This is a genomic window from Micromonospora sp. NPDC049107 (genome assembly GCF_040648595.1).
Lineage (GTDB): Bacteria > Actinomycetota > Actinomycetes > Mycobacteriales > Micromonosporaceae > Micromonospora.
In genome coordinates this window covers 342,651-400,321 of the sequence record NZ_JBEZEC010000001.1, presented here as the reverse complement: position 1 = coordinate 400,321, position 57,671 = coordinate 342,651, and the positions used below count along the sequence as shown (strand labels likewise).

The window sequence follows — 57,671 nt, the reverse complement described above, 5'->3', positions numbered from 1 at the left end:
CCTGCACGAACAGGTAGCCGACGGACATGCCGTAGACGGTGTTGCCGTCGAACGGCGCGTCCCCGTTGTGCGACTTGTTGATCTTCGTGAAGAGCTGGATCCACGGGTTCGCGGTGTCGTTCTGCATCGGCAGGTAGTTGGTGCCGACCATGCCCTCCAACAGCGGCGCGGCCGCGCCGAGCTGCTTGGCCAGGGTCGGCTGGTCGGCGCCGACGTTGGACACCAGCCACTGTGGCTTGAAGCCCAACCGCGCGGCGGTGCCGATGGACAGCGCGGTGAAGCCGGGCACGGTCGCCAGCACGACGACCTGACAGCCGGCCGCCTTGAACGCGCCGATCTGCGGGGCGACGTTGGTGTTGCTGGTGACGTACGTCTGCTTGACCGCCACCGCCTGAGCGCCGAGGACCTTCTCCACGCCGGCCAGGCTGTCGCGGCCGAAGTCGTCGTCCTGACCGAGGAAGCAGACCTTCTGGCCGGCCAGGTTCGACTTCGCGTAGTTGGCGAGGATCTTGCCCTCGACGGTGTAGTCCGGGTTGAAGCCGAACGTGCCGGGATAGGTGTCGGGCTGGTCCCAGCTCCGGCTGCCGGAGGCGACGAAGAGGTCCGGCACCCGGTTGCTCTTGAGGAAGTCGAGCACGCCGCTGTGGGTCGGCGTGCCGAGGCCGTTGAGGATGGCGAAGACCTTGTCCTGCAACACGAGCTGGCGTACCACCTGCTGGGTGTTCGCGGGGTTGTAGCCGTCGTCCATGACCTTGTAGGTGATCTTCCGGCCGTGCACGCCGCCGTTGGCGTTGACGTAGTCGAAGTACGCCTTCGTCGCCGGCGCGATCTTGGAGTAGCCGGCCGAGGCCGGCCCGGTGAGCGGCATGTGGGTGCCGACGACGATCTCGGTGTCGGTGACCCCCGGCACCGACCTCCCGCCGGAGGCGGGACCGTCGTCGCCGCCACAGCCAGCGGCGGCGATGAGCAGAACGATGGAGCTGGCGATCGCGAGACCGCGTCGCGCCGTAGGGTGCATGGGAGACACCGACCTTTCTCGGTCCGGTTGGGTGGGAGCGGTGTGGTGGGTGGAGCGCCCGGCGGAGGCCGGGCCGGGGACAGCTCAGGAACGTCGCGCCGGCCAGCGGGCCAGCAGCGCCCGACCGAGGCGGGCCAGCAGACCCTGCACGCCGCCGGGCGCGGCGATCATCACGACGATCAACGTGATGCCGAAGATCGCCAGCGGAAGGTTGCCCTCCAGTCGCTGCGCCACCGCTGGCGAGAGGGTGAGCAGCTCGGTCACGGAATGGGTGAGATCGGGCAGGGCGACCAGCAGCACGGCCCCCCAGAGCGCGCCGGCGAGGCGACCGAGACCGCCGATGACCACGGCCATCAGCAGGAACAGCGACAGCGTCAGCGAGAACGCCCCGGGTGACACGCTCTGCGCCAGCACCGCGAGCAGGCCACCGCCGAGCCCCGCGGTCGCGGCGCTGACCACGAACGCGAGAACCTGGGTACGGGACACGTGGATGCCCGCCAGTCGGGCCGCCACCTCGTCGTCGCGAACGGCCCGGAAGGTCCGCCCGTACCGGCTGCGGACCAGGTTCGCCAGCAGCAGCAGCGCCAGCAGCGTGGCGGCGCCGCAGACCCAGAGCTGCCACCGCTCGTACGGGAAGTAGGGGCCGAGCGCCAGCGGCGGCGGCTCCACCGGCACCGACAGCCCCTGCTCACCGCCCAGGACGCCGTCGAAGGTGACGGCCAACGCCGGCACGACGACGGCCACGGCGAGCGTCACCCCGGCCAGGTAGGGGCCGCGCAGCCGGGCCGCCGCCACACCGACCACCGCGCCGACCACGACCGTGCCCAGCACCGCCGCGAGCAGCGACAGCGCCAACAACCAGCCGCCGGTCCACCCCCGGTCCAGGAACGCGTTCTGGCACAGCGCCACCGTGTACGCCCCGGTCGCCATCAACGCCCCGTGCCCCAACGACAGCTGCCCGTTGAGCCCGGTGAGGACGGTCAACCCGGCGGTGGCGCAGAGGTACGCCGCGATCGTGGCGAGCTGGAAGTTGCGGAACGGCTCGACGGCGTAGCTGACCGCCACCAGCAGCGCCCCCACGGCGAGCGCAACGGCCAGGTGCCGCAGCAGGGTGGAGCCCCGTCGCGGCTCGGGCGGGCGGTCACCGGCGTCGGCCGGCCGGTGCTTCGGCGGCAGGGCCGCCCGGGTCGCGCTCACACCCGCCTCGCCACGACCGGGGCGAACAGCCCGCCGGGCCGCACCAGCAGCACCGCCAGCAGCAGGACGAGCACCGCCAGCGGGGTGAGGTCGCTGCCGGCGTACCCGCTCACGTAGGAGAGCAGCAGCCCCACCGCGAGGCCGCCGACGACCGCCCCCGGTGGACTGTCCAGCCCACCCACCACCGCCGCGGTGAACGCCGAGACGAACACCAGGTCCATGGCGTGCGGGTGCAGGCCCAGCTCGGTGGGGATGACCAGCATCGCGGCGAGCGCGCCCACGCCCGAGGCCAACGCCCAGCCGAGCGTCAACATGCCGCCGACGTTCACCCCGAGCAGTCGGGAGACCTCCGGCGCGAACGCCGCCGCGCGCATCCGCAACCCGATCGAGGTACGGGCGAACATCCAGCCCAGCCCGCTGACCACCACGGCGATCGTGGCGAAGACGAACAGGTCGTACGGCGACAGCACGGCGATCCCGCCGACGGTGAGGGCGGACCGGCTGAACGGGACCTCGGCGGGGCGGAACTCGTTGCCGTACACCATGCCCAGCACCGCCTGGATCAGCAGCACCAGACCGAGCGCGACGATGACCGGGTTGAGCGGTGACGCGTGGTCCACGTGCCGCATCACGACCCGGTCCACCAGCGCGCCGAGCAGCAGGCCGGCGACGATCGCGACGACGAAGCCGAGCCAGTAGACGCCCGTCGCGGCGGACACCGAGTACGCGACGTACGCGGCGGCGACGGCCATCGCGCCCTGGGCGAAGTTCACGACCCGCGCGGCCCGCCAGATGAGCACCAGCGCGAGCGCGAACGCGGCGTACACCGCGCCCCGGGACAGACCGTCGACGGTGAGGAAGACGAAGCGGTCCAACTGTTCTCCCTCCAGGGACATCCGGTGTTGGTCAGAAACCGAGGTACGCGTGGCGCAGGTCGACGTCGTCGCGCAGCGTCGCCGCCGGGGCGGCGATCACCACCTGGCCGAGGGACATCACGACGCCCTGGTCGGCGACGGCGAGCGCGCTGCGCACGTTCTGCTCGACCAGCAGCACGGTCAGGCCGGTCCGGTCGCGCAACTGGCGCAGCAGGGCCATGATCCGGGCGACCACCCGGGGCGCCAGGCCCAGCGACGGCTCGTCCAGCAGCAGCAGGCGCGGCCGCCCGACCAGCGCCCGGCCGAGCGCGAGCATCTGCCGTTCGCCTCCGGAGAGCTGGTGGCCGAGGTGACGACGACGCCGCGCGAGGGGCTCGAACAGCTCGTAGACCTCGTCGAGGGCGCGGCCGGCGTCCGCCCGGTCGCGTCGCCACAGCCCACCGAGCCGCAGGTTCTCATCGACCGTCAGCTCGCCGATCACGCCCCGACCCTCCGGGACGTGCGCCATCCCGCGCCGTACGAGCTGTTCCACCGGCGTACCCCGCAGGTCCTCCCCGGCGAGGACGACCTGGCCGGCGGCCGGCCGGATCATCCCAGAGAGCGCCCGCAGCAGCGTCGTCTTGCCGGCGCCGTTGGCGCCGACGACGGCGGCGATGGTGCCGGCCGGCACGGTGAGGTCGACGGCCCGCAGCACCGGCGCGGCCCCGTAACCGGCCACCAGCCCCCGGACCACGAGCAGATCCGGCGCGCTCATGGTGTGGGCTCCTCGACGAGGGCCCCGAGGTAGGCGTCGGTGACCGCCGTGTCGTCGCGGATCTCGTCCGGCGGCCCGGTGGCGATCACCCGGCCGAAGTCGAGGACCACGATCTCGTCGCAGACGTTCATCACCAGGTCCATGTGGTGCTCGACGAGCAGCACCGCGCACGGGTCGACGTCCCGCCGGGGCAGCCGCCGGATCAGGTCCGCCAGCTCGGCGATGTCGTCCGCGCCGAGGCCGCCGGCGGGTTCGTCGAGCAGCAGCAGCCGCGGTCGCGCGGCGAGCGCGCGGGCCAGGGCGACCCGCTGGCGTACGGCGAAAGGAAGCGTGCCCGGCGCGGCCTCGGCGTGCTCGGCGATGCCCAGCTCGTCGAGGACGTCCAGGGCGTGTCGGCGCAGCCGGCGCTCGTCGCGGTCGCTGCGGGGCAACCCGAACAGCGCCGCCGCGAAACCCGCACGGGCGGTGTGGGATGCGCCGGCCATCACGTTCTCCACCACACTGAGCCCCGCGAAGAGCCCGGTCCCCTGGAGGGTTCGGGCGATGCCGAGGCGGGTCAGCCGGTGGGGTTGGGGGCGCAGCGGTCGACCGTCGAGGGTGAGCGAACCCGTCTGCGGTGTGACGAAGCCGCAGACCACGTTGAACAGGGTGGTCTTGCCGGCGCCGTTGGGCCCGATCACGCCGACCACCCGGGAGGGTGGCACCCGGAGCGAGACGTGGTCGAGGGCGGTGAGGCCGCCGAAACGGACGCCGATGTCGTGCAGTTCGAGGCCGCGCTCCATGCACCCATCCCTCTGCCGTGGCGGGTGTTATTTACACTCGCAGTGTACGTTTCTCGGTGATCGCGTCAAGACCCCTCGATACGCCCGAACGGCCGGGACGGCCGCCGTGGGGCGACCGTCCCGGAGGCGCGCGCTCAGGCGCTCGGGCAGGTGTTGCGGTACTCCTCGATCTGCGACCCGGTGGGGCCAGGGCAGAGGAACTGCTCGTAGCGGGTGTCGTCGTCGACGAACCGCTTGAGCCAGGCCACCATCTGCCGCGCCGTCGGGGTGTTGACCGTCTGCGGGAAGAAGTGGCTGGCCCCGTTCAACTCCAGGTAGGCCTTCTCGGCCGAGGACGGAATGCTGTTGTAGAACGGGACCGAGTGCGTGGCGACCGGCGCGACGGTGTCGCTCTCGCCACCGATGATCAGCGTCGGCACGCGCAGCTCGGACCAGCTCTTGTCCGTGTTCCAGGGCGCGAGGGGCACCGCGGCCTGCAACGACGGTCGGGACGAGGCCGCCTCCAGGCTGCCTCCGCCGCCCATCGAGTGGCCGGCCACCGCGAGCCGGCTGCTGTCGATCCGGCTCCGCACCGAGCTGCGCTGGGTGAGGTAGTCCAGCGCGGCGAGCAACTGCCGGCCCCGGCTGTCCGGCTGGTCGAGCCGGGTGTTGGTCTCGATGCCGATCACCACGAAGCCGTGCGAGGCGATCCGTGGGCCGAGCCAGCTGATGCTGGACCAGGCGGCGGTGTAGCCGGGTGAGATGGCGACGGCGCCGAAGGTGCCCTCGCTGGTGCTGGTCGGGTAGTAGATGACCCCGCCGCCGAAGCCGGTGACGCTCAGCGCGGACACGCTCTGCGACGCGGTGGCGAAGGGGCCACGGCTGGCCTCCAGGATCGCGGTGGTCGGGTCGGGACCCCGGTCGTAGGGGCCGGCCGCCTGTGCGGCACCCGTCGGTCCGACGAGGACACCGGCGACGAGCAGGGTGGCGGCCAGCGCGAGCCGGGCGGCTCGGGCGGGCAGGGAACGGGGACGGGTGGTGGTTGGTGACGACACGTCGGGCACTCCCTAGAGTCGAGGAATATCGACGTTCGTCAGTGTCATTTGCCCGGGTCGGGCGGCGCATCGGTGAAATCACCAGTCCCGGATTTATCGTGCGTTTCGCCCCTCAAGGCAGGGGTAGGGGTGCAGGGGCCAGCCCAAACGCTCCAGCGAGAGGTTCGCCCAGTGGATTCCAGCAAGCCCGCCGAGGCGGTCAAGAACGTCGTTAAGACCGCCTCCGATAAGATCGCCGACGCCCTCACCCCGGACGTGCCGGGCGCACCTGGCAGCGCGCCGCCCACCGTCGAGGAGCCGACCTCGCCGCACGATCCGCTGCCGCCCAAGACCGAACAGGGCGCGCCGCAGACGCGTACGCCCACCGGCGTCGAGACCGGCGCGCCGACGACCGCGAACGGCCAGCAGGGGGCGTACCTCACCACGGCGAACGGGGCCCGGCTGCGCGCCACCGACCACTCGCTCAAGGCCGGCCCCCGGGGACCGGTCCTGCTCCAGGACCACCACCTACGCGAGAAGATCACGCACTTCGACCACGAGCGCATCCCGGAGCGCGTGGTGCACGCGCGGGGCGCGGGCGCGCACGGGGTGTTCACCGCGTACGGCACCGCCGAGGCGGTCACGAGGGCCGGCTTCCTGAAGAAGGGTCGGGAGACGGAGGTCTTCGTCCGGTTCTCCACCGTCCTCGGATCGCGCGGCTCGGCCGACACCGTCCGGGACACCCGGGGCTTCGCCACCAAGTTCTACACCGACGAGGGCACCTTCGACCTGGTCGGCAACAACATGCCGGTCTTCTTCATCCAGGACGCCATCAAGTTTCCCGACATCATCCACGCGGCGAAGCCGCACCCGGACCGGGAGATCCCCCAGGCGCAGAGCGCGCACGACACATTCTGGGACTTCGTGTCGCTGCACACCGAGGCGCAGCACCACACCATCTGGAACATGTCCGACCGGGGCATCCCGCGCTCGTACCGGACCATGGAGGGCTTCGGCGTACACACCTTCCGCCTGGTCAACGAGGCCGGGGAGACGGTGCTGGTCAAGTTCCACTGGAAGCCGAAGCTCGGCGTGCACTCCCTGACCTGGGAGGAGGCGCAGATGCTCGGCGGCATCGACCCCGACTTCCACCGTCGGGACCTCTACGACGCGATCGAGGCGGGCGCGTTCCCCGAGTGGGAACTCGGCATCCAGGTCTTCCCCGACACTCCCGAGGAGACCTTCGCCGGCATCGACCTGCTCGACGCCACCAAGATCGTCCCGGAGGAGTTGGCGCAGGTGCAGCCGGTCGGCCGGCTGGTCCTCAACCGGACGCCGACGAACTTCTTCGCCGAGACCGAGCAGGTCGCCTTCCACCTCGGCCACCTGCCGCCGGGCATCGACGTCACGAACGATCCGCTGCTGCAGGGGCGACTCTTCTCGTACGTCGACACGCAGCTCACCCGCCTCGGCGGGCCGAACTTCACGCAGATCCCGATCAACCGTCCGCACGCGGCGGTCAACGACATGCTGCGTGACGGCTTCCACCAGCACGCCGTGCACGCCGGGGTGGCGCCGTACCGGCCGAACTCCCTCGACGGCGGCAACCCCTTCGAAGCCGGGGACGCCGAGCACGCCTTCGTCGACGTGCCGGTGACGGTGGCGCAGGCGCCCAAGGTCCGCGCGAGCCCCGCGTCGTTCGACGACCACTACAGCCAGGTACGACTGTTCTGGCTGAGCATGTCGCCGGTCGAGCGGGAGCACATCATCCGGGCGTACACCTTCGAGCTGGGCAAGTGCTACCACCAGGCGATCAAGGAACGCCAGCTGCGGTGCCTCGCCAACATCGACCCGGTGCTGTGCGAGCAGGTGGCCACCGGCCTGGGGCTGCCCGCGCCGCAGCCCACGGTGACGCCCGTCGACGTCACGCCGAGCCCGGCCCTGTCGCAGGTCGGCGGGGAGTGGCCGGCCGACGGTCGCACTGTCGGGATCGTCGTCGACCCCGACGGTGACCTGAACGACGTCGACGAGGTCCGTCGGGCCGTCTTCGACGCCGGCATGGTGCCGCTGCTGATCGCCCCACACGGTGGCCTGGTGGGCGACCTGACGGTCCAGCGGACCTTCGCCACCGGCCGGTCGGTCGAGTTCGACGCGCTCCTGCTGGCCGGGGCCCCGGTGCCCGCGCCCGACGCGCTGCCCGCCCGCGACGCCAAGGCCGGTCGGCCGGACGCGGCGACCGTCGACCCGCGCGTGCTGCTCCTCGTCGAGGAGTGCTGGCGGCACGCCAAGGCGATCGGCGCGTGGGGCGCCGGTGTCAGCGTGCTGGAGCAGGCCGGGGTGGCCGGCACCCCCGGCATCGTGGCCGCCGGCTCCGGCGTCGAGGCGCTGACCGGGGTGCGGCGGCTGATGGCCGCGCACCGGGTCTGGGACAGGTTCCCCGCCTCGGTCGGTTGATCCGACGTCGACGAGGGCCGTCCCCCCGCTTCGACGGGCGGGCGGCCCTCGTCGTCGTGGACGGGGCTTGATCGACGCGACATCGCCCATCTGGCGGTAACCGGGCCGGCAGATGCCCCCACTTCGCTGAACTGGTGTCGATCACGACCGCGCCCGACTCAGCCGATGTCGGCCAGCCGCGGCAGCACCTCGTCGCCGAGCCGCCGGGCGAACTCCACGGGGTGCCGGTCCGGCGTGACCTGCACCTCGGTGACGCCGAGCGCGGCGTAGTCGGACACCTCGGCGAGGAACGCGTCGAGATCCTCCAGCGGCGGCTTGCTGGCCAGCACGGTTTTCTCGATGCTGTCGTAGTCGCGGCCCTCGGCGGCGCAGTGCCCGCGCAGCACGTCCAGCTTGTGCGCGATCCCCTCGGCGCCCGTGCCGAACAGGTTGCAGGCGTCGGCGTACCTGGCGACCAGCAGCAGTGTCTTCTTCTCGCCGCTGCCGCCGATCATGATGGGCGGATGCGGACGGCGCAGCGGCTGCGGCGAGTTAATCGTCTCCGTGAGCTGGTAGTGCCGCCCGTCGAACGGCCCATCGTCGTCACTCCACATCTGCTTGCAGATCCGCAGCGTCTCCTCCAGTCGCTCGAACCGCTCGGCGACCGGCACCACGGGCACGCCCAGTCCCCGCTGCTCCCGCTCGTACCAGGACGCCCCGATGCCGAGCCGGGCCCGGCCGCCGGAGAGCACGTCGAGGGTCGTCACGGTCTTGGCCAGCAGCCCCGGATAGCGGTACATCACACCGGTGACCAGTACACCCAGCGTCATCCGCCGGGTCTGCGCCGCGACGTAACCCAACGTGGTGTACGCCTCCAGCATCGGCTCCTCGGCCGGCGCCAGCGCCTCCATCTGGAAGAAGTGGTCCATGACCGTGAACGAGGCCACTCCGGCCTGTTCGGCGATGGTCGCCGCCTCGCTGAGGGTCGGCGCGATGGCCGCCGGATCGGCGGGAGTCGAAAAGTTCCAGTAGTGCAGACCGAGCTTCATGTTCGGCACCTCCGCGATCGAGCCTAGTAGCGCTCCCCGGGTTCCCAACGCGTCGTCGGCACGATGGTGGTGGTCCCGCTCCGACGAACTGGCGGAGTCCATTACCGGATCATGACAATCCGAGGACCAGGCGCGGATATCCCGCTGGCACCTTCTGCTGGGTGATCCAAGAGCTGTCTCTCACCGAGCCACGACCGGGCGGGTACGACCCCGACGCGCGCGTCCGGTTCCGTCACCGGCGGCAGGCCGACACCGGCGGACCGCAGCGGGTGCAGTGGGCCGACGCCGCGAAGGGCGTGTGCATCGTCCTCGTCGTCGGATGGCACGTCGTCGTCAAGGACTACCTGCAGATCGACTGGCACGTGGGGGTACCCGTGCCGGGCCTGTGGGGCACGCTGGGTGAGCAGTTGCTGCCGCTGCGCATGCCGCTCTTCTTCACCATCAGCGGCCTCTTCGCGGCCAACGCCGTGCAGCGGCCCTGGCGCGCCGTCGCCCGGGGCCGCATCGCGGGCTTCTTCTACCTGTACGCCCTCTGGCTGCTCATCCACACGGCGGTCCTGGCCGTGACGCCGGACTTCCCGACCGACCGGGCCACGTCCGCCCTCGGTCTGCTGGCACAGCTGACCGTCACACCCTCCAACCTCTGGTACCTGTACGCCCTGGCGCTCTACTTCACGCTCGCCAAGGCGACCCGCCGGCTGCCCCGGTCGCTGGTCGTCGTACCCGCCGCGGTGTTGTCCGCCGTCACCGCCGCCGGCCTGCTGGCCACGCCGGGCAACCGGGGCGGCCTCTATGCGAACCTGGTCTTCTTCCTGGCCGGCCTCTACCTGCGGCCGCACATCCAACGGTGGGCCGCCACCGCCACCCGGCGTCGACTGGCGCTGACCGGCGGGGCGTACGCCCTCGCGCTCGCCGTGATGGCGGCGGCCGGCGCGCAACGGTGGTTCGGCGTCTGGCCGGCGGTCTCCGTCGTCGCGGTGGCCTTCGGCGTCACCGCCGCCGCCCGGCTGGTCCGGTGGCCCGCTCTCGGCGACCGACTGGCCGCGCTCGGACGCGTCACGTTACCCATCTACGTCATCCACATGCCGCTGCTGGCGCTGCTGCACCGCCTGCTGGCCGCCCCGGTCTCCGAGCTGGACGCGGGCGCCCAGGGCCTGATCGTGCTGGGCTACCCGATCCTGCTGACCGCGCTCGTCGCCGGGCTGAGCCTGGGCGTGCACCGCGCGCTGCTGGCGGCGCGCGGCCGGTGGCTGTTCGCGCTCCCCGGGACGCGTCGCGAGGCGGTCGCCGGATGAGCGCGTTGGCCGAGGCGGTGGTCGACCTCGGGGCGATCGCCGACAACGTACGGACGCTCGCCGCCGTCACCGGCACGGAGCTGATGGCGGTGGTGAAGGCCGACGGGTTCGGGCATGGCGCGGCGCCGGTCGCCCGGGCCGCGCTGCGCGCCGGCGCCACCTGGTTGGGCGTGACCTCGGCGGCCGAGGCCCTGGCCCTGCGCGCCGCGGGCATCACCGCGCCCACGTTGAGCTGGCTGCACCGCCCGGACGACGACTTCACCGGGTTGATCCTCGCGGGCGTCGACGTGGGCGTCTCGACGATTACCCACCTGCACGCGCTCGCCGACGCGGCCCTGCGGGGCGGCGTGCCCGCGACAGCGCAGCTCAAGGTCGACACGGGCCTCACCCGCAACGGCGCCGGCCGCGACGACTGGCCCGACCTGGTGGCCTGGGCCCGCAAGTACGAGGTCGAAGGCACGGTCCGGGTACGCGGTGTGTGGTCCCACCTCGCCGACGCGGACGTACCGGGCGCGCCCGCGCTGGACGGTCAGGTGCGGACGTTCGCCGAGGCGCTGCGCGTCGCCCGGACCGCCGGCCTGGACCCCGACTTCGTCCACCTGGCCAACTCGGCGGCGGCACTGTCCGCGCCCCGGACCCGCTTCGACCTCTGCCGGATCGGGCTGGCCCTCTACGGCGTCGACCCGTTCGGCGCGGTCGGTCCCGGGGCGTTCGGGCTGCACGCCGCCCTGACGCTGCGCACGACCGTGGTGAACGTGAAGCGGGTGCCGGCCGGCACCGGCGTCTCGTACGGGCCGGAGCACGTGACCGCCGCCCCGACGACGCTGGCGCTGTTGCCGCTCGGCTACGCCGACGGGCTGCCCCGCGCGACCGAGGGCCGGGCCGAGGTCTGGCTCGGCGGCCGGCGCTGCCCGGTGGTCGGGCGAATCGCCATGGACCAGTGCGTGGTCGACGTGGGTGACCTGGCGGTGCGGATCGGCGACCCGGTCGTCGTGATCGGCACGGGACGCGACGACGACGCGCCGGCCGTCACCGAGTGGGCGCGCTGGGCCGGCACCAACCCGCACGAAATCTTGACCGGAATCGGGGCGCGGGTGGGCCGCGTCCATCTCCACGAAAGGGCGGACGTCGCATGTTGACGCGACTGGCAGTGCTGTACGGCGGACGAAGCGGCGAACACGAGGTGTCGCGGCGCTCGGGGGCCGCCATCCTCGCCGGTCTGGACCGGGAGCGGTACCAGGTCACCGAGGTGCTCATCGACACCGACGGCGGCTGGCACGTGGACGGTCGTCCGATGGGCCTGCCGCAGGCGTTGCGGGTGCTGCGCGCCCAGGACGTGGTGTTCCCGGCCCTGCACGGCCCGTACGGCGAGGACGGCACGGTCGCGTCGCTGCTGGAATGGCTCGGCGTGCCGTACGTCGGCAACGGGGTGTTCGCCAGCGCGGCGGGCATGGACAAGGGCGTCACCAAGCGGCTGCTCGCCGCGGAGGGCCTGCGGGTCAGCCCGGGTGTGACCCTGCGGCACGGGGAGACCCTGTCGCCGGCCGACCAGCAGCGGCTGGGACTGCCGGTCTTCGTGAAGCCGGCGCGGGCGGGGTCCAGCCTGGGCGTGGTCCGGGTGACGGAGTGGTCGGCGCTGCCCGCCGCGCTCGCGCAGGCCCGGGCGGTCGACCCGAAGGTGCTCGTCGAACAGGGCGCGCACGGCCGGGAGATCGACGTCGCCGTCCTGCAGCACCCCGACGGACGGGTGCAGGCCGGTCCGCCACTGGAGATCCGGGTCAGCGGCGCGGGCTTCTTCGACTACGACGCGAAGTACGACGGCGGGGCGGTCTTCCAGATCCCGGCCCAGCTGGACCCGGCCACCACCGAGGTGCTCCAGGACCGGGCCGTCCGCGCCTTCGAGGCCCTCGACTGCCGGGGGCTGCTGCGGGTCGACTTCTTCCTCCCCCACGAGGGCGCCGAGCCCATCGTGAACGAGGTCAACACGTTCCCCGGCTTCACCGCCGAGTCGCAGTTTCCGCAGATCTGGCAGCGGGCGGGCATCGAGTTCCCCGCCCTGCTCGACATCCTGATCGCCGGCACGCTCACCGACCGGAGTCGGGTCCTCTCCCCGGGGCTGCTCCGACCGGAACGGGCGGTCGACCTGGTGTGAGCGGCGTCGCCCCGGTCACTCGATGGGGCAGGACCAGGGCGGCCGGGTGCCGTCCGAGCCGACGAGGGTGACCGGGGCGGAAGTGGCCTGCTGGCCGGCGAGCGCCACGGTGCAGATGATCTGGTTGGCCGCGACGGTGGACAGCGGCAGCACGGCGCCCTTGAACCGCACCGTGATGCCGGGCTCGTCGGTGCTCGGTGTCATGCTCACCGGCCCGGCGTCGGCCGGCACCTCGCTGGTGAGCCCCGCGCTCCGCTCGGCCTCGGTGGGACCGGACACGAGCAGCACGAGTGTCTCCAGCGGTGGCCCGGGCACGTTCTTCACCGGCCGGACGACAAGCGCCAGTTCGCCGTCCGCGATCAGGTAGAGGCCCCTACCGGCGAACGGGCCGCTCACCGCGGAGCGGCCCGTGATGACGTCGCTGGGCCGTACTCCACAGCCCGCCGTGAGCAGCGCGACCAGGAGCGCGACCGCGAGCAGCGCCCGGGTTCCGCGACGGCGGCTCACCGTACGCCTCCGGCGTCCGCGGCTGTCCGTACGCCTCCGGCGTGCACGGTCTCGGCGGCCACCCGGGGCAGACGGAGCGTGAACACCGCCCCGCCCGGCGGGTGGTTGCCCGCCACCAGGCTCCCCGACTGCCCGGCGTGCCGGTGCAGGCGCGCGTTCTCCCACGCGATGGCGAGTCCGAGGCCGCTGCCCTCGGAGCGGGTCCGGGCGGTGTCCGCCTTGTAGAAGCGGTCGAACACGTGCGGCAGCACCTCCGGGTCCAACCCCGGTCCCTGGTCGGTGACCTCGATCGTGAACCAGTCGGGTTCGGCGGCAAGACGGACGGACACCGGCTCCGTGCCGTGCCGGAAGGCGTTGCCGACCAGGTTGGCGACGATGACGTCGAGCCGCCGGGGGTCGAGTCGGGCGACGACACCGGACGGCAGGTCCGCCCGTACCCGGTCGGCCCACCCCCGCAGCCGCAGCGTCGCGGTGACCGCCGCGGCGACGTCGACGTCGTCGAGGGCGAGCCGGGCGGTGCCGGAGTCGAACCGGCTGACCTCGATGAGGTCGTTGACGAGCTGGGTGAGGCTCTGCGTCTCCTGACTGACCAGCCGCGCGGCGCGGCCGGCGTCTCCCGGCAGCCGGTCCGCCTCCTCGTCGAGCACGTCGGTGACCGCCGTCATGGCCGCCAGCGGCGTACGGAGTTCGTGGGACACGTCGGCCACGAAGCGCCGCGCGTCGGCCTCCATCCGCCGCAGCTCACCGACCTGACGCTCGATGGTCGCGGCGGTGTCGTTGAAGGTGCGCGTGACGTCGGCCAGCTCGTCGACGCCCCGGACGGTCAGCCGGGTGGACAGGTCTCCCTCACCGAGCCGGCGGGCCGCGCGACCCAGCTCGCGTACCGGCCGCAGCACCCCCTGGGCGGCCAGCAGGGCCAGCAGGACCGCGAGGATCAGCGAGAGCCCGCCGGTCACCCACGCGAGGGTGGCGAGCCGGTCGATGCTCTCCTGCTCGGAGGCGAGGCTGCGCACCGAGTAGACCTCCACTCCGGACGCCACGCTCGTGCCGTCGGACCGGTCGAGCCGGAGCTGTGTGCCGATGAGCAGCACCGGATGTCCGCCACGGTCGACGCGTTGCCAGGCGATCTGACCGCGCGCCACCTCCTGTCGCAGCTGCGGGGTGAGCTGGTCGACACCCTCGACGCTCGACGACCAGCGCTCCCGGTAGTGCACGACGGCGTAGCTGTCCCGGTCGGAGAGCCTCCCCGCCAACAGGTCCATCTCCTCCTGGCCGGGTGGCAGGCTCAGCACCGGGTACACCTTCGAGAGCTGGTCGGTCAGCGAGGCCACCGCCGCGTCCTGCGCCTGCTGGAGGATGACCGTCCGCGCCTGGAAGTAGCTGCCGCTGGCCACCACCGCCGTGGTGGTCACACCCAGCAGGGCGAACGCCAGGAGCAGCCGGGTGCGCAGGCCCAACGCCATGGCGCGGGCCCGGTGCCAGGGGGTCACAGCGGCCCGAACCGATATCCGAAGCCGCGTACCGTCTGGATGTAGACCGGCGTCGAGGGCTCGTCCTCGATCTTGGCGCGGAGCCGCTGGACGCAGGCGTCCACCAACCGCGAGTCGCCGAGGTAGCCGTGCTCCCAGACGGCCTCCAGCAGTTGTTGGCGGCTGAGCACCTGGCCCGGCGTGTGCGAGAGTTCGAGCAGCAGACGCAGTTCGGTCGGGGCCAGGCCGACCGGCACGCCGTGCTTGGTGACCACCAGCGCGGCACGGTCGATGGTCAGGGCGCCGTGCCGGTGCAGCCCGGGCCGATCCGCGCCGGGCCGTCGTGAGTCGCCGCCGGTGCGTCGCAGCACCGCGCGGATGCGCGCCTCGAGCACCCGGGCCTGTACCGGCTTGACCACGTAGTCGTCGGCGCCCGCCTCCAGGCCCGCCACCACGTCCATGTCGTCGTTGCGGGCGGTGAGCATGATGATGGGCAGGTCACCGTCCTGACGAATGCGACGGCACACCTCGAACCCGTCCATACCGGGCAGCATGATGTCGAGGACCACCACGTCGGAGGCGGTCGTCCGCAGTCGCTCCAGCCCCTGTTCACCGGTCGCCACGGCGACCACGGTGTGGCCCTGCCGGGTGAGCGCCAACTGCAGTCCGTCGCGGACCGTCTGGTGATCTTCGATCAGCAGGACCTGGGGCATGCCGTCAAGTATCCCATCACGCAGATTGTTCATATTTGTCGATGCCTTGCGCCGATCCGACGAACTCCACCGACCGGATCAGGAACGCCGCCACGCCCACCGCGAGCATCGTCGACGCGGTCGCCAGCAGGACGGCCAGGACCGGTCCCCAGCGCAGTTCGGCGGCCAGACCGGGAACCAGCACCCGAACCGCCCAGACCAGCACGACCAGCCCCAGCGCGCCCTCGACGAGAGCACGCCGGACCCGCCCGGAGGGCGGCCCGCCGGGCGGACGGAGCGCGTCGCTGCCGGACCGGGCCGCCAACGCGGCCGCCGCCAGGCAGAACAGCGCCATGCTCAGCAGGACGCCCCCGAGCACGTCGCTGAACCGGTGCCATCCCGCGATCATGGTGGCCGCGCCGATCACCGAGACACCGGCCGCGCCGGGCACCACCAGCCACCGTCGGGCCGCGCCCGGCGCCGCCAGCAGGAACGCCAGCGCCAGGGCCGTCGCCACCGCGACGTGACCACTGGGGAAGCTGTTGTGGGTGGTCGAATTCGGCACCGCGAGGTCCGGGCGGGGCAGCGCCGACTTCGCCACGCCGGCCGCCAGCACGGCGGTGAGCACCATGCCGACGCCCACGACGCCGGGCAGCAGCCGACGGCCGAGCAGGCCCACCACCAGCACGGCGCTGAGCAGGACGGCCAGCGGCGCCGGCTGACCGAAGTGCCGCAGGACGACCGTGGCCGGACCGAACAGGCCGCCAGGCTGCTCGTAACCCCCGCCCCGCTCGGCGCGCGGCAGGAGCAGCCCGTCGACCCACTGACCGGGCTGGGTCCACACGAAGACCACGCCGACCAGACACAGCGCGAGCAGGCAACAGACGCCCGCCGCGAGCAGCCGGAGAGCCGGTGGCGCGGCGGGCCGGCCGGCGGCCAGCGCGCGCGCCGGGCCAGGCGACGGCGCCGGTGGCGGCGGCACCGACGAGCGACCGATGGAGTACGACGATGCGTGGGACATGCGACCATGCTCGGCCCGCCAGATCCGGGGGCTGTCCGTGGATTGTCTTGGTTCTGTCACAACCGACGCTCGTACCGGAAAAACCCGGGCGATCCTCCCCCGCGAACGTCCCGCCGCCCGCGCCGCCCAGACGTGAGCCTTCATTCACATGCTTACATGCAACTATGTTTTACCTGGCCGAGACGAGCCGTCACTAAGATCAAGACGCCGATCGATGATTCTCGGCGGTGCGAAAACCATCCGGAGTGTTCGTGGGGAACCGGAAGGGGTTGGGCAATGCACGGCGTTTCGGTCGCTCCACTCGTCATCGGCATCGCGTCGTCACCGGCCGAGCGCCGACAGTTGGCACGGCTGCTCGGCGGCAGCGACGCCTTCCTGATCGTCTCCAGTGTCGAGCAGGCACGGGAGTTCCTCGGGGTGGGCGACCTGCCCCCCGTCGTACCTCCCCCGGCCCCGCCCGCACGGGCGGAGGTGGCGCGGCGCCCGCAGCCGCCGCCCGATTTGAGCGTCGACTCCGACCGCCGCGTGCTGCGCTGGCGCGACCAGGAGATCGACCTGACCCGGCTGGAACACGACGTGCTGATCTGCCTCGTCGACGCTCCCGGGCAGGTCTGGACGTACGAGCGGCTGCACCTCGAGGTCTGGGGCAACCGGCACCTGGGCCGCGGGTCCGACATGCACTCGGTCGTGCGTCGGGTACGCCGCAAGCTCGCCCGGCTCGACGCCGCCGCGACCATCCACGCGGTCCGTGGGGTCGGCTTCCGGCTCGCACCTCTCTAGGCAGTGTCCTCAAAGGTTCACCACCATTGGGGTAGCGCGGCGATGGTGATGGTGGCCTGGAACGAGGTCGTGGTAGCTCTGCGGCGGATTGACGGCTCGCGGTCTCTCCGGCCGCCACCAGCGCGGTCGGGGACGGGGTGCTGAGCGGCGGCGGTAATGCTGATGAGCGTGATGCCGGTGAGTCATCTAGATGACTCACCGGCATCACGCTCATCAGGTGGTGTCGCCGTCGGTCGCCTGGCGTGGCGGTCGCGAAGACGCGCGGCGTGGCACTGCGTGAGCCGGTTAAGGCCGGCCCGCCTGGTCGAGGACCAGGCGGGCCGGATCACTGCGTCAGCGCTCCGGGGTCAGCACCGGATCGGCGCCAACCCGAAGTTCTCCACCGTGGGAGTGGTGGTGCTGATCTTCGTCTGACGGGTCTGGGGCTTCCAGCCGTCCTTGGCGACGATCAACGTGAGCGGGTTGTTCCGGCGGTCCATCCAGTAGGCGTAGTTACCGGCGGCGTCGGTCGCGAAGGTGAACGACATCGCCCACGAGTCGACCTGCACCACCGCACCGGCGATCGGCGCGGTCGCGCCCGCGCAGCTCGTCCCGGTCACCGTACCCATCAGCTTGCCCCAGGTCTTCGGGGGCGTCACGATCATGGTCACCGCCACCGGCGGCACCGAGTACGGCGTGTTCTCCCGGATCGTGACTCCGGCCGAGTAGGTGCCCGGCTGGTCCACGTTCGCGGTCAACCCGACGGTGACCGTGACCTTCTCCCCCGGCGCGAGGGTGGCCGTGGTCTTGTCGATCGTCATCCAGCTGACGTCGGCCGCCGCCTCGGCGCACCCCTCGAAGCCCGGCAGCGCCTCGCTGTCCGGCGCCGCGTCGAAGCTGCCGGACGAGCCACCGATCTTGTAGAAGCCACACGCCGCGCCACCCCGGTACCGGGCGGTGTTGGCGTTCGGCAGGTTCGACCACGAGCTGGTGGCCGGGTCGAAGGCGAAACCGGCGTTGGTGATGGCGCCGCCCTGCGAACCGCCCACGACCAGCAGCTTGCCGCTGGCCACCGCGTACGAGCTGGCCCAGTTGTCGGTCGGCGCGTCCGCGATCGCGGTCCAGGTGTTGGCGCCCGGGTCGTAGGCGTAGCTGGCCTTCTGCGCCGCGGTGCCGTCGTTGCCACCGGTGCAGTAGAGGACGCCGTCGATCCCGCCGCAGGAGGCGAAGGCCACCGACTTCGGGTAGTTGGCCACCGTCTCCCAGGTGTCGGTGCCGGGGGTGTAGCGGACCACGGTGTTCGACATCGGCACGCAGGCCGCGGTCGTGCACCCGCCCACGGCGTAGAGCTTGCCGTCGACGACCGCCTGCCCGGCCGCGGCCCGTGGCGCGGGGTTGTCGGCCAGCTCGGTCCAGGTGTTGGCCGCCGGGTCGTACGACCAGGTAGCGGCGTCCGGACCGGAGTCGCCCCAACCGCCCGTTGCGATGATCTTCCCACCGACCACGCCGACGGTCAGCGCGTTGCGGGCGCCGGGAAGGTCGGCGGCAGCCGTCCAGGCCTGCGCGACCGGGTCGTAGGCGTAGGTCTTCGCGGTGGAGGCGGTTCCGTCACCACCACCGATCGAGTACACCTTGCCGTCCAGGGTGACCACCCGGTTGTCCATGATGTTGCCCGGGTAGTCGGCGATGTCGGTCCACGGCGCGGCCTGCGGACCGGCCGCCGCGGGCGTCGCCGTCGCCGCCTTGCCGGACGACCTGGCCGCGACCGACGTCGGGACCGTCAGCCGTTGCTCGGCCGCACCAGCCGCGCCGAGCGCCTGCTGCCGGGTCACCCGCGAGCCGTCGGCCCGCAGCAACTCGAACCCGTCGTCCCGCTCACCGAAGGCGACCTCCACGGGCGCGCCGCCCGTGTTGGTCACGGTGAACGTCCTGGTCGCCTTGCCGCTGGGCATCTGGAGCGTCGCGCTCAGCGCGGCGGGTGCCACCGACAGGCGACCGGCCGCGAGGACGAAGTTCGCGGTCGTCGCCCAGTCCGGCTCGACGTCGACCTGCTTGCTCTGGCTGACGTAGCTGCCGGCCGTCGCGGTGAACTTGTGGGTACCGGTGAGCGTCGAGTAGATCCAGTAGAACCCGTCCGGCAGCCCCGGGTCGTCCGGGGTCGCCACGGTCACCGCCTTCTCGGCGGGCCGGTCGTTGCTGGTGACGGTGGCGCCGTTGAGGTAGCTGTCGTCGTTCTTGTCGCGGACGTTGCCCACGACCAGGCCGCCGTCGACCGGCACGCAGGTGACCTGGCTGCCGATCAGGACGTTGTCGACCTCCCACCACCAGTCGTACTTGGCGTCGTAGTAGTGGAACCGCACCTGGACCTGTGACTTGCCGGCCGCCTGCGGGATCGGGATCTCGGTGAGCTTCGGTCCCCGGACGTCGGTCTCCTGCCGCAGGACGTTCGTCCAGGTGGCGCCCCCGTCGATGCTCAGGTCGACATCGGCGGTGTCGTCGTTGAGCTGGTTGAAGTCCTGGTTGAACCGGATGACCGGGGCGCTGACGGCGGTCAGGTCGACAACCGGGCTGACCAGGGAGCTGTCCTGGGTCTTGCCCGCGCCGTAGTCGTCACTGTCGATCATCGCGAAGTTGCCGGCGCCCCCGGTCAGGTTGCCCCGGCCACCGTCGTCGGTGAACTTCCACACCTGGCCGCCGCCGACGTTGTCCACCACCGACCAACCGGCCGGGGTGGTCGTCGCGTCGAAGGTCTCGTACTCGCCGTCGGAGCCGAACGTGTAGCCGGGGGCTGTCGTGCACCTGGTGGTGTCCACCGGCACCGCGACGTTGGCCGTCACGTTGCGGGTGCCGACCACGACCTCCTTGGTGACCTTCTGGTAGCCCGGGTACTGCACCTCGTACGTCAGGGTGTACGTCTGCCCGGCCGGCACCGTGATGCTGTAGCGGCCGTTCGACGGGGTCGTGTAGTCGTACACGCCCGCCGGGCCGCTCACGGTCACCTTGGCGTACAGCGGCCAGCCGTGGCCGGAGCCGTCGGTGACCGAGCCGGTGACGTTGACGCGCGGCACCGCCGTCAGGGCGACGTCGAGCGTCGTGGTCGTGCGGTTGGTGACCGTCGCCGTCTTCGTGGCGCTGCCGTATCCGAACGCGGACACGACGACCTGGTAGTCACCGGTCGGGAGGAGGGTCGAGTACGTGCCGTCGGCGCCCGTGGTGATCTCGCGCGAGGTCGGGCCGGTGAGCGTCAGGGTCGCGCCGGCGATCGGGGCGCCGGTGGCCGCGTCGGTGACCGTGCCGGCCAGGGTGCCGACGTCGCCGGTGGGGGCGGCGTTGAGCAGCGCGAGGGCGTCCAGCCGGCCCTCACCCCAGACGTTGTTGTCCGCGGCGGTGCCACCGCACTGGTCGTCGGCCTTGTCGATCGCGGTGCCGTTGAGCAGCGCGCGCGTCGCGTCGACGTCACCGACCAGCGAGGGTGCCGCCGAGTACAGCAGGGCGATCGCGCCCACCAGGTGCGGTGCGGCCATTGACGTGCCGCTGGCGGTGCCGTACCCGTTGCCGGGGACGCTCGACCGGACGTTCACGCCGGGCGCGGAGATGTTGGGCTTGATCTCGCCGTTCTGCCCGACGCCCCGGGCCGAGAAGCTGGCGATGTTGTTGTTGACGTCGTACGCGCCCGCCGAGTAGTTGCTGGCCAGGCTTCCCGGCGAACCGCTGGTCTGGCACGCCGGTCCGCTGTTGCCGTTGGAGAACACCCCGAAGATGCCCGAGGCGGCCCAGGCCAGGGTCACGTCCTCCATGAACGGCTCGTTGGACGGCAGTCGGGTGCCCCACGAGTTGTTGATGATGTTGGGGCGCTTGCTGGCGTCCGGGTTCTGGCCGTTCGAGTCGGTCGGCTCGAGCATCCACTGACCGGATTCGATCAGCGCCTCGTCGGTGGGGCAGCAGCCGTTCGCCGCGATCCACTTGACGCCGGGCGCGACACCGATCTGGTTCGCGCCGGCGGAGCCGGCCATGGTGCCCATGGTGTGCGTACCGTGGCCGTCGTCGTCGCAGGGCGCGCCGTCGCACGTCCCGGCGGCGTCGAACCAGTTGTAGTCGTGGTCGAACGTGCCGTCGCCGTTGTTGCCACGGTAGGAGTTCACCAGGGCCGGGTGGTCGTACTGCACACCGCTGTCGATGCTCGCGATGGTGACGCCCTCGCCGGTGACGCCGTACTGGGACCAGACGTCGTCGGCGTTGATGTTGGCGACGCCCCACTCGACCGCGTTGACGGTCTTCTCGTCGGTCCCCTTGGTCAGTTTCGGCAGCTCGTAGGCGACCGGGGCGTAGAGGCCCTCGACCTCGCTGCGGGCGGCGAACTGCTGGGCCATCGCCAGGGAGCCGCTGTTCACCTTGATGGCGTTGGTGGCCCAGAAGCTCTGGTACTTCGTACCGGAGCTGTCGAGTTCGGCGCGGACCTTGCTCTGGCTCCCGGCGGCGCTGTCCCGCAGCGCCTGCGCCACGGCCGCGCCCCGCTTGGTCCAGTCCTTGATGGCGCTGGCCTTGCTCAGGTCCGCGCGGTCCTTGAACCGAATCCAGAAGTCCCCTGCGCTCTTGGCCTCGAACTGCTTGGCGAGTTCCGGCCGGATCTTGTCCCCGACGGCGGTACCCGTCGAGCCGGGCGCGGCCTGCGCCCCGGAGCCGAAGCTGGCCAGGCACGTGGCGGCGAGGACCAGCGCCGCGCCGGCGCTTACCGCCGATCTGGCCGTGCGTCTCCATTGTGGACGTCTGAACATCGGTGCCGCCTTCCTCAGAACGACCCAGGGGTGTACGTGGGCCATGGTGGGAAGTGCACGAGATCCACTCGACGGAACCGAGCGAACGGACCCCTTCATGCCTCCCCCATGCACCGCGCGGGTCACGCCGGTTGCCCGAGTGGACACTATGATCGAGAGGAAAGGACGATCAAGAACTTGCTGTGAGCATCTTGTCGCTACCGGTTGCCCTGCTGGTGACGCGCTTGCCAAACATTGTCAGGACCATGACGATAGGTGGGCAGGGATGCCCATCGATTCCAGGCGGTGCGGTGGCGGAGACCGACGACGCGGCGTTGGACGGGGGCGACCCGGCCGACGAGGAGTTTCCGCTGCTGATCGCGGTAACGCCGTCACCGCGCGAGCGCATTCGACTCGCGGAGCGGCTCGACGGCGTCGCGCCGCTGCTGCTGGTGGCCGACCTCGACGAGCTGCGCCGGCTGATCGGAGCGCCGCAGCAGCGGACCGGGCCGCCGAGCGAGCCGTCGCCGGGTCGTCCGCCGACGGCCGAGTCCCACCCCGCCCTGGTCGTCGACTCGGCCCGCTCCACCGCCCGCTACGCGGCGCGCGAGGTCGGCCTGACCCGGTTGGAACATGACCTGCTGATCTGCCTCACCACCGAGCCGGTCCGGGTGTGGAGCTACGCCGAGCTGCACCGGTCGGTGTGGCACGACGAGGGGCGCGCGCAGCGGGCGGACGTCCAGTCCCTGGTGAAGCGGCTGCGGCGCAAGCTGGTGGTCCTCGGCACCGGCGCCACGATCGAAGTGGTCCGTGGCGTCGGGCTGCGGCTCACCGACCGGCAGGACCCGCGGATCGGGCGTGCCTGACTGCCGCCTGATTCAGGCAGTTCGTCAGCACGGGCCGACCGCCACGGCCCGGGTCAGCGTGTTTTCCCGTATCCGGGAGGAGCGCCGTACGGGCACGTAACGTGAACTACAGCCGATCAACGGCGAACGCCGGACGCGCCCGCCGCCTGCCCGCTCAGCCGCAGGAGGTGAGAGTTCCATGCTGTCGGTATTCGATCCCCGGCACACCGTCGCTCCCCCGGGATACAGCCGCTGGCTCATCCCGACCGCGGCGTTGGCCGTGCACGTGTGCATCGGTCAGGTCTACGCGACGAGCGTCTACAAGAACTCGCTCATCGCGCACTTCGACGCGAGCCAGACGGCGATCGGGGCGATCTTCAGCATCGCCATCGTCATGCTGGGATCGTCGGCGGCGGTGGGCGGCCGGTGGGTGGAGCGCAACGGCCCGCGCCGGGCGATGTTCGTCTCCGCCTGCTTCTGGGCCACCGGCTTCCTGGTCGGCGCGCTCGGCATCGCGACCCAGCAACTCTGGCTGCTCTACCTCGGCTACGGCGTCATCGGCGGCATCGGACTGGGCATCGGCTACATCTCGCCCGTCTCCACGCTGATCAAGTGGTTCCCGGACCGGCCGGGACTCGCCACCGGCCTGGCGATCATGGGGTTCGGCGGTGGCGCTCTGGTCGCCGGTCCACTCGCGCGCCAACTGCTGTCGCTCTACGACCCCGACTACAACCCGGCCAACCCGGCGGCGGTGGCGTCCGGGTCCGCCCTCGTGGGACTGTTCGTCACGTTCGGCATCGGCTACTTCGTGATCATGATGTTCGGTCCGTTCAACGTGCGGGTGCCACCGCCCGACTGGCGGCCCGCCGGGTTCGACCCCGATCGGGTCGCGGCCCGACCGCTGGTGACGAGGGCGAGCGTCTCCGCGTCCAACGCCGTACGCACCCGCTCGTTCTGGCTGCTGTGGATCGTGCTGTTCTGCAACGTCACGGCGGGCATCGGCATCCTGGAGCAGGCCAGCCCGATGATTCAGGACTTCTTCCGGGACAACGGGTCCACCGCCGTGTCGGTGTCGGCGGCGGCCGGCTTCGTGGGTGTGCTGTCGCTGTTCAACATGGCCGGCCGGTTCGTCTGGTCGACGACGTCCGACGTGATCGGCCGCAAGCCGATCTACCTGGTCTACCTCGGTGTCGGCATGGTGCTCTACGCGCTGCTAGCGGTGGCCGGGCACGCGGCGACGGCGCTCTTCGTACTGATCGCCGCTCTGATCATCTCCTTCTACGGCGGCGGCTTCGCCACCATGCCCGCGTACCTGCGGGATCTGTTCGGGACCTTCCAGGTCGGCGCCATCCACGGGCGGTTGCTGACCGCCTGGTCGGCGGCGGGCATCGCCGGCCCGCTGATCGTCAACCGGATCCTCGACACCCAGGGCAAGCCCGGGACGCTCACCGCGTCGGCGTACCGGCCCGCTCTGTTCACCATGGTCGGCGTGCTCGCCATCGGCTTCGTCGCCAACCTGCTGGTCCGTGCCGTCCCCGACCGGTTCCACGAGCCGGACCGGGGGTCGGCCTCGCCCGTGGCCCGGGCGAGCGTCACCGAGCCGGTCGCCCTCGGCCCGCAGAGCACACCACCCGTGCCCGAACACGTCGGCGATCAGACCGGGCGGCTCTGGCTGTCGTGGCTGCTCGTCGCGGTGCTGCTCGGCTACGGCATCGTCGAGACCGTCAGCACGGCCGCGAAGCTCTTCACCGGCTGAGGCGGCCGGAGCGGCCGGCGCTCACCGCGCGGGGCGGTCAGCGCCGGCCGGCGCCGGCGAGGCGTTCCCGCTGGGGTACGACCGTGTATCTCGGATCGCGCGCGGACACCGATCCGGCCTCGAAGATCCCGAACCGGGTGGCCACCGACGAGGCCACCAGGGCCGCGCCGGAGAGCACCGACAGGAACCGGCTACGTCGGGAGAGCAGCGCGGCGACCGCGCCAACGCTGATCAACACGTTGCCCGCCCGGACCAGGCGACCGCTGTGACCGCTGCGGTAGGGCTCGCCCGTGACCGGCAGCCGCTCCATCCGGTGACCACCGACCAGCTTGAGGGCCGCGCCGGCGACGGCGAGCCGGCGCAGCGGGGCGGTCTGGGCGGGGGGCGCCACGATGAGGCCGACCCCGGCGGCCGCGACGAGCGCGCTGCCGCCGAAGACGAACGGCAGATCGGGGTACGCGTCGTGCCAGGCCGGTACGGCGGTGTCGGCGAGCAGGACCCCGGTGTACGTGGCCAGTGCCGGAGCGGTGGCCGCCGCGGCGAGACCGGCGATGTCACCGACGCCGGGCGCCAGCCGACGGGCGAGGCCCAGCACACCGTGCCGTGGCAGCCGTGGCGCGAGTTCGGCGACCGCGGCCACCCCGGCGGCCGGGCCGAACGCGGTGAGGATCCAGGTGCCCATCGACATGGGCGAGGTCGGTTTGGCGACCCGGAGCATGTGGTGGAACCGCGCCGGCCGACCGAGGTCGTGCACCAGCAGGTACGCGCTGGCGAGGGTGCCGCCGAGAGCCGTCCAGCGGCCCACCCGGCGCAACTCGGGACGTCCGGTCAGTTGGGCGCCCGCGCCGATCAGGGCGCCGCCGGCGGCGAGGCCCCCGGTGAACAGGTATCCGGCGATGTCGCGCTTCCACACCGGCGCCTTGAGGATCGGCCGACCGTAGTAGGAGCTGAAGTCGGCCGGTGGCACGGTCAGCTGCTCGCGCGTCATGACCGCCTGCCGAGGAACGCGCCAACCGTGACGGCGGCCATCGTCAGGGCGGCGATGCCGGCGTGTTTCCACATGGCCGGTAGGTCCCGGGTGGTCACCACCGGGTCCGGCGGCAGCCCGTACACCTCCGGCTCGTCCAGCAGCAGGAAGAACGCCCCGTCACCACCCACACCATCGTCCGGGTCGTGCCCGTACAAGCGGGCCTCGGGAACACCCCGGCCGTGCAACGTCGCCACCCGCACCGCCGCCCGCTCCCGCAACTCGTCGAGGGGCCCGTACTGGATCGACTCCGTCGGACACGCCTGCGCACACGCCGGCGTCATCCCCACACCCAGACGGTCGTAACACAACGTGCACTTCCACGCCCGACCATCACCCTTACGCTGATCAATCACCCCGTACGGACACGCCGAAATGCAGTACCCACACCCATTACAGATGTCCTCCTGCACCACCACCGTCCCGAACTCCGTCCGGAACAACGACCCCGTCGGACACACATCCAAACAAGCCGCATGCGTGCAGTGCTTACACACATCCGACATCATCAACCACCGAAAATCCGACCGACCCTCCGCGCCAGAACCACGCCCCGGCGGCTGCGCCCCCGGCATACCCAGGAACTCCGGGCCGCCCGACATGCGGGTCGCCGCAGCGGGCTCGCCAGGTGCCAGACCCGGGTCGGTGCCGGTGTCGGCGGCGGTCCGCGCCCCGACGGCCGCCGTCGCCGGGCTGACCGCCGGCCCGTCCGGGTACCCGGCGAACGCCGGGGTGGTCCCACCGAGTGGGCGCGGCTGCTCCACGAACGCCACATGCCGCCACGAGTTCGCCGTCAACGCACCCGTGTTGTCATACGACATCCCCAACAGATCCAGACCACTTCCCGGGACGTCGTTCCACTCCTTGCACGCCACCTCACACGCCTTACACCCGATACACACACTCGTATCGGTGAAGAACCCCATCCGCTGCGGCGCGTCCACATAACCCGCGTCCGGCGCCGGATCGAGCGGCCCGTACAGGGCGTTGGCATGCGGCATCGCTCAGTCCTCCTGGTCGCTGCTGCTGTCGGCGACGTCGGTCGTGACCAGCGGCGGATAGCGGTGGCTCAGGTTGCCCGACCGTCGCCGGTAGTCCAGGACAAGATCCAGCAGGTCCTGTCCTCTCGGTCGCCGGCCGGGCCGTACGTCGCACGTGCCGACCTTGCTCTCCTGGATGAGGACGTTGGGGTCGAGGGTGATGCCGAACAGGTCGTTGGCCGAGTCGCCGGTCACCAGACCCTCGAACCCGAAGTGGTACGGCAGCCACACCTGGTGCAGGATCCGACCGTCAACCCGCAGGGGTGTCACGCGGTCGGTCACCAGGACCCGTGCCTCGATGGCCGCGCGGGTGGTGACCAGGTGCGCCCAACCCAGGTGAGTCAGTCCCCGGTGCGCGGCCAGCTCGGGCGACACCTCGACGAACATCTCCGGTTGCAGCTCGGCGAGGTGCGGCACGGTCCGGCTCATGCCGCCGGCCGTGTGGTGCTCGGTGAGCCGGCTGACCGTGAAGACGTACGGGAAGACGTCGCTGTGCTGCTCCGGTGGGCTCGGGTTGAGGTTGTTGATCGGATGGATGTAGACCTTGCGGGTCGGGTTGGCCTGCTGGCGGTAGAGCGGGTTGCGCACCGGCGACTCGACCGGCTCGTAGTGGGTGGGCAGCGGCCCGTCCAGGACGCCGCTGGGCGCGTACAGCCAACCCTTGCCGTCGCCCTGGAGGATGAACGGGTCGTCGCCCGCGATGCCCGCGACGCCCGAGGTGTTCGGCGGGGGCCGGTACGAGGGCGCCTTGGTCTTCTCGAAGTCCGGCACGTCGTAGCCGGTCCACTCGGATTTCTCCGCGTCCCACCAGACGTACTTCTTGCGTTCGCTCCACGGGCGGCCGTCCGGGTCAGCCGAGGCACGGTTGTAGAGGATGCGCCGGTTCGACGGCCAGGCCCAACCCCATTCGGGCGCCACCAGGGACTGTTCCGCGCCGGGCTTGCGGCGGGCGGCCTGGTTGACGCCGTCGGCGTACACCCCCGTGTAGATCCAGCAGCCCCCCGCCGTGGAGCCGTCGTCCTTCATCTCCGTATAGCTTGCCAACGGTCGGCCGGTCGTCACGTCGTACCCGTTGATCTCGCGCAGCACCGACTCGGCGCTCGGCTCCGCGTGCGGACCGTGCGTGGGGTAGTCCCAGGTGAGGTCGAGCAGCGCCCGGTCGCGCGGTCGGGTCGAGCGCGCGAGGCGTTCCCGGATGATGCGACCGAGGTGGTAGAAGAACCACAGCTCGGAGCGGGCGTCGCCCGGCGGCTCGACGGCCTTCTCCCGCCACTGCAACAGCCGCTGGGTCTGCGTGAACGTGCCCTCCTTCTCCACGTGCGACGCGGCGGGCAGGAAGAACACCTCGGTGCGGCACTCCTCGGGCACGATCTCGCCGGTGGCCACCTCGGGGCCGTTCTTCCAGAAGGTCGCGCTCTCGATCATGAACAGGTCCCGCACGACCAGCCAGTCGAGGTTCGCCATGCCGAGACGCTGCGCCCGGCCGTGCGCGGACCCGACGGCCGGGTTCTGACCGAGCAGGAAGTACCCCTTGATCTTCCCGTCGATCATGTCCAATACCTGCTGGTACGTGCCGTGGTCGCCGGTCATCCGGGGCAGGTGGCCGTAGCAGTAGTCGTTCTCGGCGGTGGCCGCGTCACCCCAGTACGCCTTGAGCAGGTTTACCCCGTAGGCGCGCGCGTTGCCCCAGAAGCCCTTCTGCTCGGGATGGGCGATGCTGCCGATCCACTCGTCGAGGGTCGGGTGGTCGGCGTGGTGGGGCATGGGCAGGTAGCCGGGCAGCAGGTTGAACAGGGTCGGGATGTCGGTGGAGCCCTGGATGCTCGCGTGCCCGCGCAACGCCATGACCCCGCCACCCGGACGGCCCACGTTGCCCAGCAGGAGCTGGATGATCGCCCCGGCACGGATGTACTGCACGCCCACGCTGTGCTGCGTCCAACCCACCGAATAGACAAGCATCCCGGTGCGTTCCCGGCCCGAGTTCTCCGTCCACGCCCGCGCCAGCTCCAGGAACTTCTCCTGGGGAATACCGCAGACCCGCTCCACCATCTCCGGCGTGTAGCGGGCGTAGTGCCGCTTGAGGATCTGATAGACGCAGCGCGGATGGTGCAACGTCTCGTCCCGCTGGGTCTGCCCACCCACCGGTGCGCCGTGCGACTCGTGCTCCAGCCCCGCCGCCGTCTCCCGTTGCGTCTCGGTGTCCCGGGTGGAGATGTTCTCCGGGGCGCCCTCGTACTGCCAACTGCTCTGGTCGTAGCTGGCGTTGGCCTCGACGAAGCCGGAGAAGAGCCCGTGCAGGTCCTCGGTGTCCTGGAAGTCGTCGGTCACGATGGTGGCGGCGTTGGTGTAGGCGAGGACGTACTCGCGGAAGTCCAGCTCGTTGTCGAGGATGTACCGGATCACCCCACCCAGCAGGGCGATGTCGGTGCCCGCCCGGATCGGCAGGTACGCGTCCGCCACCGCGCTCGTGCGGGTGAACCGCGGGTCGACGTGGAACACCTTCGCGCCCCGACGCTTGGCCTCCATCACCCACTGGAACCCGACCGGATGCGCCTCGGCCATGTTCGAACCCTGGATGATGATCACGTCGGAGTTCGACAGGTCCTGCTGGTACTGGGTGGCGCCGCCGCGACCGAAGCTGGTCCCCAGACCGGGGACGGTGGCGGAGTGTCAAATACGCGCCTGGTTCTCGATCTGCAACGCCCCCATCGCCGTGAACAACTTCTTGATGAGGTAGTTCTCCTCGTTGTCCAGCGTCGCCCCACCCAGGCTGGAGATCCCCAGCGTCCGGTGCAACGGCCGGCCCTGCTCGTCCACGTCCTCCCAGGTCTCGTCCCGGGCGGCCAGGACCCGGTCCGCGATCATGTTGAGCGCCGTGTCGAGGTCCAGGTCCTCCCACTCGGTGCCGTACGGACGGCGGTAGCGGACCGTCGTCTGGCGCAGCGGACTCGTCACCAGGCTCTTGCTCGCGGACCCCTTGGGACACAACCGACCGCGCGAGATCGGACTGTCCGGGTCACCCTCGATCTGCGTGACCTGCCCGTCGGCGACGAAGACCCGCTGACCACACCCCACCGCGCAGTACGGACACACCGACCGCGCGACACTCTCGGCGGTCTCGGTGCGGGCGGTCAGCGACCGGGATCGGGCCGACTTGGCGGCGGCGCCGCGACCGAGCGGGTCGGTGCCGCTGAGCTGGCGATAGAGCGGCCAGCTCTCGATCCAGCGGCGCACCCCCATCGCTGCACCTTCCCGACGAAAGACCCAAAATATGAATACTCCGACAGTAGCTGAGCGGACGGGCCCGCCGCAGCGAGATCAGCAGAGCGATGCCTCCCCCGGCCGGGTCACGGCGGCCGAGGGAGGCATGGTGGACGGGGTCGTCGACTACGGATGCCCGGCGGCCAGATGGTCGCCGAAGGTCCGGTAGCGGCGCAGCTCCCAGAGCAGCCAGCCGATGCTGACGATCGCCACGGCGACGAAGACGAACGAACCGGTGAAGGTGTCCCAGAGCGTGTGCAGGACGACGACGCCCACGAAGGTGCCCAGGAACCCGAACAGGCGGCGGACGCTCGGGGTGGCCAGCAGCGCCCACAGCGCGCCGGCGGTGAGCCCGGTCCAGGCGGTGTGCCCGGCGGGCGCGGTCAGCCCCCGGATGAACAGGGTCTGCTCCACCGCGCCGATGTTGCCCTTCGAGCTGAGCAGGGCGGTGAAGGCGTACCCCATCGTCTCCAGCGCGGCGAAGCCCATGCCGGCCGCCACGCCGATGACCAGACCGTCGGACGGCACCCGACGGCGATGCTGGGCCAGGGCCGTGAACAACAGCACCACGGGGACGATCAGCTTGGCCGACTCCTCGATCAGCGCCACGAACAGCATGGGCAGCCCACCGAGGCCGCGCAGGGTGTCGTACTCCAGGGTGCCGGCCACCACCGTGCCGATCACCCCACCGAAGAACGCCGACGTCACCAGCACCGACGCCGGCACCTGCCACCGCCCGGTACGGGCCTGGGCGAACGTCAGGAACGTCAGGGGCGCCAGGGTCGCGCCGAGCAGGATCAGCGCCGGCACGAAGTTCGGATTCTGGGTGCGGACCAGGGTCCGCAGCACCGCCACGTAGAGGATCAGCCCGACAAGGAGGACACCGACCCACGCCCACCGGCGAGAACGATCACGCATACCGGGGAGTCTGGCGGATCCAGGTTACGAAGACCAGCGCGGGTGCTGAGATGACTGCGATGAATCGCCACGCACCGCAGCGGCCACTGCTGCGCGACCGGACGGCTCCGAAGCAGCCGGCGTTCATCGAGCTCTTCTTCGACCTGGTGTACGTCTTCGCCCTGACCCAGCTCACTCACCTGCTGGTCAACGACCTCACTCTCAAGGGTGGGTTCGAGGCGCTCGTGCTGCTGCTGGCGCTGTGGTGGGTCTGGATCCTGACGGCGTGGATGACCGACCAGTTCGATCCGCAGCACGCGTCGGTCCAGTGGTACGTCGTGCTGGTCATGTTCGGCGTCTTCCTGATGGCCATCCAGGTGCCCGAGGGACTCCACGGCAACGGCCCGTTCTTCGCCGCCACCTTCGCCCTCATCAATTTCGGGCGCTTCCTGTTCGTCATACGGGCGGCCCGCAAGACGCCCGTTCTGAACCATGTGCTGCGGGCCCGGTTCTGGTCCCTGATCTCGACGCTGCTGTGGATCCCCGGAGCATTCGTCGACGGTTGGGCCCGCGGCATCCTGTGGCTGGGGGCGCTGACCGTGGACTACGTGGCGGCGGCACTGCGCTGGCCCACCCCGAGCCGGCTCGGACACGAGCGGGGAGCGGCCCTGGAGATCACCGCCACCCACATCGCCGAGCGTTACCGGCAGGTCTTCATCATCGCGCTCGGCGAGATCGTCCTGGCCATGGGCATGACCTTCACCGCCACCAGTTCCTACGGGTTCACGCCCCGTCGTACCGTGGCGCTCGTCCTCGCCTTCGCCAGCGCCGCGCTCATGTGGCGGCTCTACATCTACCAGGCGGGGAGCCAGCTCGGGCCAGCCATCAACGCCGCCCGCGATCCCCACCGGCTCAGCCAGTGGTCCGCGTACGCCCACATGACCATGGTCGCCGGGACCCTCCTCGCGGCGGTCGGCTTCACGCTGGCCATGGACCGTCCCGCCGCGCACACGCCAGCGCCCTGGAGCGTCGGCATCATTGGCGGTCCCGCCCTGTTCCTGCTGGGCCGCGTCGGCTTCGAATACGTGATCTTCGGCCGGGTGACCGTACCCCGGTTGATCGCCATCCTCGTCCTGGCCGCCCTGTCTCCCGTTGCGGTCCACCTGCCGCCGGAGGTGCCATTGGCCTTCACGACGCTCGTCCTCGCGGCGCTCGCCGCCGAGGACACGGCGCGCGGCCGGCGCAGCCCTCCGAACCAGGCGATGCCACCCGCCTGACAGCGGCCCACCGTCCACCGCAAGCCCTGCCGGTCACGGTCACGGCGGACGCGGTGGACAGCAGAGCGGAGGAGCGGCGTGACAGGAGTCGGGCAGGGTGAAATGGTCTCGTGGTGGCCACCTACGACGTCGCCCTCGTTCTGCTCGTCGATCCGTCCGGAGCCGTGCTCATGCAGCATCGCGATGAGCACGCGCCCGTCTCGCCGAACCAGTGGAGCCTTCCTGGCGGCCACGTTGAGCCCGGCGAGTCGCCCGAGCAGGCGGCCCGCCGCGAGCTGCTGGAGGAGACGGGCCTGACAGCCGGTGAGCTGCACCTGCTGTGGAGCGGTCCACGTCCGTACGAGGCCGCTTTTCCCCACACCGTGACGGTGCACGTGTTCCGTGGCGCCACCACCGCGCGGCAGAAGGACGTGGTGCTCGGCGAGGGACAGGCCATGGTCTTCGTCCCGCGCGACGAGGTGTTCGATCGTGAGCTGGCGGTCTCGACCGTGGCGGCCCTGTCGATGCACCTCGGGGACGCCTGATCCAGGGTTCGGCCAGGCATCCCCGAGGCACTGGAACGGTGCTCAGCGCTCGCGGCGCAGCACGGTGAACGCGCCTGCCTCGACGGCTTCCACCTCCTTGAAGCGAAAGTCGGCCCGCGCCCCGGGCGCGAACAGACGCTCGCCCGCACCGACCATCGTCGGGAACGTGATCAGCCGGTACTCGTCCACCACGTCCGCGGCCGCCAGCGTCCGGACCAAACTCAGGCTGCCGATCACCACGACGTCGCGCCGCGTCCGCTCGTCCGCCGCCCAGGCCACCGGGTCGCCGTCGATCGGGGCCGAGTTTGACCAGGCCGCCGCGTCGATGCCGGTGGTGGTCGCCACCCGCTTGGGCACGGCGTTCATCAGCGAGGCGTAGCCTCCATCGCGTTTCGGCCACAGTTGGGCGAAGTGCTCCCAGGTGCGCCGGCCGTAGAGCTGGACGCCCTGCTCCATCCGGGCGCCGAGGCGGAACTTGTCGTCGCTGACCGGCCCTGGCCCGTACCGGAACGCCCACCCACCGTGGTCGGTGCCCCAGCGCCCGTCCGGGTCGGAGACCACGCCGTCCAGCGTGGCGAACTGAATGACGATGATGTCGCCCATGCGGATTCCTCCCGCCGTGGCGGTCCACCGCGGACCGCTCCTACCGCACACCTACCGACGCCGCGCCCCGAACTCATCGGCCTCGGCTGGGAAATCTCGACGGTGGTGCGGCGTACGCTCTGCGGCGTGGTCGAGGCGGCGGCGCAGGACCGGGACGAACGGTACGAGGCGTACCGCGCTGACCTGCTGGCGCACTGCTACCGGATGCTCGGCTCGGTCGACGAGGCCGAGGACCTGGTGCAGGAGACGCTGCTGCGCGCCTGGCGGGCGACTGACCGGTACGACCCGCAGCTGTCGTCGCCGCGTACCTGGTTGCACCGGATCGCGACGAACGTCTGCCTCACGGCGCTGGCGGGACGCGCGCGCAGGCCGCTGCCGAGCGGGTTGGACCCGGCCGGCGATCCGGAAGCCCCGCTGCTCCCCCGCCTCGACATCCCCTGGTTGCAGCCGTTCCCCGATTCGCGGCTCGGCGATCCCGCCGACGCCGTTGAACAGCGGGCGGGTCTGCGGCTCGCCCTGGTCGCGGCGCTGCAACTGCTGCCCGCTCGGCAACGCGCGGTGCTGGTGCTGCGGGAGGTGCTGCAACTGTCGGCCGTGGAGGTGACGCAGATCCTCGGCGGCAGTGTGGCTTCGGTGAACAGCGGTCTGCAGCGGGCCCGAGCGACGCTGCGGGCCGCCGGTCCGACGCTGGAGGAGTTACGCGAGCCGGCCGACCCCGACGAACGTGCCGTGGTCGAGCGCTATCTGGCGGCGTTCGAGGCCGCTGATGTGCCCGGTCTGGCCCGCCTACTCGCCGACGACGTCGTGTTGGAAATGCCTCCGGTGGCGCTCTGGCTCGCCGGCAGATCGCACTATCAGCGTTTCCTGGAACGCGTCTTCGGCATGCGGGGGACGGGGTGGCATCTTCTGCCGGTGGCGGCGAACAGCTCCACGGCCCTGGCGGCCTACGCGCCCGACCCGGACACCGGTCGCGTCCGCGCGCACTCGCTCCAACTCTTCAGCGTGACGGACGGCCTGATCCGGCGATGCGTGACGTTCGTCGACCCAGCGCTGTTCGGCCTCTTCGGACTCCCGCCCACCCTGCCCTGCCGTGCACCGGTGCGGCAGGGGCATCGGCCGACAATGGACGGCGGCGCCCGCGAATGATCGTTACGATCTCCGCCCATGCGTCGCCTCGCCCCAGCCCTGGCACTGGTCCTCCTGCTCGCCGTGTCCGCCTGCACCTCGAAGCCCCCGAAGCCGGCGGAGTTCACGAAGGTCGCCCTGACCGTCTTCCTGGAACACGACATCACGGCGGACCGGAAGACCACCGTGGAACAGCGGCTGAGGTCGATGCCCAGCGTCGAACAGGTGACGTTCGAGAACCGCGAGCAGGCGTACGCGCGAGAGAAGGAGGCGCTGAAGGACAGTCCCGACCTGTTGGCGGAGATCAAACCGGAGTACCTGCCGGAACTGTTCCACGCCACGGTCACCGACGCGCCGATCGCCGAGGCGGTCGAGCTGGTGATGGCCGACGTCGCGGGCGTCACGGATGTCGTCCTCAAGGTCGCGGACGTCGATCCCCTGCCCTCGCGGATCGGCATCGTCGTCCGGGTGAAGCCGACCGTGACCGACGGGCAGCGGACCGCCGTGGAGCAGGCGGTACGGGCGCTGCCGACCGCCCGGTCGATCGCCTTCGAGGACCGGGCCGCCGCGTACGAACGTCTGCGTGAGCGCTGCCAGGGCAAGGGCGACCTGACCACGCAGCTCGATCCGCAGATGGGACACGAGTCCTGGCGGTTCGAGATGCCCTTGGACAAGAAGGGCGCGGGAGTGTCCGAGCTGAGGAAACTCGACGGCGTCGACACCGTGCAGCTCGTCCCGCTGGCGATGCTGTAGCCACGTGCCTCCCTCGACAAGGCTGCGAAATGGGTTGTTGGTGTGGCGACGCGGGCCTACCGTCGTGGGGCACTTCCCGGTGCGCAGGCAACGGCTACTTCCGCTTCAAACGGGGAGACGGGGGGTTCGAATCCCACCGCCACTTCGGGTGGCGTCGACCAGCGGCCTAGGTCACCTTGGCCCGTGAGGGCCGGTCGCCGTCGCCGCTTCGATCTCGGGAGGTGCGCTCGCCGCACGCCCGGTGCGACGGATACGGCTACTTCTGGTAACGGCCCGGCAAGGGCCTGCGGTTCGAACCCGCGAAGCCGTGTCCACCTTTGATCTCGGGCGTGCGGCGCGTACGCAGGGCGCTCGTAACGTGATCACAAACTCCGTTGCCCGCCCGGCGCCACCGCCGCTACGGTCGTGACCGCACTTCCCGGTGCGTAGGCGACGGTTACATCTGGAGGGGTTCCGGCCCCGGTGAAGGACCTCCGTCGCCGACCTCGATCTCGGGAAGCGCGACCACACGCACACCCGGTGCGCAGGCAACGGTTACTTCGGGATCCGCAGATGGGGGTTCGAATCCCCCCGACACCTTCGGGTGGGTAGTTCAACGGACAGAACGGCGGACTGTTCCGTGGCCGACTCTGATCTCGGGTGTGCGCGGTGGTGGCGCCTTCTCGGCCGACCGACGTGGGGGACGTCATGGCCAAGTTCAACCTCAAGCCGCGCACGAGCCAGCAGCGGCCGGTGACCACCGAGGGCGCCCCCGGTTTCGTCCGTGAGCCGCGCCTCGAACTGTTCCTTCTCGGTGTCTCGAACATGGTTGGCGAGGCCACCTTCTACGAGGGCTCCACCGATCGGGACGCTCGTTTCCGGGACCTGGTCGCCACCGTCGCCGTCGCTGATCCCGACTGGTTCGGCCGGTTCGTGTCGTGGCTGCGGACGGGCGCGATGATGCGCTCGGCGTCCGTGGTGGCGGCCGTCGAGGGCGCCCGCGCCCAGGTGGCGGCCGGCATACCGGGTTCGCGCGCGGTCGTCGACGCCGCGTTGCAGCGTGCCGACGAGCCGGGCGAGGCGCTCGCGTACTGGCTGGCTCGTCACGGCCGGGCACTGCCCAAGCCGGTGAAGCGGGGCATCGCCGACGCGGCGGTCCGGCTCTACACCGAGCGGAGCCTGCTCAAGTACGACTCCGTCGGCCGCCAGGTGCGCTTCGGTGACGTCATCGACCTGACCCACCCCACCGCCAGGGACGAGCGACAGGGTGACCTGTTCCGGCACGCGCTGGATCGGCGGCACCACCGGGACAACCCGGTCCCGGAGTCCCTGCGGATGCTGAGGGCGCGGGACGCGCTCATGGCGATGCCGGTCGAGCAGCGCGGGGAGGTCTCCGACCGGGCCGTGCTGGACGAGGCGGGTATGACGTGGGAGGCCCTGGCCGGCTGGCGACAGCGGGCGATGGACGCGGCCGCGTGGGAGTCCGTCATCCCGACGATGGGCTACCTGGCGCTGCTGCGTAACCTGCGCAACTTCGACCAGGCCGGGGTCGGCGACGCCGTCGCGGAGACGGTGGCGGCCACGCTCTCCGACCCGGCGCGGGTGGCGACTTCGCGGGTACTGCCGATGCGCTTCCTGTCGGCGTACAACGCGGCACCGAGCCTGCGCTGGGCGTACCCGCTGGAGAAGGCCTTGCAGCACGCCCTCGCGAACGTTCCCGCCCTGGACGGACGGACGCTGATCCTCATCGACACGTCCGGCTCGATGCAGAGCGCGTTCAGCAAGGACGGCACGCTGTGCTGCTGGGACGCCGCCACGGTGTTCGGTCTCGCGGTGGCCGCCCGCGCGCAGGCGGCCACCGTGGTGTCGTTCTCCGATCACAGCCGGGTGTTCCCCTCGGTGGCGGGCGAGTCGGTCCTCGCGGCGGTGCGGCGGTTCAGGGAGGGCGGCTACTTCCTCGGCCGGGGAACCGACACCGAGAAGGCGGTCCGGGAGCACTTCGGCGCACACGACCGGCTGATCATCCTCACCGACGAGCAGGCGCACTGGCACGGGTCGGCGGATGTGGCCGCGTCGGTGCCGGCGGAGGTGCCCGTGTACACCTGGAACCTGGCCGGATACCGGGTCGGGCACACATCGACGGCGACCAGGCGACACACGTTCGGCGGGCTGTCCGACGCGGCGTTCGCGATGATCCCGCTGATCGAGGCCGGGTCCGACGAGCAGTGGCCCTTCTGATTCGCGCCGCGCGGGGGCACGACTGCCCCGCGGCGCGAATCAGGGCAGGAACTCGCCGGTCAGGGCGATGAGGGCGCGGGCGGCGGCGCCGACCGGGCGGTCCACGGGCGTGGCCAGCGACGCGGTCCAGTCCAGGTCGGCGTCGGTGACGGTCAGGGTGCGGACTCCGGGAGCGTCGGCGACGACGAAGCGGGGCAGCAGGGCGATACCGAGACCGTGCCGGACGTGGTCGGCGCCGGTGGCGATGTCGGGGATCTCGATGGTGACGCGCCGGGACAGGCCGGCGGTGGCGAACGCCCGGTCGGTCACGGTGCGGTTGCCGTAGCCGATCGGAGAGTCGATGAAGTCGAGACCGGCGAGGTCGCGCAGCGACACCGCCTCGTTCGCGGCGAGCGGGTGACCGTCCGGCACAACGAGGTCGATCACCGACCGGGCCAGCTCGGTGAGGTGGATCTGCGCCGGTGGCGTGCCGGGCAGCGAGACGAAGGCGAGGTCGAGTCGGCGCTCGGTGAGCGCGTCGATGAGCCCCTGGGAGCCGGACGGCGCGACGCTGGTGTGCAGCAGCACCCCGGGGTGCCGGCGGTGGAACTCGCCGAGCAGGGCCGGCAGGTGCAGGAGCCGGATCGAGGTCATGGTGCCGATGCGCAGGGTGCCCCGGAGGCCGCCGTGCACCTCGGCGACCGCGTCGCGGGCGTCGCGGGCCGCGTCGAGGGCGATGCGGGCGCGCGGCAGCAGCGCGACGCCGGCGTCGGTCAGGAGTACGCGTTTGGAGTTGCGGTCCAGCAGGGGTGCGCCCAGTTCACGTTCGAGCGTCTTCACGGCCGCCGAGACGGCGGACTGGACGACGTGCAGGCGGGCGGCGGCGCGGGTGAAGTTCTGCTCCTCGGCCACCGCGACGAAGTACTCGAGTTGACGCAGTTCCACGCCCCAAGTATCACTCGCAGCGATGGTGACTAGCGTCAACTTTCGTTGGACGTGATGATCGAGTGGGGTGACAGTGGGCTCATGTCGTCAACGACCCTGCCCTCCCGCCGGCCCGTCGCCCCGGCTGGCCCCGGCGAAGGATCATCCCGCCACGGCCGTGGCTTCTGGGCGATCGCCCTGGCGTTCCTCACCGCGATGGCGTTCTGCACCGTTCCGTCCCCGCTGTACCCGCTCTACATGGCGCGGGACGGCTTCTCCACGTTCACGGTCACGATCGTGTTCGCGGCGTACGCGGTGGGTGTGGTGATCAGCCTGCTGCTCGCCGGGCACGTGTCGGACTGGGTCGGCCGCAAGAAGATCCTCATCCCGGCGCTGGCCCTGGAACTGGTCGCCGCCGCGCTGTTCCTGGGCGACGCGTCCCTGCCGGTGCTGCTGGTCGCCCGCCTGGTGAGCGGGCTGGGCATCGGCATGATCACCGCGACCGCGACCGCCTACCTTCAGGAGTTGCACGCGGCGCACCGCCCCGGCGCGTCCCGGCAGCGCTTCGAGGTGGTCTCCACCGCCGCGAACATCGGCGGCCTCGGCGTCGGCGCGCTGGTCGCGGGCGTCCTCGCCCAGTACGTCGACGCGCCGCTGCGCACCCCGTACCTGGTGTTCGCCGTGCTGCTGGCCGTCAGCCTCGTGGCGGTCGCGGCGACACCGGAGACCGTGTTGGAGCGGCCGGTCCGGCCCACCTACCGGCCGCAGCGGATCAGCGCCGACCACGGCGACCCCGCCGGGTACGTGGCGGCGACCGCCGCCGGCTTCGCGTCGTTCGCCGTGTTCGGCCTGTTCACCTCCGTGGCGCCGGGCTTCGTCGCCGGCGCCCTGCACCTGCCGTCGCGGGCGCTGGCCGGCGCGGTCGTGTTCGCCGTGTTCGGCGGCGCGGCCGTGGCGCAGAGCCTCACCACCCGGCTGCCCGCCCCGGCGAAGGTACGGCTCGGGTTGCTGGCGCAGGCCGTCGGCGTGCCCGTCGTGCTGGTGGGGATGCACACCGCGAGCCTGACCGCGTTCCTGCTCGGTGGCGTGCTCGCCGGCGTCGGCGCGGGTGTGCTGTTCAAGGCCTCCGTCGGCACGGTCGCGGCGATGGCCGCGCCGGCCCGGCGCGGTGAGGCCCTGGCCGGGCTGTTCCTCATCGCCTACCTCGGGATGAGCCTGCCGGCCCTCGGCATCGGGATCGCCACCCGCACGGTCAGCACGATCACGGCCATGAACTGGTTCACCGGCCTGCTGCTCGTCCTGCTGGCCGGCGTGACGGCGCTGTTCCGCCGCAGCTCCGCGAGCCGCTGACCGGACCGGGGCCGGGCCGTGCCCGGCCCGGTCCGCCGCGTCACCGTGGATCGGACCAGAACGGTTCCAGCAGGGCCGGGTCCGCGACATAGGCCGCCACCTGGGTACGCTCCGACTCCGTCAACGTGAGCGCGCGCAGCCGGGCCCCCCACTCGGGCACCCGGTCGGTCTTGCCCAGCGCCACCGACAACTCGACGAGCGCGGCCAGCGCCATCGCCTGCTCGACCACCGGGGCGTCGTCGGCACGGCGGCGCATCCCCGAGTCGAGCGCCCGGTAGGCGGCCCGGTCGTCGGTCTTGAACTCGCGCAGGATCCGCGCGTTGTCCAGCACCCGGGTCAGCCCCTGCAGCTCGGACGACCCGCCGTACTCCACGTCCTTCGGCTCGTCGCGGCGGATGAAGACGATGGTGTTGCCCGACGGGTCGACGATGCTGAACCGCGACGCTCCCGCCCGGAAGCGGGTCATCCGGGGCAGGCCCTTGACGAGCACCTTGCCGTACGCGCGGCGCATCGCGTCGGCGAACGCCGCGTGGTACGGCGCGACCGAGTCGACCATGACCAGGGCGCCGCCGGACTGCTCCCGGGCCGGGTCGAGGTCCTTCGGCGCGGGGCCGTAGTGCAGGTCGAACCCGCTGAACCGGAACGCCAGATAGACGTACGGTCGCAGTTGCTCGTAGGTCACCTCGAAACCGAGGGCCCGCCAGAACGCCAGGGTCTCCTCGGGCGCTGGGCAGGGCAGCAGCGGCACGGTGGTCTCGTTCGGCTGGACACGGTCCTCGCTGGACGTCACGGTCACTCCCCCGGTCGGCAGGCCGGCCATTGTGCCAGCATCGGCGGCGGATCGCGCCCGATCTCACCTCCTACCCAGGGAGGAGGCGGGCTCCGACCCGGGGCCGCGACCGGGGCCCGAGGTTGGACGCGTACGGCACGGGCGGCCACGAGCATCTACAGGCATGACTACCGTTCTGCGCCGGGCGGCGCGCTGGAACCGCCCGCTGACCCTCTTCGTGGCCGCGTCGGCGGTGCTCGCCGTCGTCGCCGCCGTCGGCGTCCTCGTCGACCCCCGCGTCCTCACCGGGGCGCCGATCTGGCTCAAGCCGTTCAAGTTCGCGGTCTCCTTCGTCGTCTACGGCGCGACGCTCGCGTGGATGCTGTCGCTGCTGCCGCGTCGCAGCCGGGCCGCGGAGTGGGCGGCGGCGACCATCGTCGCGCTGGCGCTGGTGGAGATGGTGGTGATCGTCGCTCAGGTGATCCGGGGTACGACCAGCCACTTCAACGACACCACCGCGCTGAACGCGATCCTCTTCGCGGTGATGGGCGCAGCGATCATGGTGCTGTTCGTCGCGCACCTCGTCCTCGCGGTCGTCCTGCTGATCCGGCGGATTCCCGACCGGGTCGCCGCGACCGCCGTCGGGTGGGGGCTCGGCCTGTCCCTGCTCGGTATGCTCGCGGCCGTGCCGATGGTGCTTCCGACGCAGGACCCGGGCATCGAGGGCGTCTCCGGGGCGCACAGCGTGGGCGTGGCCGACGGTGCGCCGGGGCTGCCCGTGGTCGGTTGGAGCACCACCGGCGGCGACCTGCGGATCGGGCACTTCGTGGGGCTGCACGCCCTGCAGGCCCTGCCGCTCCTGGCGATCCTGCTGACCCGGTACGCGTCCCGGCTCGACGCGCGTACCCGCGTCCGGCTGCTGGTCGTCGCGGGCACGGCGTACGGCGTACTCACTCTGGTGTTGACCTGGCAGGCCCTGCGCGGGCAGCCGCTGCTGCGCCCGGACGCCCTCACCCTGGCCGTCGTCGCGGCCCTGGCGGTCGCGACGGCGACCGCCACCGCCCTGGTGCTCGCGCGCCGCCGCCCGGAGCTGGCGCTCGCGGCATGACCGGGGCGCTGTTCTCGCTGACGTTCGCGCTGGCCGCGCCGTTCTGGGCGCTGATGATCCTGCTGCCGCGCTGGTCCTGGACGGCCCGGATCGTCGGCTCGCCGCTGATCGTGCTGCCGGTCGTGGTGATCTACGCGCTGCTGGTGGTGCCGGCGTTCGGCACGGTGCTGCCCGCCGTCGCGTCGCCGACCCTCGACGGGGTGCGCGACCTGCTCGGCACACCCGACGGCGCGGCGGCGGGCTGGGCACACATGATCGCGTTCGACCTGTTCGTGGGCCGTTGGGCGTGGTTGGACAGCCGGGAACGGGGCGTACCGGCGCTGGTCATGGCGCCGGTGCTGCTGCTGACCATCCTGCTCGGGCCGCTCGGCCTGGCCGCCTACCTGGGTGTACGGGCCAGGTGGCCGCGGCCGGCGGTCGCAGCCGTCGACACCGAGCACCTAGGCTGACGATCGTGGGGTGGTGGGGGCGGCTGTTCGACGCGCGGGACGCGCGCGTGCGGATGGTGCTGCTTGACCTCAGCGGATTGGGCTACCTGCTCTTCGTGCCCCACTCCGCTTCCGTGCCCTCGCCGACACAGTGGACCCTCGCGGTGGCCGCGTTCGCCGTGGCGGTCGTGGCGTACCGCCGGCCGGTGGTCAACCTGGTGGCGCAGACGGCGTTGCTGGCGGTCGCGATCGGCCTCGTCGAGGACATCACCATCAACCAGGTGGGCGCGAGTTGGGCCCTGCTCGAGGTCACCATGCTCGCGGGCCGCGCCCGCACGATCTGGCTGGCCGCCGGGCTGCTGATCGTCGTCGACCTGACCGACAGCATCGGCGACCCGCTGCGCCAGGTCGGCTCCGGCGTCGTCGGTCTGGGCCTGGAGGTCGGCGTCCCGGTGCTGCTCGGCCTGGTCATCCGGGCCAACCGGGAGGTGGGCCGGCAGGCGTTGGAGCGGGCGCTCGCCGAGCAGCGACGCCGCGAGTCGGAGGGCCGGGCGGCGCGCGCCGACGAGCGCGCGGCCATCGCCCGCGAGCTGCACGACGTCGTCGCCCACCACGTGGCGTCGATGGTGCTGCGGGTCGGTGTGGCCCGGCACGTCCTGACCGACCTCGATCCGCGGGTGGACGAGGTGTTCGACGACGTGCACGGCACGGGCACCGCGGCCCTGTCGGAGCTGCGCGGGCTGGTCGCGGTGCTGCGCGACCCCGACGGGGTACGCGGCGACGCCGCGCTGACCGCGATCGAGCCCGCGGCGCTCCCCTCGGCGCTCGGCGCCGCCGTCGACCGGGCCCGCCAGAGCGGCATCACCGTAGAGGCCGACGTCGACGCGGCGATCGGCTCACTCGACGCGGTACGGGGTCTGGCGGTGCTGCGGCTGACCCAGGAGGCGTTGACCAATGTGGCACGCCACGCGGGGACGTCCGCGCGGGCACGCCTGGTGGTGGCGGTCCGGGACGGGGCCGTGCACTGGGAGGTCACCGACGACGGGGGTGTCGACGGCGACCGCACGTCGACGGCGGTGCCGGCCGGCGGTGGTCACGGCGTCACCGGGATGACCGAACGCGTCGAGGTCCTCGGCGGCCGGCTGGAGGCGGGTCCGACCGGTACGGGCTGGCGGGTGCGTACCGTCCTGCCGAACACGCTGCCCACGCCGGCTCCCCGGGCCCGCGCGGTCCCGCCCGGAACGCCCACCCGGAGGCCGGCGTGATCCGTGTCCTGCTCGTCGACGACCAGCACCTCATCCAGGCGGGCCTGCGCATGCTGTGCGACGCGCAGACCGACATCGAGGTCGTCGGCGAGGCCGACAACGGCCGCGAGGCGGTCACCCTCGCGGCGCGGCTCGTCCCCGACGTCGTCGTCATGGACCTGCGCATGCCGGGCGTCGACGGGATCACCGCGACCGGGCGCATCCTCGCTGAACGTCCCGCCACCCGGGTGCTGGTGCTGACCACGTTCGGCGACGACGACCACCTCTACCCCGCCCTGAGCGCCGGCGCGTGCGGTTTCCTGCTCAAGGACGCGCCGCCGGCCGAGCTGTTGGACGGCATCCGGCGGGCCGCCGGGGGCGACAGTCCGTTCAGCCCGGAGGTGCTGCACCGCCTCGTCCAGCGCGCGGTGCGGGCCCGCGTCACGCCGCCCCGGCGGCATGACGGGCTCACCGCCCGCGAGCAGGACGTGCTGACCCTGGTCGCCGAGGGCCTGTCCAACACCGAGATCGCCGAGCGGCTCCACATCGGCGTGACCACCGTCAAGACCCACATCACGAGCCTCATGACCAAGACCGACAGCCCCAACCGGGTACGCCTCGCGCTGTTCGCGCGTGGCGCCTGAGGCCGGCGGCTCCTACCGGCCGCAGGCGTAGCCCTGCATGCCCCTCGGGTTCGCGCCCGCGGCGAGCACGCCGGTGGCCGGGTCCCGGGACACGGCGCAGAGCCGACCGAGGCTCCACGCGTCGGCGAGCCGCACCTCGTGCCCGTACGCCCGCAGGGCCGTCACCACGGCGGCGTCGAGCCGGTCCTCCACCAGCAGCACGCCGGGCTCGCGGTCGCGGGGATAGAACGACGACGGCACGCCGAGGCTGTGCCAGGCGGGCGCGTCGATGGCCTGCTGGAGGTGCTGACCGCCGACGAGGTGGCGCAGCAGGAAGGGCAGCTGCCACTGGTCCTGCTGGTCGCCGCCGGGTGTGCCGCACGCCAGGACGGGCTGCCCGTCGCGGAGCACCAGGGTCGGGCTGAGCGTGGTGCGTGGCCGGCGGCCCGGGGCGAGCGACGCGGGCAGTCCCTCCTGGAGCCAGCACATCTGCAACCGGCTGCCCAGCGGGAACCCGAGCTCGGGGATCGTGGGTGAACTCTGCAACCAGCCACCGCTCGGCGTCGCGGAGATCATGTTGCCCCACCTGTCGACGACGTCGACGTGGCAGGTGTCGCCCCGGGTGACCCCGTCGGACCGTACGGTCGGCTCGCCCGTGGTGGGGTCCGGCACGTCGACCCGGTGGGTGACGCCCGACCGGAGGTGGTCCGGCAGGCGCGGCTGCGCACCGTCGGGGCTTCCGGGTCGCAGCTCGCCCGACGCGCGGTCACCGATCAGAGCCGCCCGGTCCCGGGCGTACGCCGGGTCGAGCAGCGCCGGGGCGGGCACGTCGGCGCTGTCGCCGTACCACGCCTCGCGGTCGGCGAACGCGAGCGTCAACGCCTCGGCCTGGGCGTGGATGCCGGCGGCGGTGGCCGTGTCGTACGCGCCGTCGTCGTCGAGCGCGTCGAGCACGGCGAGGGTCTGCAGCAGCACCGGGCCTTGGCCCCAGAAGCCGGTCTTGGCGACCGTCCAGCCCTGCCAGTCGAGGGTGGTCGGCGTCTCCCAGGTCGCCGAGAACGCGGCCAGGTCGTCGCCGGTGACCAGCCCGGCGTGTGCGCGTCCGCTGGAGTCGCGGAACGGCCGCCGGCTGAACGCGTCGATCGCCTCGGCCACGAAGCCCGTGCCCCAGGCTCGGCGGGCCGCCTCGATCTGCGCCTCCCGGTCCCCGCCGGCCGTCTGCCCCGCCTCGACGAGTCGGCGCAGCGTGCGCGCGTACACCGGGTTGGCGAACCGCTCCCCCGCGACCGGCGGCCGGCCGCCGCGCAGCCAGAGCTGGGCGGAGGTGGGCCAGTGCTCCTCGAACAGCGATCGCACGGCCGCCACCGTCGCGCCGACCGCGCCCACCAGGGGGTGGCCGGCGGCGGCGTAGCCGATCGCCGGTTCCAGGACGTCGGCGAGGGACAGCGTGCCATGGTCGCGCAGCAGCAGGAGCCACGCGTCCACCGCGCCGGGCACGGCCGCCGCGAGCGGGCCGGCGCCCGGGACGAGGTCCAGGCCGAGCGACCGGAAGTGGGCGATCGTCGCGCCGGCCGGCGCGGGGCCTTGCCCGCACAGCACCGTCGGGCGCGGATCCCGGGCGGTGGCGACGATCGCCGGCACCTCACCGGCCGGGCCGTTGAGGTGGGGTTCGACGACGTGCAGGACGAACCCGGCGGTCACCGCGGCGTCGAACGCGTTGCCGCCGCGTTCGAGGATTCCCATCGCCGACTGGCTGGCGAGCCAGTGCGTCGACGACACCATGCCGAAGGTGCCCTGCAGGGTCGGTCGGGTGGTGAACGACATGACAACACCTCACTGGGGGCCGGTGACACGGGGAGGCGACCCCTCGCGGAGCCGCCTTCCCGCGCCACATGCTAGGCCGCGTTGTACGCCTGGGCGGTCACGGTGGCCTTGCGGGGCAGGCCCGGCCGGGCCGGCCAGGAGATCCGCACCTGACGCGTCTCCCCAGGCAGCAGCCAGAAATAGTTGTCGTCGTAGCGGGCCGGAAGGATCCGCTTCCCGTGCTCGTCGCGCACGGCGAGCCGGACCATGGCGGCGACCGTACGGCCCTGGTTGCGGACCGTCGTGGTGACCGTGTTCCGGCCGTCCACGACGCGTGCGGTGCTCGTCGACGTCGACAGTCGCGCGCCCGCCAGGGTGGTGAGCGCCCGCATCTGCTCGGCCTTGTCGTAGCGCCAGTAGGTGTTCTCCGCGAGCAGCCGGTCCCGGCCGTCGCGCAGCTCCAACCGGACCAGGTGCAGCCCACCGCCGTCCGCCGACGCCACGGCGAACGCGGGCGTCGTCGACGAGCGCGCCACGTCCACCCGCTGACGCTGCGCGGCGCCCAACGACCGGCCGTTGAGGTCGTACCGGCGGGCGGTGACCGTCACACCGGTGAGCGCGGCCGTGGTGTGGTTGATTACCCGCGCCTGCCAGGTGCCCGGGTCGGCCTGGACGTGCACCGGCTCGCACCCCTTGCGGGCACCGAAGTAGGCGCCGTTGACGTCCAGGTCGTAGTCGTACGTCTGCCAGACCGTGCTGTGCCACGCCGGGTGCGACATCCACAGCAGCAGGCCGGTGGCGTCCCGCCACAGGTTGGCGTTCCACGCCTCGAACATGGCCCGGTGGCTCTCGTAGTTGACGAACTGCGCCCGGGCGGCGAACTCGTCGAGCGAGCCGGACGCGCCGAGCCGCGTGTCGATCGCGTCCTGGTACGTGCCGACGCGCTGGTTACCGATGGTCGACCAGTCGTGGTAGTTCCACACCTCGCCGATCGGCCACTCGGGAGCGTCGCCCACCAGGTTGCGCATGCTCTCGGCCACCGACACGACGGGCATGCCGATCTCGGTGTGGAAGCCGAACGAGTCGGCCTCGTAGATCGTCGCGTCGGTGTAGGTGGTCGGGTCGACCCAGCCGTACGGTCCGCGTCCGCTCACGATGCCGCTGGCGGAGTTGGGGATGTACAGAATCTCCGGGTGCTCGGTGGCAACGGCCTGCTTGAGGCCGGCGTCGACGATCGGCGGCGGGTCGCCCTCGTTCGCGCCGCACCAGACGACGATGCTCGGGTGGTGCCGGAACCGCCGGATCGTGTCGGCGGCGATGTCGACGTAGCCGGGCGGGTTTGGCAGGAAGCCGCCGGCCTGCCAGAAGTCGTTCCAGACCAGGATGCCCTGCTCGTCGCAGGCCCGGTACAGCTCCTCCCGGTTGCTGCTGCCCAGCCAGTTACGGATCATGGTGAAGTTCATGTCGCGGTGCATCTCGACCGTGTCGGCCAGCCGGTCCGGCAGCACCCGGCGCAGCAGCTCGTCCCAGCCCCAGTTGCCGCCCCGGACGAACACCGGCACGCCGTTAACGCTGATCTTCAGCTCGGTGATCTTGTTGCTGACCGCCTTGACGTCGGTCCACGACTGCCCGTCGTCGGACACCTGGATCACGAAGTCGCGGGCGTACGCCTGCTCCCAGACGATCGTCACCTGGTCGAAGGCGACCGGAGCACCGAGGTCGACGGCGATCCACTGGTTGTCCTCGAACGCCGACGACCACCGGGTACGAGGGTTGCCGTCGACGGCCCGGTCCGGCCCGTTGGAGTCGCCGTCGGACGACGACGCGGTCGCCGTCCGGTGCAGCGCTAGGTCGACGTTCGGCTCGGCCTGCCGTTGCACCGACAGCCCCCACATCGAGACGCCCCACGAGGTCACCCGCGCGCCGGTCCGGACGCGCAGGTGCCGGGCGGTCCGGCTGGCGAACGTCTCGACCTGGGTGGCGCGGCTGCCCAGCGGGGTGTCGTTGCTGACCGACGTGACGTCCGTCCACTCCTGCCCGTCGGCGGAGACCTGGACGCGGTAGTCCAGGGCGTACGCCTGCTCCCAGACGATGGTGACCCGGTCGAAGTCGACGGCGGCGCCGAGGTCGACCTGGATCCACTGGTCGTCCTCGGCCTGCGAGGCCCAGCGGGTCGACATGTCACCGTCGACCGCCTTGGCGGGCACGTTGCTGTCGTTCTCCGCCGACGAGGCGGTCGCGTCGCGGCGCAGCGCGAGGTCCGGGCCCGAGCCGTCGGCCACCGACAGCGCGTACATCGAGATGCCCCAGCCGGTGGCGCGCTGACCCGCCTGGATACGCACGTGCCGGGCGTGCTGCCGGTCGAACGTGACGGTCTGCGTGGCGGCCCCGTCGACGAAGTCCAGCGGCGGCTGGCCGGGTGGGGAGATCACCACGGGCTGGTGCCAGTCGTAGCCGAACTCCCGGACACCGAAGCGCAGCTCACGCCGGTCGCTGACCGCGCGCCCGACGGTGGCGGTGAGCGTCAGGTCGTAGAGGTGCGGCTCGCCGTAGCCGTTTGGCCACCACAGCCGGGGCTTGGCGAGGCGCAGCGCCCGGAAACGCTCGGGCGCGAAGGTGACCGTCGTGGAGGTGTGGGCGGCGATGGTCACCGTCGACTCGACGCGTACCTTGTCGAACTCCGCGCGCACGGTGACGGTGGTCGCGGTGGCCGTGGCGTTGCGCACGGGCACCCGGATGGTCACCTCGGCCGTGCCGGTGTCGGGCAGTTTCGGCAGCGTGGTCTCGACGTGCGGGTCACCGACGACCACGGCGCCCGTGCTGCGCAGCCGCACGTGGTCCCACAGCCCGGTGACGCGGTCCCGGACGGCGGGCATCCAGTCCCAGCCGGACACCGCCAGGTAGGTCGGCGCGTCGAGGTAGTGGTGGGCGGACTGGAGGAAGGTACGGCCGTCGGGGCCCTTGTCTCCGGGGGTGCCGACGTGCGGCATCGGGGTCACCCGGACGGCCAGGACGTGGTCGCGGTGGCCCGCGAGGGCGTCGGTGATGTCGAAGGCGGCCCGAGCGAACGGGTGCTTGACGCTGCCGACCTGCACGCCGTTCACCCAGACGGTGGCCTCGTGGTTGATGCCGTCGAACTCCAGCCAGATCCGGCGGCCGGCGGAGGTGTCCAGGCCGCGCGGCAACCGCAGCGCCCGCCGGTACCACCAGGTGTGCCGCGACAGCGCCTCGGGGATGCGCAGGTTGTTGAAGCCGGCGACCGGGTCGGGCAGGTGGCCCTGCTCGACGAGGGTGCCCAGGACGGTGCCGGGCACGGTGGCCGGCAGCCACGAGCCGACGTCGACACCGGCCCGGGACAACTCGGCCCCGTCGGTGGTGCCCGCGAAGTCGTCCATCGTCAACGACCAGCCGGATTCCAGCGCGACCGTGCCGTTCGGGGCCACCGTCAGCTCGGGCGGCCGGCCGGTGTTGCCGCCCTCCCAGCTCGTCCAGCCGTCCGCCTTCGGGCGAGGTGCCAGAGCGACGCCGTAGACCTGGAAGCCGTTCAGGCCGACCGGATTGGTGTTCGACCGTTTGGTGACCGTCATCCGGACCCAACGCGCGGTGACCGGCTCTGGGAGCTTGATGGCCTGTACGCCGCCCTGGCCGTCGGTGGTCTCGTACACCGACCGCCAGTCGCGGCCGTCGGTGGAGACCTCGATGCGGTACGCCGTCGCGGCGCTGGAGAGGATCTCGTCGCCGTCGGTGTCGGTGTAGTTGCCGTCGAACGGCCCGTCGGCGAGGGTCGCCTCGAAGACCAGGGTGACGACCTCGACGCGGCACGGTGCCTGGAGGTCCACCGAGATCCACTGCGGATCGCCGTTCGCGGCCCGCCATCCGCTGCCCCGGACTCCGACCTGGGGCAGGCCGTCCACGGCGAACGCGGCGGGCGTCGGCGCGTAGTCGGTCGAGGAGACCGCCACCGGCCGATATCTGGCCAGGTCAGTGGTGGTCGACGGGCCGCCGGCCGACGGCGCGGCGGCGGCAGCGACCGCGTCCGGCAGGACGGCGGTCACCCCGACCGACGCCAGCAGCGTCGCTCCGGCGGAGAGGAAGGCACGCCGCGAAACGGGCGATGGCTCGGACATTGCGCCTCCAGGGTGGCAACGTTGTCAGAAGGGACGGGGGTATGTGAAAACGTTGTCAGATGGTGGCCCGATGTTTCCCGGGAGTCAAGAGGCGGTGTCCTATCCACTGGGGAGCGGGCGTCAGGTCGCCGCCCGCTCCCCGAGGAGCGTCACTCCGGGTACGACGGTCCCGGCTCGGTGCGCAGCATCCGCTTGAGCATCCGGTTGGCGGCCCGCATGTCGTCGGTGATCAGACGGGTCCGCACCGTCCCCTTGCCGGTCAGCTTGCCGCCCACCTCGAACACCGCGTTCTCGCCCGGCAGCGGCACCGCCTGGCAGCCCGTGTACGTCTCGGCGGGCAGCCGACCGTCCAGCAGGTAGGCGTAGACCGGGTCGTCCACGCACGGGGTGTAGTACGGGAAGACACCGTGGCTGCCCTCGTTGTCGACGCTGATCATCGACGCGCCGGGGAGCTTCTTCGAGGCCGCCAGCGCGCCCTCGTACGCGGTCGCCACGTCGAGCTCGTCCTGGAGCATCAGCACCTTCGGGAACGTCCTGCGGTCGAACTTCGGCATCCGGTTGCTGGTCGGCCAGTACGCGCACGCCGGCGGGTTCTGCAGGTACGGGGCGACCAGCGGCGCGTCCCGGGTGAGGCGTCGGCTGAACGCGTTCCAGTGCGCGACGCTGTCGTTCCACTGCCCGTCCTGGCAGCGGATCACCTCGAAGACGTAGTCGATGTCGTACGTGTACTCGTCCGTGCCCTGGGCCAGCAGGGACCGGTCACCCTGGGTCTTCAGCGTCGCCTGGGCGGCGACGCGGGACTGCTCGATGTACGCCCGGCCGTCGGCCGTGATGCCCGGCGCGGCGAGCAGCTTCGCGGTCGCGGCGCTGAGGATCTGCTCGGGCGTCCAGCCGTTCCACTCCTCGTAGTACTGGATGACGGTGTTCACCGCCGCCGCGGCCGTCGGATAGTTCTGGGTGTCGTAGAGCGCGCCGAGGATGAACCAGCCGAACATGAACGGTCCCATGCCGACGCGGGTGCCGCCGGCCCGCTCGAACATCTCCCGGATCTTCATCGGGTCGCTGCCCCGGCCGTACAGGTCGTCGTGGCGGGCCATGTACGGCAGCAACTGCTCCTGGAACGCCCGGTCCCGGGTGAACGGTTGCAGGTCCCAGGTCTCCTGCAGCGTCGGCGAGCCGACCGCCGCCACCGAGTCGAGCACCATCCGGCCCGTCCGGCTGCCGAACGTCGCCGCGTACCAGGTGCCCAGCCAGGTGCCGTACGAGTAGCCGAGGTAGTTGAGCTTGCGCTCGCCCAGCAGCACCCGGATGAAGTCCATGTCGTACGTGGTCTGCTCGGTGGTGATGTACTTCGTCAGCTCGGTGCTGCGGCACCCGCGCACGTTGGCCTGGGTGATCAGGTCGTTGGTGTTGTCGGTGTCGCGGTAGGTCACCGTGCAGAGCAGCGGGGTGCTCTGCCCCACCCCGCGCGGGTCGAAGCCGATCACGTCGTACCGCTCGGCGAGGGCGGGCGCGGACCGCGCCACGTACGGCGCCAGCGACAGGCCGCTGCCGCCGGGGCCACCCGGGTTGACCAGCAGGATGCCCGCCCGGTCGGGGCCGGACGCGGCGGTGCGACTGATCCGGACCTGGATCGTCTCTCCGTCGCGCGGGTGGTGCCAGTCGCGCGGCACGGTGACCGTCGCGCAGGACAGGCGTAGCTGCGCCTCGTCCTCGGGGCTGACCTCGGTCAGCCCGCACGGCTCCCAGGCGAGCCGCTGGGTGGCCAGGGACGCGGCCAGGGCGGCGGTGTCCGGCTCGGTGGCCGTGGCCGCGTTGGCGGCGGTGCCGGCCGCGCCGCTGGTCAGGGCCGCCGCGACCAGGGTCACGGCGAGCAGGGCGGCCGGCCGGCGCACGCGGCGTGGGTGGCGCGACCCGGTCGTGGGATGGGGCATCGTCCCGTCCTCTCAGACAGCGATTGATCGAACGGACTTCACCCTGGCCCAGGAGTGTTTCGCCGCCGCCGTCCCGCCGTGACGAAGACCGGTCATGGCAGGATCCGGCCAGTTACAACCAGCCGCGGCGGGTGGCCTGCACGCCGAGTTGGAACCGGCTGCGCGCGCCCAGCAACTCCTGGAGGCGGCTGACCCGACGGTGCACCGTACGGTTGCTGACACCCAGGTCACGGGCGATCGCCTCGTCGGTCAGGCCGGCGGTGAGCAGCGCGAGCAGCCGCTGGGTGGCCACCGTCGGCTCGGCGTCCGGTTCGGCGGTGTCGGCGGTGGCGTGGATCGGCGCTCCGAGCCGCCAGAACACCTCGAACAGCTCGGACAGCCCCTCCAACAACCGGGAGCGGTGCACCAGCACCGCGTCGGCCTCGTCACCGCTGGCCCGGGGCAGGACGACCAGAGCACGCTCGGCGTCGGCGAGCATCATCTTCAGGGGCAGCTCGGGAAAGACGCGCGCCTGCTCACCGGCGGCGACCGTGGCGCGCACGGCCGCCAGCATCGCCTCGTCGTGCAGCAGCTCGCCCTCGTACACGCAGCGGTACCGCCGCCCGCGCCGCAGCGCGTCGTACTGCACCTCCTCCGGCACGCGGGTGGTGTCGCGCAGGTACGGCCCGCGTTCCAGACCGCGCACCTCGGCGTGGGCGCCGGCCTGCAACTGGCGGAACAGCTCGCGGACGGCGTCCTTGCCCTCGATGACCTCGACGAACGCGGCGCCCGCTCCGTGCACGGCGGTGTAGAGCCCGGAGAGCGTCTCGGCGGCGGCGCGCGCCCGGGCGGCCTCCATCTCCCGCAGCGCGGCCCAGTTCTCCAGGGCGGTACGCGGTGGCCGGACGTGCAGCACGCCGGCGTCGTCGCGGTGCACGGCGCCGCTGCTCAGCAGGCCGGCGAGCGCGCGCGTGGCCCGTGGCGAGGCGGTGGTCAGGAAGGTCCGCTGCGCCACCGGCGCCACCCGCAGGAGATTTTGGTAGACGTCCACGGCGTCCGCCGTGAGCGGGAGCGATTCCACGTCCAGGGCGGGCGTCACGGCGGGGGGACCGATCCGCATGCCGGCGATCGTAGAGCGCGTCGATGTCGACGGTTCACGCAGGTCGGAGGGCATTTATTGCGATCATTCCGGGGCCGCGTCCCCGCCCTGGCCGGGCTCGCGACGGTACTCGGGTTGCAGCCGTGCGCTCGTGAACGCCGACTTCACCGCCGCCGTGAGCGCGGCGATGTCGTACGCCCCATGGTGGCGCTGGCCGTTGACGAAGAAGGTCGGCGTGCCGGTGACGCCGCTGAGGTCCGCCGACTCGACGTCCTCGGCGATCCGGTCGACGCCCATCCGCTTGACCATGTGCTCCCGGAACTCATCGAGATCCAGGCCGAGCTGCTCGGCGTACCGCAGCAGGTCGGCGGGGTTGAGCGCGTCCTGGTGGGCGAGCAGCAGGTCGTGCATCTCCCAGAACGCGCCCTGGTCGCCCGCCGCCTCGGCGGCCTCGGCGGCGACCTGCGCGTGCGGGTGGACGTCGGTGAGCGGCAGGTGCCGCCAGACGTACCGGACGTTGGCGAAGTCGGCCAGCAGCTCCCGGACCGCCGGCTCGGCCTGCCCGCAGTAGGGGCACTCGAAGTCGCCGTACTCCACCACCGTCACCGGCGCGTCGAGCGACCCGCGCAGGTGGTCGCGCTCCGGATCCACCGGAAGTTTCAGGTCGACGATGCCCATGGCCATGCCGAGCAGCGCACGGGCGCGGCGGGTCGGCGAGAGCCGGGCGACGATCCGGAACAGCAGCCAGGTGAGGACGGACGCGCCCACCGTCGCGACGAGGATGCCGAGCTTCGCCTCGTCCAGCGCCGGGCCGTGCAGGGCGTGGTTGGCGATCAGGAGCGCCACGGTGAACCCGATACCGGAGACCGTGCCGACCCCCACCACGGCGACCCAGCCGACCGGCGGCCGGAACCGCTCGCCGCTGAGCCGGGTCACCAACCACGAGGTGATCACGATGCCGACCGGCTTACCGACGACGTACGCCGCCACCACGCCGAGCGTCACCGGTGAGGTCACGGCCCGGCCCAGCAGCTCGCCGTCGATGACGATCCCGGCGTTCGCCAGCGCGAACAGCGGCACGATCACGTAGCTCGCCCACGGGTGGTAGAGGCTCTGTAGTCGTTCGTTCGGTGACAGCGCGGCGGTGAGCCCGGCCTGGGCCATCCGGGCGAGCTTGGGGGTGGGCTGCTCCCGGAAGAGGCGGAACTGGTCGCTCGCCCACTGCAGGTCCTTGCGGCCCGGGTCGTACGCGTAGGTCAGCAGCCCCATCAGCAGGCCCACCACGACCGGGTCGACGCCGGACTCCGACACCGCGAGCCAGGCCGCCACCCCGAGCAGCGTGTAGAACCACCCGTGCCGGATCTTCCAGACCCGCAGGAGCAGCACCACGGCGAAGATCAGAGCCGCGACGAGCAGCGCCCTCGGCGAGGAGTGCGACGGGTAGGCGACCGCCAGCACCGCGATCGCCACCAGGTCGTCGACGACCGCGACCGTCAGCAGGAAGGCCCGCAGCCGGTCCGAGAAACGCGGCCCGAAGACGGCCAGCGCGCCGAGCGCGAGGGCCGTGTCCGTGGCCATCACCGCACCCCAGCCCACGGCGGTCGACCGTCCGGCGTTGATCGCCAGGTAGATCCCGATCGGCAGCAGCATGCCGCCGAACCCGGCCAGCATCGGCAACCACAGCCGACGCCGCTCACGCAGCTCACCGATGTCGAACTCGCGGCGCAACTCCAGGCCGGCGACCAGGAAGAAGAACGTCATGAGGCCGCTGTTGACCCAGGTACGCAGGTCGTGCGAGACGGGCCAGTCGCCGAGCCGGACCGACAGGCTGGTGCGCCACACCGACTCGTACGACGACGGGTGCAGGTTGGCCCAGGCCAGGGCCACCACGGCGGCGAGCAGCACCACCCGCGCGCCGCCCGTCTCGGTGCGCAGGAACGCGCGCAGCGGGGCGTTGATCCGCCCCTGCCAGGCCGTCCGGGCGGACCACCCCCGGTGCGCGTTGTCGCTCGTCACGGAGGCAATCTTCCTCGGCCTGACCGACTCCCGGCGCGGATTCGCGATCGTCTCGGGCATGCACGGAACGCGACTGGTTGGTAGCGTACCGGTGATCTCGCTGGCGGTGGCCGGCCGTGGTCCCCTGGGGAGGGTCAGCATGTGGGCGGACGACGCCGCGCTCGACGCGGCGGAGCGCCGGCTCGACGAGTGGGAGTCGTCGCTCGCCGAACGGGCGGAACGGGCCAAGACGCTGTCGACGCGGATGCGGGAGCTGACCGGCACCGCCCACACCCCCGATCGGACGGTCCTGGTCACCGTCGACTCGGCGGGCCTGCTGATCGACCTGCGGCTCGACGAGCGCACCCGGCACCAACCCGCGGCACGCACCGCCGAGCAGATCGTGCACACCACGAGAGCCGCCCGCTCCGACCTGCTGCGGCAGGTCACCGAAGTAACCACGGAGTCCCTCGGCGACAACGCGGGCGCGCGGGCCATCATCGACTCCTACCGCAGTCGGCTGCGCCACGATCCGGGGCCGAACGATGCCCCGCGGTGACGGCATCCAGGTCGACCCCGACGACCTGACCGCCCACGCCGCGCGCCTCGATCGCTGCGCCGGCAGCCTCGACACCGCCCAACAGGCAGGCCAGCACGTCCGGTTGGGCACCGACGCGTACGGGCAGCTCTGCGCACTGATGCCGACACTGCTCGACGGCCTCCAGCGGACCCTGGTCGACGGCATCGGCGTCGCCGCGGGCTCGGTGCGGGACACCGCCGGAAAGCTGCGGACCAGCGCCGACCGCTACCGACGCTCCGACGCCCACGCCAAGCACCTGCTCGACGGGGTGCGGCAACGCCCGTGACGTCCAACCCGCTCGTCGCCGCCGCAGCGGACACCCCGCCCAGCGCCTGGGCGGGAGTGTGGATCTGCGAGGACATCGAACTCATCGCGCAGGGCATCCGCAGCGGCAGTTGGATCGACGGCAGCCTCGGCGTCGTGAGCGCCGGCCTCGACGCGCTCGCCTTCGTCTCCGACCCGGTCGGCGCCCTGCTCCAGTACGGAATCGCCTGGCTCATCGAACACGTCAAGCCGCTCAGCGAGGCGCTCGACTGGCTCGCCGGCGACCCGGCGCAGATCACCGCACACGCCCAGACCTGGCGCAACGTCGCCACCTCGCTCCGCGAGGACGCAGCCGAGCTGACCCGCGCCGTCCGCGACGACGTCGCCGGCTGGGGCGGCAGCGCCGGCCCCGCCTACCGCGCCTGGACCGCCGAACAACACCAGGCCATCACCGGCCTCGCCCAAGGCGCCGACACCATGGCCGCCATCACCGAAGGCGCCGCCGGCCTGGTCGCCGCCGTCCGGCTCCTGGTCCGCGACGCGATCGCCACCTGCGTCTCCCGCCTCATCACGTACGCGGGCGAACTCGTCTTCACCGGCGGACTCGCCACACCGCTGGTGGTGGAACAGGTGACGACGCTTGTGGCGTCGTGGGGGGCGCGGATCGCGCGGATGCTTCGTGCACTGCTGGCCAGCCTGCGACGGTTGATCCCGGAGGTACGCCGGCTCGGCGACCTCATCGACAAGCTCAAGCAGGCGCTGGGACGACTGGGGAAAGCAGAATCGCCACCGAGTCGGAACACGCCCGAACCTGAGCCGCCCCGCGAGCCGCCAAAGCCTGCGGTGACGGAGCAGCAGCGGATCCACGATCTCGGCATGGATCCGGCGACCGGGAGGTTCCGTCCGGGCGAGGCAGAGACAGCGGTCCGGCTAGAGCAGGAGATGTGCGTGATACTCCATCGCGCTTCCCCGGCCTCCTCTGCCGACTGGGTGGACGAGTCCGGACGGACCTACGATGCGGTGGGCAACTTCCCGGCGCAGTTCTTTGACCGTCAGTGGCCCCAGCTGCAGTATCAGATCGAACGACACTTGGACAAAGCTGACCTGGTGCCGGTGGACGTGTCGCAGTTCATCCCGGAGCAGGTTGCCCGGATCGAACAGTTCATCGCGGATCGAAACCTCGGTCCGCGAGTATTCATCGTGGGGAAATGATGGCTGGCCTTATCGTGCTGAAACCCGGCGTCGACTGGACTTCATCGGGAGGGCTGTTCGACTGGACGCTGGAGTTCTTGATTGCCCGTCTCTCCGACCGGCAGACCGCTGACCGCTTGCAGGAAATCGTCGACAACAACCTCGGATCGTTGTGGGTCGACGACCTGCCCCCGGCAGCACAGCTGGAAATGGTCAGCCATTGGCGGAACGACCTGGTGACCACCGGCGAACGGCAACTGCCCGAGACCGAGCACAAGGTCGACGTCATCCGCCATCTCCAGGAGCTCGTGGACGCGACCTACTCAGCCGGGTTCCCCTGACGCCACCGTCGACCCGGTCGCCACCCGGTCCGGAGTCGGCACACTCCTGCACTACCCGTTCGGCCCGTACTCCAGAGGCCGCGTCGGCGGATAGCCTTACACTCACCAACTTCGATGTCCCGGTCTCGACTCGGCGCGGAGCACGTGCACTGTGGACGGTGACGGAAGGAGACTCCATGCGCGGACGCAGATGGGCGACGCTGGCGGTGGCGGCGACGCTCGCAATCGGTGGACTCGTCGGAACCGGCGCCGCCGCGGCGGCAGCCGACCCGCAGGGCGGCACACTCCGCGGCGTCTACTCCGATGGACAGTTCTGCAACAGCTACGGCAGCGAGGGTGCCCGCACCGGCCAGTGGAGCTGGTACTACTGCGAGTACCGCCAGTACGGTCCCAACGCACCCGGGTTCTACTTCCTCTGGACCTTCACGTACTGAGCGTTGGTTCCGCCGCCGGCCCCGCTCGGCCGGCGGCGGCTCCCCTCATCTGCGTAGGCGGCGGGAGCATTCGCCGTCGTGGCCGTCGCGCAGGAGGCAGCGCCGGCCGCCGGGCAGCCGCAGGTCGCAGAAGACCCGGTGGCGCAGGAACTGCTGATCCTCCTCCGAGACGGTGATCTCCCCCGGGTCGGCCATCGGCAGCACCAGCATCCATCGACCGATGACCCGAGCCAGGCGTTGCGCGGCGGGCAGGTCGGTGGCGACGACGGGCAGGTGGATGACGTACCGCTGGCTCACTGGGCCTCGTCCCGCTCGTTGCGGGCACGGGCCTGATCAGTCTGCCAGCGACGCAGCCCGGCCTTGATCCGGACGGTCTCGCGGCGACTTTCGGCGAGAGCGGCGTA

At 71.6% G+C, this 57,671-nt stretch carries 48 protein-coding genes (2 of these 48 cut by a window edge); 22 read left to right on the top strand and 26 right to left on the bottom strand.

Going from position 1 to position 57,671, the window contains the following annotated elements; all coding sequences use genetic code 11:
- The 6 genes from AB0B55_RS01635 to AB0B55_RS01610 form a co-directional block, all read right to left on the bottom strand.
- A protein-coding gene (locus AB0B55_RS01635; protein ID WP_357134660.1) for an ABC transporter substrate-binding protein crosses the window boundary here: on the bottom strand, positions 1–1,018 show its 5' portion. Its footprint begins 269 nt before the window's first position; the window shows 1,018 of its 1,287 coding nt (coding positions 1–1,018); the start codon lies at positions 1,016–1,018; its stop codon lies off the left edge, out of view.
- An 84-nt stretch (positions 1,019–1,102) separates the two neighbouring features.
- Positions 1,103–2,215, bottom strand: coding sequence for a branched-chain amino acid ABC transporter permease (locus tag AB0B55_RS01630; protein WP_357134662.1), 1,113 nt, complete (start codon positions 2,213–2,215; stop codon positions 1,103–1,105).
- Positions 2,212–3,090 carry a branched-chain amino acid ABC transporter permease gene (locus AB0B55_RS01625; protein WP_357134686.1) on the bottom strand — a complete coding sequence of 293 codons (879 nt, stop codon included), beginning with the start codon at positions 3,088–3,090 and terminating at the stop codon, positions 2,212–2,214. The genes AB0B55_RS01630 and AB0B55_RS01625 overlap by 4 nt, the downstream gene beginning before the upstream one ends.
- A 31-nt stretch (positions 3,091–3,121) precedes the next feature.
- The gene (locus AB0B55_RS01620; protein ID WP_357134663.1) at positions 3,122–3,844 is read right to left on the bottom strand and encodes an ABC transporter ATP-binding protein; all 723 of its coding nucleotides are present in this window, start codon (positions 3,842–3,844) and stop codon (positions 3,122–3,124) included.
- Positions 3,841–4,626, bottom strand: coding sequence for an ATP-binding cassette domain-containing protein (locus AB0B55_RS01615; protein ID WP_357134665.1), 786 nt, complete (start codon positions 4,624–4,626; stop codon positions 3,841–3,843). The genes AB0B55_RS01620 and AB0B55_RS01615 overlap by 4 nt, the downstream gene beginning before the upstream one ends.
- A gap of 134 nt (positions 4,627–4,760) precedes the next feature.
- Positions 4,761–5,660, bottom strand: coding sequence for an alpha/beta hydrolase (locus AB0B55_RS01610; protein WP_357134667.1), 900 nt, complete (start codon positions 5,658–5,660; stop codon positions 4,761–4,763).
- Between the two features lie 171 nt (positions 5,661–5,831).
- On the opposite strand from AB0B55_RS01610, the gene AB0B55_RS01605 reads away from it, so the two are divergent.
- Positions 5,832–8,093, top strand: a complete 2,262-nt coding sequence (locus tag AB0B55_RS01605) for a catalase (RefSeq protein WP_357169427.1) — start codon at positions 5,832–5,834, stop codon at positions 8,091–8,093.
- Between the two features lie 158 nt (positions 8,094–8,251).
- On the opposite strand, the gene AB0B55_RS01600 is transcribed toward AB0B55_RS01605, so the two are convergent.
- Positions 8,252–9,223: an LLM class F420-dependent oxidoreductase gene (locus tag AB0B55_RS01600; RefSeq protein ID WP_357169424.1), complete on the bottom strand. Its 972-nt coding sequence runs from the start codon at positions 9,221–9,223 to the stop codon at positions 8,252–8,254.
- 59 nt (positions 9,224–9,282) lie between these two features.
- Here AB0B55_RS01600 and AB0B55_RS01595 point away from each other — a divergent pair, with 59 nt between their 5' ends.
- The 3 genes from AB0B55_RS01595 to AB0B55_RS01585 are packed head-to-tail and all read left to right on the top strand — an operon-like array spanning position 9,283 to position 12,568.
- Positions 9,283–10,416 carry an acyltransferase family protein gene (locus AB0B55_RS01595; protein WP_357134673.1) on the top strand — a complete coding sequence of 378 codons (1,134 nt, stop codon included), beginning with the start codon at positions 9,283–9,285 and terminating at the stop codon, positions 10,414–10,416.
- Complete coding sequence (gene alr, locus AB0B55_RS01590; protein ID WP_357169421.1) at positions 10,413–11,555, top strand: alanine racemase; 1,143 nt, start codon at positions 10,413–10,415, stop codon at positions 11,553–11,555. The genes AB0B55_RS01595 and alr overlap by 4 nt, the downstream gene beginning before the upstream one ends.
- Positions 11,549–12,568: a D-alanine--D-alanine ligase family protein gene (locus AB0B55_RS01585; protein ID WP_357169418.1), complete on the top strand. Its 1,020-nt coding sequence runs from the start codon at positions 11,549–11,551 to the stop codon at positions 12,566–12,568. The genes alr and AB0B55_RS01585 overlap by 7 nt, the downstream gene beginning before the upstream one ends.
- A 15-nt stretch (positions 12,569–12,583) precedes the next feature.
- On the opposite strand, the gene AB0B55_RS01580 is transcribed toward AB0B55_RS01585, so the two are convergent.
- Genes AB0B55_RS01580 through AB0B55_RS01565 form a run of 4 tightly spaced genes read right to left on the bottom strand, consistent with a single transcriptional unit; the run spans position 12,584 to position 16,257 of the window.
- Positions 12,584–13,075 (bottom strand): hypothetical protein, encoded by a 492-nt coding sequence (locus AB0B55_RS01580; protein ID WP_357169415.1) that lies wholly within the window; start codon positions 13,073–13,075, stop codon positions 12,584–12,586.
- Positions 13,072–14,565, bottom strand: coding sequence for a HAMP domain-containing sensor histidine kinase (locus tag AB0B55_RS01575; RefSeq protein WP_357169412.1), 1,494 nt, complete (start codon positions 14,563–14,565; stop codon positions 13,072–13,074). Before AB0B55_RS01575 ends, AB0B55_RS01580 begins: the two co-directional genes overlap by 4 nt.
- Positions 14,562–15,257 carry a response regulator transcription factor gene (locus AB0B55_RS01570; protein ID WP_357134681.1) on the bottom strand — a complete coding sequence of 232 codons (696 nt, stop codon included), beginning with the start codon at positions 15,255–15,257 and terminating at the stop codon, positions 14,562–14,564. The genes AB0B55_RS01575 and AB0B55_RS01570 overlap by 4 nt, the downstream gene beginning before the upstream one ends.
- Positions 15,258–15,273: 16 nt before the next feature.
- A complete protein-coding gene (locus AB0B55_RS01565) occupies positions 15,274–16,257 on the bottom strand; it encodes a phosphatase PAP2 family protein (protein WP_357169409.1) in 984 nt (327 codons plus the stop codon).
- A 276-nt stretch (positions 16,258–16,533) separates the two neighbouring features.
- On the opposite strand from AB0B55_RS01565, the gene AB0B55_RS01560 reads away from it, so the two are divergent.
- Positions 16,534–17,037: a winged helix-turn-helix domain-containing protein gene (locus tag AB0B55_RS01560; RefSeq protein ID WP_357169406.1), complete on the top strand. Its 504-nt coding sequence runs from the start codon at positions 16,534–16,536 to the stop codon at positions 17,035–17,037.
- Positions 17,038–17,384: 347 nt separating this feature from the next.
- Here the strand turns inward: AB0B55_RS01560 and AB0B55_RS01555 are convergent, their stop codons facing one another.
- On the bottom strand, positions 17,385–21,791 hold the full coding sequence (locus tag AB0B55_RS01555) for a S8 family serine peptidase (protein WP_357133201.1): 4,407 nt from the start codon (positions 21,789–21,791) through the stop codon (positions 17,385–17,387).
- A 290-nt stretch (positions 21,792–22,081) separates the two neighbouring features.
- Between AB0B55_RS01555 and AB0B55_RS01550 the strand changes: the two genes are divergently transcribed.
- Positions 22,082–22,636: a winged helix-turn-helix domain-containing protein gene (locus tag AB0B55_RS01550; RefSeq protein ID WP_357133199.1), complete on the top strand. Its 555-nt coding sequence runs from the start codon at positions 22,082–22,084 to the stop codon at positions 22,634–22,636.
- 178 nt (positions 22,637–22,814) lie between these two features.
- Positions 22,815–24,371 (top strand): OFA family MFS transporter, encoded by a 1,557-nt coding sequence (locus AB0B55_RS01545; protein WP_357133197.1) that lies wholly within the window; start codon positions 22,815–22,817, stop codon positions 24,369–24,371.
- A 37-nt stretch (positions 24,372–24,408) separates the two neighbouring features.
- Here the strand turns inward: AB0B55_RS01545 and nrfD are convergent, their stop codons facing one another.
- The 4 genes from nrfD to AB0B55_RS01525 all read right to left on the bottom strand — a co-directional run bounded on the left by nrfD (position 24,409) and on the right by AB0B55_RS01525 (position 30,617).
- Positions 24,409–25,359, bottom strand: coding sequence for an NrfD/PsrC family molybdoenzyme membrane anchor subunit (gene nrfD, locus AB0B55_RS01540; RefSeq protein ID WP_357133195.1), 951 nt, complete (start codon positions 25,357–25,359; stop codon positions 24,409–24,411).
- The gene (locus AB0B55_RS01535) at positions 25,356–26,399 is read right to left on the bottom strand and encodes a 4Fe-4S dicluster domain-containing protein (RefSeq protein ID WP_357133193.1); all 1,044 of its coding nucleotides are present in this window, start codon (positions 26,397–26,399) and stop codon (positions 25,356–25,358) included. Before AB0B55_RS01535 ends, nrfD begins: the two co-directional genes overlap by 4 nt.
- A gap of 3 nt (positions 26,400–26,402) precedes the next feature.
- A complete protein-coding gene (gene fdh / locus AB0B55_RS01530) occupies positions 26,403–29,678 on the bottom strand; it encodes a formate dehydrogenase (RefSeq protein WP_357169403.1) in 3,276 nt (1,091 codons plus the stop codon).
- Between the two features lie 147 nt (positions 29,679–29,825).
- On the bottom strand, positions 29,826–30,617 hold the full coding sequence (locus AB0B55_RS01525) for a PrsW family glutamic-type intramembrane protease (RefSeq protein ID WP_357133189.1): 792 nt from the start codon (positions 30,615–30,617) through the stop codon (positions 29,826–29,828).
- Between the two features lie 59 nt (positions 30,618–30,676).
- Here AB0B55_RS01525 and AB0B55_RS01520 point away from each other — a divergent pair, with 59 nt between their 5' ends.
- On the top strand, positions 30,677–31,873 hold the full coding sequence (locus tag AB0B55_RS01520) for a low temperature requirement protein A (RefSeq protein WP_357169400.1): 1,197 nt from the start codon (positions 30,677–30,679) through the stop codon (positions 31,871–31,873).
- A 113-nt stretch (positions 31,874–31,986) separates the two neighbouring features.
- Positions 31,987–32,397 carry an NUDIX domain-containing protein gene (locus tag AB0B55_RS01515; protein WP_357133185.1) on the top strand — a complete coding sequence of 137 codons (411 nt, stop codon included), beginning with the start codon at positions 31,987–31,989 and terminating at the stop codon, positions 32,395–32,397.
- A 42-nt stretch (positions 32,398–32,439) separates the two neighbouring features.
- On the opposite strand, the gene AB0B55_RS01510 is transcribed toward AB0B55_RS01515, so the two are convergent.
- Complete coding sequence (locus AB0B55_RS01510; protein ID WP_357169397.1) at positions 32,440–33,000, bottom strand: dihydrofolate reductase family protein; 561 nt, start codon at positions 32,998–33,000, stop codon at positions 32,440–32,442.
- A gap of 126 nt (positions 33,001–33,126) precedes the next feature.
- Here AB0B55_RS01510 and AB0B55_RS01505 point away from each other — a divergent pair, with 126 nt between their 5' ends.
- The 3 genes from AB0B55_RS01505 (at position 33,127) to AB0B55_RS01495 (ending at position 37,095) form a co-directional block, all read left to right on the top strand.
- Positions 33,127–34,146, top strand: a complete 1,020-nt coding sequence (locus AB0B55_RS01505) for an RNA polymerase subunit sigma-70 (protein ID WP_357169394.1) — start codon at positions 33,127–33,129, stop codon at positions 34,144–34,146.
- Between the two features lie 18 nt (positions 34,147–34,164).
- Entirely contained in the window at positions 34,165–34,878 is a 714-nt protein-coding gene (locus tag AB0B55_RS01500; protein ID WP_357169391.1) for a permease-like cell division protein FtsX, read from the top strand.
- A gap of 687 nt (positions 34,879–35,565) precedes the next feature.
- Positions 35,566–37,095 (top strand): TROVE domain-containing protein, encoded by a 1,530-nt coding sequence (locus AB0B55_RS01495; protein WP_357169388.1) that lies wholly within the window; start codon positions 35,566–35,568, stop codon positions 37,093–37,095.
- A gap of 39 nt (positions 37,096–37,134) precedes the next feature.
- Here AB0B55_RS01495 and AB0B55_RS01490 read toward each other — a convergent pair whose 3' ends face one another.
- The gene (locus AB0B55_RS01490; RefSeq protein WP_357133174.1) at positions 37,135–38,019 is read right to left on the bottom strand and encodes a LysR family transcriptional regulator; all 885 of its coding nucleotides are present in this window, start codon (positions 38,017–38,019) and stop codon (positions 37,135–37,137) included.
- 81 nt (positions 38,020–38,100) lie between these two features.
- On the opposite strand from AB0B55_RS01490, the gene AB0B55_RS01485 reads away from it, so the two are divergent.
- A complete protein-coding gene (locus AB0B55_RS01485; protein ID WP_357133172.1) occupies positions 38,101–39,348 on the top strand; it encodes an MFS transporter in 1,248 nt (415 codons plus the stop codon).
- Between the two features lie 40 nt (positions 39,349–39,388).
- Here AB0B55_RS01485 and AB0B55_RS01480 read toward each other — a convergent pair whose 3' ends face one another.
- On the bottom strand, positions 39,389–40,138 hold the full coding sequence (locus AB0B55_RS01480; protein ID WP_357169385.1) for a glyoxalase: 750 nt from the start codon (positions 40,136–40,138) through the stop codon (positions 39,389–39,391).
- Between the two features lie 163 nt (positions 40,139–40,301).
- Between AB0B55_RS01480 and AB0B55_RS01475 the strand changes: the two genes are divergently transcribed.
- From AB0B55_RS01475 to AB0B55_RS01460, 4 genes are read left to right on the top strand one after another with little or no spacing between them, the layout of a single operon-like run.
- Positions 40,302–41,225: a hypothetical protein gene (locus AB0B55_RS01475; protein ID WP_357169382.1), complete on the top strand. Its 924-nt coding sequence runs from the start codon at positions 40,302–40,304 to the stop codon at positions 41,223–41,225.
- Complete coding sequence (locus AB0B55_RS01470; protein ID WP_357169379.1) at positions 41,222–41,674, top strand: ABA4-like family protein; 453 nt, start codon at positions 41,222–41,224, stop codon at positions 41,672–41,674. Before AB0B55_RS01475 ends, AB0B55_RS01470 begins: the two co-directional genes overlap by 4 nt.
- Before the next feature lie 5 nt (positions 41,675–41,679).
- Positions 41,680–42,918: a histidine kinase gene (locus AB0B55_RS01465; protein WP_357169376.1), complete on the top strand. Its 1,239-nt coding sequence runs from the start codon at positions 41,680–41,682 to the stop codon at positions 42,916–42,918.
- A complete protein-coding gene (locus tag AB0B55_RS01460; protein WP_357169373.1) occupies positions 42,915–43,541 on the top strand; it encodes a response regulator transcription factor in 627 nt (208 codons plus the stop codon). The genes AB0B55_RS01465 and AB0B55_RS01460 overlap by 4 nt, the downstream gene beginning before the upstream one ends.
- A gap of 12 nt (positions 43,542–43,553) precedes the next feature.
- Here AB0B55_RS01460 and AB0B55_RS01455 read toward each other — a convergent pair whose 3' ends face one another.
- The 5 genes from AB0B55_RS01455 to nhaA all read right to left on the bottom strand — a co-directional run bounded on the left by AB0B55_RS01455 (position 43,554) and on the right by nhaA (position 54,478).
- Positions 43,554–45,344, bottom strand: coding sequence for a gamma-glutamyltransferase family protein (locus tag AB0B55_RS01455; protein WP_357169370.1), 1,791 nt, complete (start codon positions 45,342–45,344; stop codon positions 43,554–43,556).
- Positions 45,345–45,415: 71 nt separating this feature from the next.
- On the bottom strand, positions 45,416–49,450 hold the full coding sequence (locus AB0B55_RS01450) for a discoidin domain-containing protein (protein ID WP_357169367.1): 4,035 nt from the start codon (positions 49,448–49,450) through the stop codon (positions 45,416–45,418).
- Positions 49,451–49,599: 149 nt separating this feature from the next.
- On the bottom strand, positions 49,600–51,384 hold the full coding sequence (locus tag AB0B55_RS01445) for an alpha/beta hydrolase (protein ID WP_357169364.1): 1,785 nt from the start codon (positions 51,382–51,384) through the stop codon (positions 49,600–49,602).
- A gap of 112 nt (positions 51,385–51,496) precedes the next feature.
- Positions 51,497–52,483, bottom strand: coding sequence for a LuxR C-terminal-related transcriptional regulator (locus AB0B55_RS01440; RefSeq protein ID WP_357133154.1), 987 nt, complete (start codon positions 52,481–52,483; stop codon positions 51,497–51,499).
- A gap of 63 nt (positions 52,484–52,546) precedes the next feature.
- Positions 52,547–54,478 (bottom strand): Na+/H+ antiporter NhaA, encoded by a 1,932-nt coding sequence (gene nhaA, locus AB0B55_RS01435; RefSeq protein ID WP_357169361.1) that lies wholly within the window; start codon positions 54,476–54,478, stop codon positions 52,547–52,549.
- A gap of 58 nt (positions 54,479–54,536) precedes the next feature.
- On the opposite strand from nhaA, the gene AB0B55_RS01430 reads away from it, so the two are divergent.
- The 5 genes from AB0B55_RS01430 (at position 54,537) to AB0B55_RS01410 (ending at position 57,267) form a co-directional block, all read left to right on the top strand.
- Positions 54,537–55,016 carry a YbaB/EbfC family DNA-binding protein gene (locus AB0B55_RS01430; protein WP_357169358.1) on the top strand — a complete coding sequence of 160 codons (480 nt, stop codon included), beginning with the start codon at positions 54,537–54,539 and terminating at the stop codon, positions 55,014–55,016.
- A complete protein-coding gene (locus AB0B55_RS01425; RefSeq protein WP_357169355.1) occupies positions 55,003–55,323 on the top strand; it encodes a type VII secretion target in 321 nt (106 codons plus the stop codon). Before AB0B55_RS01430 ends, AB0B55_RS01425 begins: the two co-directional genes overlap by 14 nt.
- 134 nt (positions 55,324–55,457) lie before the next feature.
- The gene (locus AB0B55_RS01420) at positions 55,458–56,513 is read left to right on the top strand and encodes a WXG100 family type VII secretion target (RefSeq protein WP_357169352.1); all 1,056 of its coding nucleotides are present in this window, start codon (positions 55,458–55,460) and stop codon (positions 56,511–56,513) included.
- On the top strand, positions 56,510–56,833 hold the full coding sequence (locus AB0B55_RS01415) for a hypothetical protein (protein WP_357169349.1): 324 nt from the start codon (positions 56,510–56,512) through the stop codon (positions 56,831–56,833). The genes AB0B55_RS01420 and AB0B55_RS01415 overlap by 4 nt, the downstream gene beginning before the upstream one ends.
- Before the next feature lie 176 nt (positions 56,834–57,009).
- Positions 57,010–57,267 carry a hypothetical protein gene (locus AB0B55_RS01410; protein WP_357133142.1) on the top strand — a complete coding sequence of 86 codons (258 nt, stop codon included), beginning with the start codon at positions 57,010–57,012 and terminating at the stop codon, positions 57,265–57,267.
- 45 nt (positions 57,268–57,312) lie between these two features.
- On the opposite strand, the gene AB0B55_RS01405 is transcribed toward AB0B55_RS01410, so the two are convergent.
- Together AB0B55_RS01405 and AB0B55_RS01400 are read right to left on the bottom strand one after the other, a co-directional pair.
- Positions 57,313–57,564: a hypothetical protein gene (locus tag AB0B55_RS01405; protein ID WP_357133140.1), complete on the bottom strand. Its 252-nt coding sequence runs from the start codon at positions 57,562–57,564 to the stop codon at positions 57,313–57,315.
- Positions 57,561–57,671, bottom strand: the final stretch of a protein-coding gene (locus AB0B55_RS01400; RefSeq protein WP_357133138.1) for a DivIVA domain-containing protein. Its footprint extends 192 nt past the window's final position; 111 of the gene's 303 nt are visible here — the last part of the coding sequence; the start codon falls outside the window, past its right edge; the stop codon is at positions 57,561–57,563. Before AB0B55_RS01400 ends, AB0B55_RS01405 begins: the two co-directional genes overlap by 4 nt.

Coding starts and splice junctions, on each gene's coding strand:
- AB0B55_RS01620 (WP_357134663.1), bottom strand. CDS start 3,844: ATGAGCGCGCCGGATCTGCTCGTGGTCCGGGGGCTGGTGGCCGGTTAC.
- AB0B55_RS01615 (WP_357134665.1), bottom strand. CDS start 4,626: ATGGAGCGCGGCCTCGAACTGCACGACATCGGCGTCCGTTTCGGCGGC.
- AB0B55_RS01600 (WP_357169424.1), bottom strand. CDS start 9,223: ATGGACTCCGCCAGTTCGTCGGAGCGGGACCACCACCATCGTGCCGAC.
- alr (WP_357169421.1), top strand. CDS start 10,413: ATGAGCGCGTTGGCCGAGGCGGTGGTCGACCTCGGGGCGATCGCCGAC.
- AB0B55_RS01585 (WP_357169418.1), top strand. CDS start 11,549: ATGTTGACGCGACTGGCAGTGCTGTACGGCGGACGAAGCGGCGAACAC.
- AB0B55_RS01570 (WP_357134681.1), bottom strand. CDS start 15,257: ATGCCCCAGGTCCTGCTGATCGAAGATCACCAGACGGTCCGCGACGGA.
- AB0B55_RS01565 (WP_357169409.1), bottom strand. CDS start 16,257: ATGTCCCACGCATCGTCGTACTCCATCGGTCGCTCGTCGGTGCCGCCG.
- AB0B55_RS01560 (WP_357169406.1), top strand. CDS start 16,534: ATGCACGGCGTTTCGGTCGCTCCACTCGTCATCGGCATCGCGTCGTCA.
- AB0B55_RS01555 (WP_357133201.1), bottom strand. CDS start 21,791: ATGTTCAGACGTCCACAATGGAGACGCACGGCCAGATCGGCGGTAAGC.
- AB0B55_RS01545 (WP_357133197.1), top strand. CDS start 22,815: ATGCTGTCGGTATTCGATCCCCGGCACACCGTCGCTCCCCCGGGATAC.
- nrfD (WP_357133195.1), bottom strand. CDS start 25,359: ATGACGCGCGAGCAGCTGACCGTGCCACCGGCCGACTTCAGCTCCTAC.
- AB0B55_RS01535 (WP_357133193.1), bottom strand. CDS start 26,399: ATGCCGCATGCCAACGCCCTGTACGGGCCGCTCGATCCGGCGCCGGAC.
- AB0B55_RS01525 (WP_357133189.1), bottom strand. CDS start 30,617: ATGCGTGATCGTTCTCGCCGGTGGGCGTGGGTCGGTGTCCTCCTTGTC.
- AB0B55_RS01520 (WP_357169400.1), top strand. CDS start 30,677: ATGAATCGCCACGCACCGCAGCGGCCACTGCTGCGCGACCGGACGGCT.
- AB0B55_RS01510 (WP_357169397.1), bottom strand. CDS start 33,000: ATGGGCGACATCATCGTCATTCAGTTCGCCACGCTGGACGGCGTGGTC.
- AB0B55_RS01500 (WP_357169391.1), top strand. CDS start 34,165: ATGCGTCGCCTCGCCCCAGCCCTGGCACTGGTCCTCCTGCTCGCCGTG.
- AB0B55_RS01495 (WP_357169388.1), top strand. CDS start 35,566: ATGGCCAAGTTCAACCTCAAGCCGCGCACGAGCCAGCAGCGGCCGGTG.
- AB0B55_RS01485 (WP_357133172.1), top strand. CDS start 38,101: ATGTCGTCAACGACCCTGCCCTCCCGCCGGCCCGTCGCCCCGGCTGGC.
- AB0B55_RS01475 (WP_357169382.1), top strand. CDS start 40,302: ATGACTACCGTTCTGCGCCGGGCGGCGCGCTGGAACCGCCCGCTGACC.
- AB0B55_RS01470 (WP_357169379.1), top strand. CDS start 41,222: ATGACCGGGGCGCTGTTCTCGCTGACGTTCGCGCTGGCCGCGCCGTTC.
- AB0B55_RS01455 (WP_357169370.1), bottom strand. CDS start 45,344: ATGTCGTTCACCACCCGACCGACCCTGCAGGGCACCTTCGGCATGGTG.
- AB0B55_RS01450 (WP_357169367.1), bottom strand. CDS start 49,450: ATGTCCGAGCCATCGCCCGTTTCGCGGCGTGCCTTCCTCTCCGCCGGA.
- AB0B55_RS01445 (WP_357169364.1), bottom strand. CDS start 51,384: ATGCCCCATCCCACGACCGGGTCGCGCCACCCACGCCGCGTGCGCCGG.
- AB0B55_RS01440 (WP_357133154.1), bottom strand. CDS start 52,483: ATGCGGATCGGTCCCCCCGCCGTGACGCCCGCCCTGGACGTGGAATCG.
- AB0B55_RS01430 (WP_357169358.1), top strand. CDS start 54,537: ATGCACGGAACGCGACTGGTTGGTAGCGTACCGGTGATCTCGCTGGCG.
- AB0B55_RS01425 (WP_357169355.1), top strand. CDS start 55,003: ATGCCCCGCGGTGACGGCATCCAGGTCGACCCCGACGACCTGACCGCC.
- AB0B55_RS01415 (WP_357169349.1), top strand. CDS start 56,510: ATGATGGCTGGCCTTATCGTGCTGAAACCCGGCGTCGACTGGACTTCA.
- AB0B55_RS01410 (WP_357133142.1), top strand. CDS start 57,010: ATGCGCGGACGCAGATGGGCGACGCTGGCGGTGGCGGCGACGCTCGCA.